Raw genomic sequence first — 57,671 nt, 5'->3', positions numbered from 1 at the left:
GCCCTGGCGTGGTGTAGGGCGCGATGAAGTCCACGCGGTATGGTGTGGCGTCAATGCTGCCATTGCTGACGCGATAGCTGAACTGCGGATTCAACGCCGCCGCATCCTGCGAGGTGAGCTCGATGTCCTTGTAGTTCACACCCATCTTGATGGTGTGTTCGCCATGCCACTGGAAGCTGGTGAAGGTCAGATCGTTCTGGATGAACCAGCCTTTCTGGCTCTTGCGCTGCGCGTTCTTGCCGCCAGCCGAACCGGTGGTGAGGAACGTGCGCTCATCGATATCGGTGGAACCGGAACGCGGCTGGAAATAGGTGTAGACGATGCCGTTGCCCAGGGTGCGCGGGGTCGGGTTGTTCTCCGAATTTTCGGTGCCGACGATGACCTCGTTGAACCAGTTGTCGGCACTGTGCTGCCAACGCAGGTTGGTGCGCTTGTCCTTGTTGATCTTGTCGGTGGCCTGCGCGAGCGTGTTGGTACCGCCGACGTTGGCGGTCTGGGTCTCGTCGCGGTAGATCGTGCTCAGCTCGATGCGATCGCGATCGGTGGGCTCGAAGTCGATCTTGCCGAACAACAGGTCTTCTTCGAACGGCATATTGGCCGGGCCATACTGGCTGGCCAGGTTGGCCGGCAGCTGGCTGACGAACGCCGCCGCCTCGGAACTCGGCTGCACGCTCTTGGGCGCCACGTTTTCCTTGCCTTCGTAGGCAACGAAGAAATGCATGCGGTCCTGGATGATCGGCCCGCCGAGCGCGAAACCGTATTCCTTGGTCTGCGAATCGATCTTGCCGTTGGCTTCTTCGTCGGGCCGCTTGTCGCGTAGATCCTGATCGGTATAGCGATAGAACGCTTCGCCGTGGAACTCGTTGGTGCCCGACTTGGTGGCCGCGGTAATCGCCGCGCCACTGATCTGGCCGTACTCGGCCTTGTAGTTGGAGGTAATGACCTTGTATTCGCCGATCGCCAGCTGCGGGAACGGGTTGCCCTGCGTATCGCTTTGACCGGCGACGCCACCGCTACGCACGTAGCTCTTCTGGCCCACGCCATCGATGTACAGATTGCCGGCACTGGCATTGGACGCACCGCCGCGCAGCTTGGTGTTGCCGTTGCCATCGACCTGAAACACCATGCCCGGCACGGTATCGGCAAACTCCAGGAAGTTACGCGTGGCCTGTGGCAATTGCTGGATCTGACGCGCGCTGATGGTGTTGCCCACCTCCGAGGTCTTGACGTCGCGGATCATCGGCGCGCTGACCGTCACCGTATCCAGCGTGGTCGCATCGCCTGCGGGCGCAGCGGCCGTCTCGGTGCCCAGATCGACGGTGGCGCTGGAGGCCACCGACAGGGTCACCGTGCGGCTGATGCCGTTGGATTCGACCTTGTAGGTGCCCGGCTGCAGCCCGACGATGGTGTAGTTGCCGTTCGCATTGACCGGCGCGCGCCGCACCGAGCCGGTGGCGATGTTGGTGACGACGACTTCGCTGCCGTTCTGCGCGGAAGCGACCTGGCCACGCAACGTGGCGTTGCTGGACTGGGCCATGGCCGGTGTGGTGGCGAACAACGAGGCGGCCAGGGCGCAGCACAACAGGCTGCGCGCCGGCAGGGTGGAGACGGTGCGGTGATTCTTCATGACTTTCCCCCTCCCAGGGGTAAAGCGCGACGCAGTGCAGTGACTGGCGCGTTGGGTTGGTGCTTTGGTGTGGAACACAGGGACAACAGGCAACGACAGCCGCGAGGGCTGCAAGAACAACAAGGGTCTGCGGTGACGGGTGCTTGCTCCTTCAGGCACGGGTCGAGATGGGTGAAGCAGTGGCGGTGCGTGGCCGATGCAGCGCCTCGGCAATCACCGGGCAATGCAAGACCAACGATGCACCAGGATGCGTGCCGTGCGCGGAGGCCAGCACAGGCGGCCTCCCTGTGCTGGCATCGCTGGCGGGGTTGCTAGCGACTTACCAGATGATGCGTGCGCTCAGGAACAGCGTCCGCGGCGAGGTGGACAGCGCGCCGTACTGATTGATGCTGGCGCGCGGGTTGTAGACGCCGTTCTGGCCCCAGTCGATGGCGTACTGGTCGTAGTTGCGGAAGTTGAGCGCATTGATCAGATCCCCGCGCACCTGCACGGTCAACGCCTCGGTGACATGCATATCCTTGGACAGCGACAAATCCAGCTGCCGCGTGCCGAAGATGTCGCCGCCGGCGATGAACTTGCCGCCCGGTGCATCCACCGAGACGATACGGATGTTGTCCGATGGCTGGCCGCCGTACTGGTCGTAGGACACCGCTTCATTGCGCGGCGGCACCGTGGCCAGGGTCAGCTTGGCCGAGGCGCTGATGCCCCAGAACAGATCGTAGATGCCGGTCAGTACCAGGCGATGGCGCGGCACTGCGTTCAGATCCAGGAACGGGTAGTCGGCGATGGTAGCCGCATCGAACCCGTAGCGATCATCGTTGCCACGGTTACCGCGTGCGCGCGAGAACGTGTAGGCCGCAGTCAACCCCCAGCCGCTTTCCTGGGTATAGGGCTTGTCGGCCGACAGCAGCAGCTGGCCGGTCTTGGTTTCCACGCCGTTATTGCCGATCAGCAGCGAACCGAAGCCCGGCGGATTCTCGTTCCACGGCTGGCCGCCATTCTGGAAGAAATCGCCATTGGGGTAGCGGTTGCCCAAGGTGAGGATCAGACCGTCCTTGCTATGGATGTAGGACACCGTGGCCGAGGTGTTCCATTCGCCCAGCCGCGTGCGCAGGCCCAGCGAATACTGGTCGGAATAAGGCGTCTTCAGATCGTTGTTGAGCAGGTCGATTTCACCGTTGCGCACCCCTGAATTGACCAGACTGCCGAGGCTTGCCGGATCGCTGAGGTAGGCCGGATTCCAGTTGACGCAGGTGCCCGGCGCCGGCGTGCAGCCGGGCGCGGCTTCGGCAAAGCGGAGCGTGTACTGCGCCAGCGCCGACTTGACCTGCTCCAGTCCCAGTATGTCGAACAGGTTGCGGTCGTAGCTGCGCCCGGCACCGCCGAACAACACCAGCGATTCGTCGCCGCGGAAATCGTAGGAGAAGCCCAGGCGCGGCGCGAAGTTGTTGTTGTCCTGCTTACGGTTATGGCCGTTGCTGATGTAGTCGTTGATGTTGACGCCGCCCTTGGCCAGTTGCTCGGCGTAGGTGGCGCTCACCGTCGGGTCGGTGCCGGGGCCGTTCAAGGCCGCCACCACTTCCGGCGGGGTCACGTTGTCCAGATACGAAGGAATCTTCTCGCCATCCCAGCGCACGCCCAGGTTCAATTGCAGCTTGTCGTTGACGTCCCAATCGTCCTGGATGTACAGGCCCAGCTGCTTGCTCTTGGTTGTCACCGACGGCGCCGCACCGGCAAACGGCAGATTGAACTTCACCTGGTACGGAATCGCCGAGGTTCCCAGGCCATCGGCCACCGAATAGTAGAACGAAGGATTGACCGCCGCGTTTTCGCTCTGGGTCAGCTCCACTTCCTTGTACTTCACGCCCATCTTGATGACGTGGCTGCCGTGCCAGTCGATGCTGTTGAAGGTCAGGTCGTTCTGGAAGCTCGGGCCTTTCTGCCCCTTGCGCTGGATCGCCAGGCCGCTGGTGGCGTTGTCGCGGATCAGCACATCGTCTTCGGCGACGCCGCGGGTATAGATGTTCTGGTTGCCCAGGGTGAAGGCATTGGGGTTGAACAGCACGTCCTCGTAGGAGACACGCGCCTCGTTGACGTAACGTTCGCCGAAATGCTGCCAGCGCAGGTCGTAGCGCTCTTCGGTGTTGAGGTTGTTCTTGCCGGCGATGGCGGTGTTGCGGTCGCCCACGTCGTCGCGGCTCTTCTCGTCGCGGTACTTGGCGGTCAACTCCAGGCGATCGTTCTCGCCAACGTCCCAGTCGATCTTGCCGAAGTACAGGTCTTCCTTGAACGGACGGGTGACCGAACCCAGGCGGCTCTGCACGCCGGCCGGCAGGTCGTCGCTCAATGCGCTGAAGCTGTCCGGCACCGAGACCGGGTTGGCCGACACCTCGAAGCCCTTGCCTTCGTAGCTGACGAAGAAATGCGCCTTGTCCTTGACGATCGGCCCGCTGAAGGCCATGCCGTATTCGTCCTGGTGGGTCTGGCGCTTGCTACCGTCGGCATTGGGCGCACCGGCGCGCTCGTCGGCCTGACGCGCGCGGAAATCGGTGTTGGTGGTGCGCCCGAAGATCTCGCCGTGGAACTCATTGCCGCCAGACTTGGTGGAGGCCACGATCGCCGCCGACCCCACCTGGTCGAACTCGGCCTTGTAGTTGGACGTAATGACCTTGTACTCGCCGATCGCCAGCTGCGGAAACGGGTTGCCCGCGCTCTGCTCCTGGCCGGAGACGCCGCCGAACAGATAGCTCTTCTGGCCCACGCCGTCGATGTAGACGTTGACCGCCGAGCTGGCCTGCGCGCCACCGCGGATGCGGCTGTTGCCGTTCGGGTCGGTCTCGAACTGCATGCCGGGCACGGTGTCGGCGAACTCCAGGAAGTTGCGCGTCAGCTGCGGCACCGTGTTGATCTGCTTGAGCGACACATTGGTGCCCACTTCAGAGGTCTTGACCTCCTGCAGCGAGGTGGCGGTGACCTTGACCGTGTCCAGGGTGGTGGCGGTGCCATCGGCGGGCGTGGTCGTCTCGCCGCCACTGCCCAGATTCAGGCTCACCGACGAGGCCACCGACAAGGTCACCGTCTTCTCGGTGCCCGGGCCGGCATCCACCTTGTAGGTGCCCGGCGGCAGGCCAACCAGGGCATAACTGCCGTCCGGCCCGGTCGCCACGCTTCGCGTCGTGCCCGTGGCGACGTTGGTGGCGGTCACGGTAGTGCCAGCCTGGGACGCGGCCACTTGCCCGCGCAGGGTGGCGTTACTGGACTGCGCCATGGCCGGGCTGGCAGCCAGCAACGACGCGGCCAGGGCGCAGCACAGCAGGCGACGCGCCGGCAGGGTGGAGACGGTACGGTAGGTCTTCATGACTTCCCCCTCCCAGGGATCAGGCGCGTACCGGCAGCGTGGTCGGCGTGGCGCAGGGTGACGCGTTATTTCCAAGGACGATCGAGCAGCGGTAGCGGCAACGATAGAGTTATAAAAAACATAAGAAAGCGTAAATAATTCGTGAAGATGCGATGTGGCGCATCGTTGTCAATGTCCGGGTGTGCTACGGGCGGCGCTGGAGGCACGCACGATCAGCTCCGGAACCATCTGCGAAAATGCCGGCGGTGCGGCTTCGGCAGGCGGTGCAGGCGCATCGACCAATTGCTGGCCCAGCAACAACTGCAGTGCGCGCGCGCCCAGGCCGGCGATATCCACCCGCATCGTGGTCAGCGCAGGCAGCACGTAGCGCGCCATCGGCACGTCGTCGAATCCGGCTAGCGCAATGTCCTGCGGCACCTTGAGCCCGGCATGGCCGAGCGCGAACAGGCAGCCCAAGGCCATCATGTCGTTGGCGGCGAACACCGCGTCGGGCCGCGTGTCCCGGGCCAACGCCTGGCCGGCGCGGTAACCGGATTCTTCGTCGAAGTTGCCGGACAAGACCCACGGCTGCACGGCCGGGTCCAGCGCCAGTTCGTCGCGATACCCGCGCAGGCGCTCATGCGCATCGAAGTTGTCGTCCGGCCCGGCGATGAAGGCGATGCGGCGGTGGCCACTGTCGCGCAGATGCCGGGTCATGACCCGCGCGCCGCCGTAGTTGTCCACATTGAGCACCGGGCGCTGGCTCGCGCTACCCGCGCAATTGAGCAGCACCGCCGGCAGGCCGCCGGGCAGCGCGTCTTCATGCACGCCCGAATCGCCCAGCGACGGCGACATCACCACCACCCCGTCCACGCGCCCGGGCAGGCGCTCCAGTGCCCGGCGCTGCGCCTGCGGGTCGCCGTGCGAGCTGGACACCAGCAGGTGGTAGCCCTGGTCGCGCGCCACCTGATCGATGCCGCGGATCAATTCGGAAAAGAATTCGCCATGCAGGTCCGGCAGCACCACCCCGATGGTGTGGGTGCGCCGGCTGCTGAGGCTGCGCGCGGCGTGGTGCGGGATGTAATTGAGCGCACGCGCCACCTGCAGGACACGCTCGCGCACCGACTCGGCCACGTGCTGATGCCCGTTCATGGTGCGCGAGACCGTCGCCACCGACACCTGCGCTTCGCGCGCAACGTCCTTGATGGTGACGCTGCCGCCTTCGGACCGTGGCCGACTCATGCTGTGGCGTTCTCCAGGTCAACGCACGTGGCGCCGCGCGCCGGGGTAAGGCGCACGGCCTGCTGGCACCGAGCGCCCGTGTCGGACAGGCACATGCATGACATCAGCCCCATCTGATGGTGACCCCCAAGCGAGATGCAGCGCACGCTAGCAGGAACTGCAATCGCTTACATGATGCGCCGCAGCATGAGGTCAAACGCAAGTGGCGCAAGGGCTGCAGCCCGCTCGCTGGACAAGTTTGTCCGAATAAGACATCGGCAGCCAATGTCGGACACTGGTCGACAACATGCCAGGAACTACGAAAACGTAACATCTGCGCACCATACCCTGGCGCACGGTTCAGGCCCGCCTTGCCGCCAATGCATCCAGACAGCAAGATGCGCCGATCGATCAGGGGGAACATCGTGCGCATGTCGCTACCTACCGCCCGCGCAGGGCGGTTCCACTCCGCTGCGTGGCTGCTGCTGGCCGCGCTGTGCGTGAGCGGCTGCCAGCGCAACCAGACCGCGCCGGCACTGCCCGGCGCCAAGGCCGAGCCGGCCGCGGCGATGCAGGCGATGACCCTGCCGCTGCGGCGCAACGATCTGGTGGCATACGCGCGCATCCGGGTAACGCCTGCGCAATACACCCAGCTGGAGGCGGCGTGGCGCGGCGGTGCAAGCCGCTGGCCGCTGACCGAACTGCCGCTGCCCAATGAAGTCGGCGCGCTGCTCGGGTCGTTGTCGGCGCCCAATGCCGAACGCCGCCTGCAGCAGGCCTTCGATGCGCAGCTGGCCGGCCAGGCGCAGGGCATCGCCCAGGCCGCGCAATCGCTGGGCCAGTTCGGCGTGCAATACCTGCGTAGCCGCAACGACTACCAGCCCGAGCAGCGCGCCCATTACGTGCAGTTGGTCGACGCCTTGAGCGCGTGGGCTGCCACCGCGCCGCTGGCCGATCGCCCCCGCGCCAAGGCCAGCATCGCCGACCTGACGACCGCCGCGCGCGCCACCGGCATCACCTCCGATGCCGACCTGCAGCGGCTGGGCATGGAAGAAAGCCTGCGCCGGCTCGGGCCGTTCTGGGAAACCTGCAAGAAGGTGCTGGAGCGCTACGACCTGTCGATCGACAGCAGCCTGGACGCGCTGCGGACCGGGTTGATCAAGCAGGATGCCGACACCGCCCAGGTACGGCTGCGCTATCCGCTGGCCGCCCACGATATCGATCTGAACGTTGCGCTGATCAAGCGCGATGGCCACTGGTACCAGCTGCAGACCCAGAACGAAGTACAGGCGCTGCTCGATGCCCAGCCCGCGCCCCTACCCAGCGCCACTGCAGCGCCCGACACCGCAGCGGCCGCGCCGGCGAAGCCTGCCGACACCGGGCACCGCCCGGCTGGGCGATAATGACCGTGATGCCAGAACAGAATCCCCTGCCGTTTCCGGACGGCCAGCCCAGCCCGCCCAGCACTGCCGCAGCCGACACCGGCGCCACGACGGCGGCATTGCCGCTCGCCGAGCCGGTACCGCCAGCGGTTGCGCCATCGATCGCCCCCGGCGTTGCCGCTGCGCGCAGCGCCAAGCGCCCCTGGTGGGCGCGCCTGCTCGGCCGTCTGGCAGACCCCTGGCTGAGCCTGACCATCGAGCCGGACCAGCCCGGTCGCTACGACGACGGCCGCCCGGTCGTGTACGTGCTGGAAGACTACGGCATGTCCAACGCGCTGATTTTGGACAAGGCCTGTCGCGAAGTCGGCCTGCCGTCGCCGCTGGTGCCGTTGCCGGGCGACCCGCTGGAGCGCAAGCGCGCCTACCTGGCGCTCTCACGGCGCAGCAGCAGCAATTCGCTGATTCCCGAGCAGCGCGGCGGCAAGACCCATTCCGATTCGCTGGCCAAGCTGCTGCAGGCGCACCGCGTGCGCGCCGACCTGGACGTGCATCTGGTGCCGGTGTCGATCTTCGTCGGCCGCGCGCCGGACAAGCAGAGCGGCTGGTTTGCGGTGCTGTTCTCCGAAAACTGGGCGCTGGTTGGCCGCTTCCGGCGCCTGCTGTCGGTCTTGCTCAACGGCCGCACCACCATCGTGCGCTTCGCTCCGCCGATTTCGCTGCGCCAGACCATGGCCGAAGGGCTGCCGCCCGAGCGCACCTTGCGCAAGTTGCAGCGCGTGTTGCGCACGCACTTCCGGCGCATCCGCGAAGCGGTGATCGGCCCGGACTTGTCTACCCGCCGCTTGCTGGTGGACCAGGTGCTGGCCGCCGAGTCGGTACGCGAGGCCATCGCCATCCAGGCCAAGCGCGACAATTCCAAGCCGGTCGATGCCTGGCGCAAGGCGCATGCCTATGCGTGGGAAATCGCCGCCGACTATTCCAGCCCGGTGGTGCGCTCGGCCAGCTTCCTGCTGACCCATGTGTGGAACCGCATCTACGCCGGCGTGCTGGTGCATCACCTGGACAAGCTTAAACAGGCCGCACCCGGACACGAAGTGGTGTACGTGCCCAGCCACCGCAGCCACATGGACTACCTGCTGCTGAGCTACCTGCTCTACGAACGCGGCATCGTGCCGCCGCACATCGTGGCCGGCATCAACCTCAACCTGCCGGTGGTCGGCACGCTGCTGCGCAAGGGCGGCGCGTTCTTCATCCGTCGCTCGATCAAGGGCAATGCGCTGTATTCGGCCGTGCTCAGCGAATACGTCGCCCAGCTGGTGGCCGGCGGCTATTCCATCGAATACTTCGTCGAAGGCGGGCGTTCGCGCACCGGGCGTTTGCTGCAGCCCAAGGGCGGCATGATCGCGATGACCCTGCGCGCGTATCTGCGCCAGCCGCGCAAGCCGGTGCTGTTCCAGCCGGTGTACATCGGCTACGAAAAGTTGATGGAAGGCAACAGCTACCTGGACGAGCTCACCGGCCGGCCCAAGGAGAAGGAATCCATCTGGGGCCTGCTGTGGTCCATTCCCAAGGTGCTCAAGCAGAACTACGGCCAGGTGGTGGTGAACTTCGGCGAGCCGATCGCGCTCAACGACGTGCTGGCCAAGCACGCGCCCGACTGGGACGGCCAGCCGCTGCCGGAAGACGAAAAACCCACCTGGCTGGCGCCCGCGGTGGACATGCTGTCGACGCAGATCCAGACCCGCATCAACTGCGCCGCCGACGTCAATCCGATCAACCTGCTGGCGCTGGCCTTGCTGTCCACGCCCAAGCACGCGATGGGCGAGGCCGATCTGATCGCGCAGATCGAGCTGTGCAAGAAGCTGCTGGCCGAAATGCCCTACTCGGACCGCGTCACCGTCACCCCGCATACGCCCGCGCGCATCATCACCCACGCCGAAGAGATCAACGTGCTCACGCGCGTGTCGCATCCGCTGGGCGATGTGCTCAGCGTCAGCGGCGATACGGCGGTGCTGCTGAGCTACTTCCGCAACAACGTGCTGCATTTGTTCACGGCCTCCTCGTGGGTGGCGTGCTGTTTCCAGAACAACCGCCGCATGAGCCGCGCCGGTCTGTTGCGCCTGGGTCGCACGGTGTATCCGTTCCTGCAGGCCGAGTTGTTCCTGCCGTGGAGCGAAGACCGCTTTGCCGAACGCATCGAACAGACCATCGACATGTTCGTGCGCGAAGGCCTGCTGCTCAACGTCACCGACGACGACGGCGGGATCCTGGCACGCAACACCGGGCAGACCGACGAAGTGTTCCGCCTGCGTGCGATCGGCCACTCGCTGCAACAGGCCTTCGAGCGCTACTACATCGCCATTTCGGTGCTGGTGAAGAACGGCCCCGGCGTGCTCGGTGCCGGCGAACTGGAAAGCCTGTGCCAACAGGCCGCGCAGCGTCTGAGCCTGCTGTACGCACCGGCCGCGCCGGAGTTCTTCGACAAGACGCTGTTCCGCGGCTTCATCCAGAAACTGCGCGAGTTGCGCCTGGTGTGGCCGGACGAGAACAGCAAGCTGATGTTCGACGAGCGCCTGGATGCCTGGGCCAAGGACGCCAAGTTCATTCTGGGCCGCGAACTGCGCCACACCATCGAACGCGTCAGCCCGGCAGCGGCGAAGCCGGACGTGGTCGTGCCACCGCAGTAAGCCGTTGGCGAACGCCTTCAAGCCCTGTGGGAGGCGTTGGGCGCGTGGCGGGGTGTTGGCGAGACGCCTGCCGCCTTCACGCAGCGGTTCCGTTCGTTTCATCGGGCGCTTGCAGCGCTCCCGTTAGCATCGCAGCACCCTTCACTGTGATCGGCTGCGTTGCACCACGGGCGTCGCCGGCAGGAGACTTGCATGCGCGCAGCCATCCACACCCGGTTCGGCGACCCGGCCAAGGTGCTCGAACTTGGCGAGCGGCCCACACCGCAACCCGGCAAGGGCCAGGTCCGCATCGCGATGCGGCGTTCGCCCATCCACAACCATGACCTGTGGACGGTGCGCGGCAACTACGGCTACAAGCCCACGTTGCCGGCGATCGGCGGCAGCGAAGGGTCTGGCGTGATCGATGCGCTGGGCGAAGGCGTCCAGGACCTGCAGGTCGGCCAGCGCGTCGTCGCTGCCGGCGTGCACGAGAGCTGGGCCGACTACTTTCTGGCCGAGGCGACCGGCGTGGTCCCACTGCCCGGTGCACTGGATGACGACCGTGGCTGCCAGCTCATCGCCATGCCGCTGAGCGCGTTGATGCTGATCGAGTTCCTGCATGTCCAGAAAGGCGACTGGATTGTGCAAAACACGGCCAACGGCGCGGTTGGCAAGACCGTCGCCATGCTCGCGGCGGCACGCGGCATCAACGTGATCAATCTGGTGCGTCGCGATGCCGGCGTGGACGAACTCAAGGCATTGGGCATCGGCAATGCGGTGTCGACTGCGCAAGACGGTTGGCAGGACCGCGTGCGCGCGCTGGCCGGCGATGCGCCGATCGTGCGCGCGATCGACTCGGTTGCCGGCAAGGCGGCAGGCGAGCTGATGGGCTTGCTTGCCGAAGGCGGCGAGTTGATTTCGTTCGGCTCGATGACCGGCGAACCGCTGGAGATCGCCAGTGGCGATGTGATCTTCAAGCAGGCCACGGTGCGCGGTTTCTGGGGCAGCAAGGTCATGGCCGCCACCAAGTCCGAGGACAAGCGCCGCATGATCGGCGAACTGCTCAAGGCGGCCCTGGATGGCAGCCTGGCCCTGCCGGTGGAAGCGGTGTACGACCTGCAGGACGCCGCCAAGGCAGCCGCCGCCAGCGCCGAACCGGGGCGTCGCGGCAAGATCCTGTTGCGCGCAGGCTGAGCCCCCGCAGCCGACGGACACAATCACACGCGGCATCGTCGAAAGCCAGACGGTCAACTTAGTGGAGGAGCGCGCCCGAGCGCGACGAAGCCTTCCCGGGAAGGCCCGTCGCGCTCGGGCGCGCTCCTACGGGATCGAGGACGCCAGCTGCTCGAATGCCGCCAACTCACTCCCTTCCCCCGCATGCCGCGGAAGGGGCGAAGGGCGGATGAGGGAGCGCCGCGCCGGCCATGCGTGGACCGCGCCGCCGCAACGAGTGCCCGCGCACCACAAAAAGCAAACCCAACCGCAGGCGCGTGCTATGCCGGCTCGTCGGGAACCAGCTCCATCTCCAGCCGGATGATGTTGTCCTTGATCTGCAGCTTGCGCTTCTTCAGGCGCTTCATCTGCAGCTCGTCTTCCGGATTGGCGGGCACGCGCTGAATCTCCTCGTCCAACGCGCGGTGGGCGCGTCGCAACTCGGCGATCTGCTCGACGATCTCGGCGGTTGACAGGGTGTCCACCCCCCGAGCATACACAACCCCGGGCTGCACGCGTCACCCGCGCTTGCCAAGCGGCCCGGGGCTGCGACAATGCCCGCGCGCCGCGGGGAAACGGCGGCGCGCCTCGTCCATCATTGCCGCGCGGCCACGGCCGTCGAGAAAGGAGTCTTTCGATGCGTCTGCATTCGTCCCTGCTGGCCCTGGGCCTGTTGACCGCCGCCAACCTGGCCAGCGCCGCCGATGTCGCCAAGTACGACGGCTTTTTGTGCTGCAACCTGCGCACCGACGGCAGCTGGATCAGCGACAGCAACTACGCCGAAGACGGCAAACGCATGCTCCCGGTCGGCACCCCGGTCAGCGTCACCGGCTTCGGCCGTAACCGCGTCAACCTCAAGATCGCCGGCGAAAAGCAGTCCATCGGCAACGATTACAGCCGCGACCTGGACAACACCACCTTCGCCGCCCGCTATGTGGTCACCGCCGACCCCAAGCTCAAGCTCGCCACCTTTCCGCCCAAGATTCGCCAGGCCATCGCCGATGGCAAGCTCACCGGCGGCATGACCCGCGAACAGGTGCTGATGGCGGTCGGCTATCCGATCAGCAGCGAAAACCCCAACCTGGACGCCTCGCTGTGGCGCTACTGGCGCGACAGCTTCTCCGAGTACCAGGTGCAGTTCGGCCCCAGCGGCAAGCTGGTCAAGGTGACCGCCGATCCGCAGGTGATGAATTTGATCTGGGTGCCTTGAGGCACTCGGTGGAGCAGCAGGCGCCTGCCTGAGCCGGCATCTGTTATCGCCCCACTGCGACTGATCACTGATGTCGCGCGTGCGCGCGCCGGCGAATGCGAGGCGGCGACCACACCGCGTGAACGTTCGCCCCCGACGAGCGAAGACATGCACGATGGAGAATTGATTGTCCCGCCCGGCGCACTGGCCGATCCGGAGGCCTTCGAACTGCTGCGTCTGTGGGCAGCGAATGAACAGCTGCAGGTGAGCATCAATCGCGAGCTGGGCGGCGGTGCAGAGAACTTCGGCGAACTGCTCGCGGATCTGTTCGAGCACGCCTCGCGTCGCGCAGCGCGATGGCATGCCGGTTGCGCGATGTCGCTCGCGGATGCTGGATGACTTCCTGCGACGCGTTGCCGATCCGAGCGGCCGGCGAGAGGGAGCGCTGCCAGTCGAGCACTAGCGGCGCCGTTCAAGACCCTTGTTGCGTAATCGCGTGCCTCCTCTCCACGGGCGAGCTTCTCCTGATTGCGATGACTCGGTCAGCAGGGAGCCGGGCAGGGACGCATCGCCGTGGCGCCTTTTGGAACCATCGACGCTGGCTTTCTCGCCCGACGGCGAAGATCCTGGCGTCACAGGCCTTCCCGACCAACACTTGATGAGAGCATCATGCAGCGAGATCTGATTCTGTATCCCAAAGACGATAACGGCGACACGCTCTGGCATATCGCACAGCAAGGTGTCGAACTTTCAAAGCCGCGGGAAATCGCTTTTTCAGTCGTCTTCCCCAGCAAGGAATCGGCGCTTGAGTTCTCGGTGAAGATGCTTCGCTTCGAGCAGAAAGTTCGCTGCTGTCATTACCCGGAAAATACGGCGTTTCCCATGGATGTGACGGTCTATCCGACCATGGCGCCGTCGTACAAGGCGATTTCGGCATTCGAGGACGACTTGGCAACCGAGGCCAAGCCCTTGGGCGGCTTGAACGATGGATGGGAACTTTCTGTGGACGCGAACGACGCCTGAGGCGCTCGGCCGGCTCGAGGACTGCACGGCGTGCAGATTCCCCATGGGCGCTTTTGCATCAGCGCGCCGACTGCGGCACACGTCGTAGCTGTGAGACGTCGTAGCCCATTGCGGCAATGCGTTGAACGGCCTGCTGATAGTCGGCATCGGAGACCTGTGGGGTACGCGCCATGTACCAGACGTAATCGCGCTTGCTGCGCGCCACGATGGTCTGCGCATACTCCGCATCCCGCCAGGCGATCACGTACTCGGCCTTGAACGGCCAGAAGAACTGCATGCGCCAGAGCGCGCCATTGCCCTGCTTCGCCACCTGGCCGATCGGATGCATCGACTTGAGCGGCGCCTGGAAGCTGCCCTTGCGATACGTGAAGGTGGTCTGGATGCGACCATCCGGTCGCAGCGCGTAGCTCTCCACCGCGTCGTAGGCATTGCGTTCCGGGCGGGTCGGAATATGCGCGATGACGTACCAGTCGCCCATGAAGCGCGGTACATCGACGCTATCTGCACGGGGCAGGGCGGCACGCGACTCGCTCCCACTCGCACTCCCATAGACCGCTAAGGTCAGCAACAACAGCATCGAACCACCTCGCATGGCAACCTCCACCTGAAGAATCCGTAGACAGGCCTACGGCATTGCAGTGCGTCCGGATGCGACCCCATGCGATGCAGTTCCGGACTGGGCGCACGCTGGCCCTCTCGCCAGTGGGACGACGGTAACGCTCGGTACGTCATGGCGGCGTTCAAGAGCCGCGCCGACGCCTTGCGCATGCCAGCAAACGCGCGCTCACCGCGCGGTGAGCGCCGGGTCGACGATCAGCCGCAACGAGGCTCACGACGCGCCCTGGAAGCGCAGCGGTGACGGGACGTGTCGTTCAGCCACGGCGGTCGAGTCATGACGACTGGTTGGAGTCGCGGCAGCCGGTTACCCAACAGCACTCACCAAGGCGACACCGCATCTTCCCCATACGGATAAATCGTCGCGATCGTTCCATCTGCAGCATGCGCCAGCGGCGCCATCTTGATGCTGCGCAGATGCGTCTGACCGCCCGAGAGCACGCTGTCGTGATAGAACAGATACCACTGCTCCTGGAACAGACAAATGGAGTGATGCGTGGTCCAGCCGACCACCGGTGCGAGCAGCACGCCTCGATAGATAAACGGGCCGTAGGGTGAGTCGCTGGTGGCGTAGCAAATCTGGTGGGTGTCGCCGGTGGAATACGACAGGTAGTACCGGCCGGCGTGTTGGTGGACCCAGGGGCCTTCGAAGAAACGGCGGGCGTGGTCGTCTGCGCGCAGTGGGGTGCCGTGCTCGTCGAGGATGACGACTTCGCGGCTGGGTTCGGCCAGTTCGGTCATGTGCTCGTGCAGGCGCGCCACGCGTGGGCCGAGTGCGGGTGCGTCGCCCACCGGTTCCTGATGCGTTTGCGCATAGGCATTGTCGCGGTAGTGCTGCAGCTGGCCGCCCCAGATGCCGCCGAAGTAGAGGTAATGCGCGCCGTCGTCGGCGGCAAGCACGGCCGGGTCGATCGAGTACGTCCCGGCGATGGGCTGCGGCTCGGCGACGAACGGGCCTTCGGGGCGATCGCCCACCGCCACGCCGATCTGGAACATGCCATCGGCGCGTTTTGCGGGAAAGTACAGATAGGTCTTGCCGTTGCGTTGTGCCGCATCCGGTGCCCACATCTGCCGCTGCGCCCAGGGCACATCGCGCACGTGCAGCACTTGCCCGAGGTCTTCCACCGCTGCACCCGGGTGCGCCATGCGCAGCACGTGGTAGTCCGCCATGTCGAAATGCGAGCCGTCGTCGCTGAAGGCCACGCCGGCATCGAGGTCGTGCGAGGGATAGATATACAACGCACCGTCGAATACATGTGCGGACGGGTCGGCGGTGTAGAGATGGGTCACCAGCGGTGCGGAAATGGCGGTGCGCGCCAGCGCCTGCAGATTAGCGGCTTGCAGTTCATCGGACATGCGCGTACCTGTGCATGAAGTGGGAGGGGAGGTCAGACGGTGGCGAGCGGGACGGTGTGTCGGCGCACGCCCAGTTCGTGTTCGATGCGGGCTTCCAGCGCTTTGTCGATCTCGTACAGCGCCAGCAGTGCGGTGCCGAGCAGAAACGGGAGCGAGGCGTACACGCTGATGGCCAGACGGATGCCGTTGGTGACGGCCGCGCTTTGCTGAGGCAATGCTGCGTCATAGCCATACAACGCCAGGACGCCGGCGACCAATGCACCGCCTACGCTCAGGCCGATCTTCAAGCCGCACAACATCGCCGAGAAGATGATCGCGGTGGCGCGGCGGTGGTTCTTCCACTCCGAGTAATCGGCCACATCGGCGATCATCGCCCACAGCAACGGAATGGTGATGCCGTAGAAGTACCCATGCAGGACGTAGGAGGCGAACACCCAACCGATCGCATTGGGTGGGTACAGATAGAACGCCAGCAGGAACAGCGTGGAGATCAGCAGCGCGCCGCCGAACACATTGCGCTTGCCATGGCGGTCGGCCAGGCGTTTGGAAAAGCCGATGCCCACGATCATCGCCAGGATGCCGCCGGCGCTGAAGACGCTAAATGCGGAAGTCGGTGCATCTTGTGGCCACTGCAACGCGCTCATGCCGGCGCCAGTCAGTACGCTGTTGATGCCGGCGATGAAGCGGTTGAAGCCGGCGTGATCGAGAAACTGCGTCAACGCATTCGCGTCGAGGTAGTACTTGAAGTAGTAGATGTACATCCCACCCTTCATCGCCAGATTGATGAAGACCAGGATGGTGAGCGCCAGCATCACCAGCCAGGGTTTGTTGCGGACCAGATCGGTCAGGTCCTGGCGCACGCTGTTGCGTTGTTCGCTGATCGGCAGCACCCGCTCGCGCGTGGTGAAAAAGGTGATCAAAAAGCACAGCGTGCCGATCGCAGCGAACAGCGCCATGGTGTTGCGAAAGCCCTGCGCCTTGTCGCCATTGCCCAGAATCAAGACCAACGGCAGCAACAGCACCTGGATGATGAACTGCGCAAAGGTCACCGCCAGAAAGCGATACGCCGACAAGCTGTTGCGCTGCTCCATGCTGCCGGTGAGCACGCCGCTCAAGGCCGAATACGGCAGGTTGTTGGCCACGTACACCAGCATCAGCAAGGTGTAGGTGGCAAACGCGTAGGCGATCTTGCCCTGCTCGCCGAGCGTGGGCGTATTGAAGGCGGCCAGCGACAACGCCCCGAAGGGCAGCGCCGTCCACAGGATCCACGGGCGGAACTTGCCCCAGCGGGTGTGAGTGCGATCGGCCAGGATACCGATGACCGGCGTAAACACGAATGCGCCCAGCATGCCGACCACAAAGATCAGCGTCGCTGCCACGCTTGCAGGAATGCGGAACACATCGGTGTAGAAGAACGCCAGGAAAGTGACCAGCGTCTGGAAGATCAGATTGGCGGCCAGGTCGCCCAGGCTGTAGCCGATCTTTTCGCGCAAGGAGAGCTGCTGTGACCGATCGTTCATGAGGTGGGGCGGACTCGAAGGATGCTGCGGAAAACGCCGCGGCGCGCATTGCGCCACCGGTCGCCGCTGGGAGGAACGGCGACCGATGACGACAACACTCAAAAGGTACCGCGGATGCCGAGCATGACGGTGCGCCCGGGCTCATACAGGTCGTAGGTGGCGTTGGGCCAGGCGAAGGTCGTGCGCAACGGTTCGTTGGTGATATTGGTGACGTTGAGCGTGATCTGCGGCTTGGACGGCAGCCAATCCAGTGCGTAGCTCGCCGACATATCGAGCTGGCCGCGCGCGTCGGCATTGAGGCGGGCATAGGGGATGCCGTTCTGGTTGGCGCCGGAGATCACCATGTCGTCGTTCCAGGTGTAGGACAGGCGGATCGAGGCTGCATCCTTTTCCCAGTAGACGGTGCCGTTCCAGAGGTTGGGCGCGACACCGACGGCCACCGCCGGCACGCCTTCGCCTTCGGACTGCTGGTTGACGTGGGTGTAGTTGAGGCTGAAGCCCAGGCCATCGAACAGCTTGTCCAGCGGCTGGACCCAGATGGCCTCGGTGCCGCGGATATTGAGCACACCATCGGCATTGACCTGCGTCTGCACATCCACGGTGGCCGCATTGGGGCCGCCGCGCTGGGCCAGGCCGGCCTGCTGGATCGGCAACAGGGTGTCGTAGTTCACGCCCAGGTCGTTGAACGGGATGCGGCGGATGCCGTTGACGGTGAAGCCGGTGATGCGCTTGTTGAACAGGGTCAGGCCCACATAGCCTTCGCCGCCGGTGTACCACTCGCCGCCGAAGTCCACATTGGTCGATAGATACGGCTTGAGGTTCGGATTGCCCTGCGTGGCGGTCTGCGCGGAAGGGTCGCTGAAATTGGTGTTTGGCAGCATCGCGCTGGGATCGGGGCGGGTCAGCGTGCGCGAGCTGGACAGGCGCACGACCACCTTGTCGGCCACGTCCCACGCCACGTTGAACGAGGGCAGGGTTTCCTTGTAATCCGAATCCAGCACCTGCACGCTGCGGACACCATTGATGGTGACCGGGCCGGTAATGGTCTGGTCGGTGGTCACATAGCGCACACCGGCGTTGAAGCGCATGGTGCGGTTCCAGACGTCGGCTTCGGCGTTGGTCTCGATGTAGAAGCCCAGATTTTTTTCGCGGATGCCGCCGGTCGAAGCGCCGGTGTTGGCCGAGTTGCTCTCCGGTGCGGCATCGCGCAGCGCGTAGTAGTTGGTGTCGGCCAGGAAGCGGGAGAAGTCGGCCGTGATGAAGCCGTCTGGGCCGGGTTTCAGATAACTGGCCAGGGCCGAGTTCGGGATTGCCGAGCCGGCGCCGCCATTGCACACGTTGCCGCCGTTGCCGCGGCACACCACCTGTTCCCAGGCGGTGCTGTTATCGAAACCGCGGATGGTGCGCTCGGCCATGTCGTAGGACGCGCCGATCTTGACGTTGCGCTTGTCCTCGCCGAACTGCAGATCGGCGCGCGCGCCGCGCGTTTCGGTCTGGCGCTTTTCGTTCTGGATATTGACCCGGCCACCCGTCCAGCCCCAGCCCAGATTGGGGTCGTTGAGATCGAGCGGGCTGGTGATGCTGGGGCGGTCGCCGCCTTCGTTGCGGTAATCCACGGTGGTGAACGGCGAGGTGACCAGGATGCTGGGCGATTCGCGCGCTAGCCAGCTACGGGTGGCATTGGCCTGCACATTGAGCTTGATGTCCTGCTCGGCGCCAAACAGCAGTTCCGCACCAGGATTGACGCTCCAGAACTTGACGTTTTCATGGTACGGGCGCGCTTCCAAGAAATATTGCGCATTGGCGAAGGTGGCGCTGGTCACCACGTTGTTCTGATCCACCTGCATGCCGAGCGGGATCATGTTGCCGTTGCGGCCGATCAGATTCATGCTGATCCGCTCGGTGGTGCGCTCGGCTTCGGAGTACAGCGTGTCCAGATAAAAATGCATGTTGTCGGACGGGCGCCATTCCAGCGACATCACCGACGCATCGCGGTCGCGATCGCCGCTCATGTAGACGCTGCGGCCCAGACGCGGGATCAGCGCATCGCTGATCTGGTCGATGCTCAGGCCCGGGTTGCGCGCCAGCAGCCAGGCGGCGTCGATGGTTTCGCCGGTGGTGAGGCCGCTGCCGGCAGTGGCGGGCACCGTGTCGGGAATGCGCCAGTTGCCGCCGCCATTGACGTTGCACGCCGCCGGTTGGTTGGTGGCCGGCGTACCTGCCGGCGGCGCGAGGCCGCACTGGGTGTAGGTGAGGCCGGGATTGGTCCAGCCCACGCTCTCGAAACCGCGCACGCCAAGTTTGCTGCGCACCGAAGCCACCCCAAACAAGGCGCCGAAAGTGCCTGCTTCATTGGTCCAGCTGCCCATGAAGGCGCCGCGTGGGGTGGTTTTTTCGCTGGTGCTGTTCCAGTCGGCCTGCGCCTGATAGGTGAAGTGCACGCCGGGGCGATCGAACGGCCGCGCGCTGCGCATGTCCACCACACCGGAAACGCCGCCTTCGAGCATGCTCGCGGTGGGTGTCTTGCTCACCGTGAGCTGGGTGAAGAATTCGGTGGGGAACAGGTTCAGATCGACTTCGCGGTTCTGGTTCTGCGCATTCAGGCCGATCGAGGCAGTGGCAATGCTGGCGCCGTTGAGCGTGGTCTTGGTGAAGCTAGTGCCCAGGCCGCGGATGGCGATATTGAGACCTTCGCCATTGACGTCGCGCGCCAGCTGCACGCCGGGAATACGGTTGAGCGACTCGGCGATATTCATGTCCGGAAACTTGCCGATATCTTCGGCAAACACCGTGTCGGCAAAGCCGACCGAATCGCGCTTGGCGTCGGTGGAGAACTGGATGCTGCGTCGGTAGCCGGAGACGGTGACAGTGTCCAGCTGGGTCACCGCATCGTTATTGCCGGCAGTGGTTGGCGGGGTTTGCGCCGTGCTCTGGGCATCGGCGGACTGTGCCCAGGCGGCGGTGCTGGACATGCCCAGCAGGATGGATCCCAACGCGCAGGACAACGCGGTTCGTGCGTAGCTGTTCTTCACCGTAATCCCTTCCCTAACAGGTAGCAGATGTCCCACGCATCGCCCCTGCGCAGGGAGTGCCGCTGCCGTTGCGCGGCGCGACGATGGTGCGATGGGGGAGACGGACGATCAGTGCTCAGGATGTTAGCGCTACCAAATTCGGAACATCACGCTGCAGGGCAGCATAGATGCGTGGAGCGCCGGCAGGCCGCCAGCCAACCCACGCCATCGTGCAAGACTCGCTTGCGTAAGGTGGCGCAGTGCTGCACTGCGCGATGGATTTATCGCGATGCCGTGGTAATGGTAGCGCTATCATCCGTGGCGCGAGGCCACCTTCGTGCAGGTGCAGTGGTCGATGAATCGAACCGAAGAACACGGCAGCGACGGGCCCGGCCGGCCTGATGGATGCATGCATGCACCACATCAGCCAGGCCGCCAGCGCGCTGGCGCGGTTGCACGGGCCACGCGCATGAGCAACGTGCCCACCGCAGCGCCGGAAGCTGCATCGGCAAGGCTCGGCCGCGTGCGCTGGCGGGTTTGCGCCTTGCTGCTGGCCGCCACCACCATCAACTACGTGGACCGCCAGGTACTGGGCGTGCTGGCGCCATTCCTGCAGACGCAGATCGGTTGGAACGAAATCCAGTACGGCTATATCGTCACCGCATTCCAGGCGGCATATGCGCTGGGTCTGCTGTGCAGCGGTGCGGTGATCGACCGCTTCGGCACGCGACTCGGCTATGCGCTGGCGATCGGCCTGTGGAGCCTGGCGGCGATGGGGCATGCCCTGGCCACCAGCGTGGTGGGGTTTGCGATTGCGCGGTTTTTCCTGGGCCTTGGCGAATCGGGCAATTTTCCTGCAGCGCTCAAGACGGTGGCCGAATGGTTCCCGCGCCGTGAGCGTGCGCTGGCCACCGGCATCTTCAACTCCGGCTCCAATATCGGGGCCATTGTCGCCCCGTTGCTGGTGCCGTTGATTGCCACAGCCTGGGGCTGGCAGGCGGCGTTCCTGTTCACCGGCGTGCTCAGTGCAACCTGGTTGGCGGTGTGGTGGTTCAGCTATCACCCACCCGAGCAACAACCCCGGTTGTCTGCCGCAGAACTGGCGCATATCCGCAGCGATGCGCATGAGCCGGTGCAACGCCGGCTGTCGTGGTTACAGGTGCTGCGGCATCGGCAAGCCTGGGCGTTTGTGCTGGGCAAGTTCATCACCGACCCGATCTGGTGGTTCTTCCTGTTCTGGCTGCCGAAGTTCCTGCATGCCGAATATGGCTTGAGCCTGCTGCAGTTGGGCGTGCCCCTGATCGTGATCTTCGTGCTGGCCGATATCGGCAGCATTGCCGGTGGTTGGGTGGCCGGGCGTTTCATCGCGCGTGGCTGGAGCGTCAATCGCGCACGCAAGAGCGCGATGCTGATCTGCGCGGTTTCGGTGGTACCCATCGTCTTTGCCGCACGCGCCGACAACCTGTGGCTGGCGGTTGCGCTGATCGGGTTGGCGACCGCCGCGCATCAGGGCTGGTCGGCGAACCTGTTTACGCTGCCTTCGGACATGTTTCCGCGCCACGCGGTCGCCACCGTGGTGGGCATCGGCGGCTTTGCCGGTGCGGTGGGCGGCATGTTGATCGCCACCTTCATCGGCTTCCTGTTGCAAGCCACCGGCAGCTATGTGCCGGTGTTCCTGATGGCAGGCTCTGCCTACCTGCTGGCATTGGCCGTCGTGCACACGCTGGTGCCGCGGCTGGAGCCGGCGCAGTTGCCTGCCGATCCAGCGCCGACATCATCCTGAGGTGAGCTTATGCACATGCGCGCAGTAACACTGGGGCTGTTGATGGCGGCGGGCATGGCTGCGCCAGCACACGCGGCACCGCTGGCAGCGACCGCGTCCAAGTTCCTCGGAAGTGCGTACGGCGCGCAGCAGGCACCGGGGTTTGCGCAGTACTGGAACAAGCTCACCCCGGAAAACGGCGGCAAATGGGGCAGTGTGGAGGCCGTGCGCGACAAGATGGACTGGAGCACGCTGGATGCGGCATACCGGTTCGCGCAGGCCAATCAGATGCCATTCCAGATGCATGTCATGGTGTGGCGCAACCAGCAGCCGGAGTGGATCAAGACCTTGCCGCCGGCCGAGCAGCGCCGCGAGATCGAGCAATGGTTTGCCGCCGTTGCGCAGCGCTACCCGGATATCGCGCTGCTGGAGGTGGTGAACGAGCCCCTCAACGATCCGCCCAGCAAGGCCGATACCGGCGGCGGCAATTATCTGCAGGCGTTGGGAGGCAGTGGCGACAGCGGCTGGGAATGGGTGCTGCAATCGTTTCGGCTTGCGCGCCAGCATTTTCCGCACACCAAGTTGATGATCAACGACTACAGCATCACCAATAGCGCGCAGGCGACGCAGAAGTATTTGCAGATCGTGCGGCTGCTGCAGGGTGAAAACCTGGTCGATGCCATCGGCGTGCAGGAGCATGCCTTCGAGACCACGCCGGAGGTGGCGATGTCGGTGCATCGCGACAATCTGGATGCATTGGCCGCCACCGGCCTGCCGATCTACATCACCGAGTTCGATCTGGACGGGCCGACCGATGCGCAGCAGCTGGCCGACTACAAGCGGGTGTTCCCGCTGTTCTGGGAACACCCGGCAGTGCATGGCATCACCTTGTGGGGCTTTCGGCCCGGCTTGTGGCGCAGCAAGGAAGCGGCGTATCTGATCCGCGCCGACGGCACCGAACGTCCCGCGCTCACGTGGCTGCGCGATTACGTTGCGGCCCATCCCGGGACACCTGCACCATGACAATGGCCGATGCGCGCCGCGCCCACAGAGGTCTGCGTGGTGTCCCGGCCTCGTGCCGATGGCCTCACGTTGGCGCGCGGGCTGCATGCACTACGTGGCTGGTCGTCGTGCTGATCGGGCTGACCACCGCCGCGCGACAAGGCTGTTGGGCGTGTCTTTTGACGCCGCTGTCCGACTCGCCTGCCTGTCATGCAGGTGCAACAGTCGCCGGCCTCGGCGGCATGGCGATCGCCCTTTTCATTGGTTTCGTTTTGCAGGCCATCGGCAGCGACATTCCGATATTTTTTTGCGGCGGGTGCGGCCTACTTCCTGGCGCTGGCGCTGGCGCTGGCGCTGGCGCTGGCGCTGGTGCACCGCCTGGTGCCACGGGGCAGCCGGCGCGAGTGGAGCAACCGGCCTAGACGCGGTTCACAGGTGTCTGCGCACGTTGGCGTCGATCCGGCGCACGTCAGCGTACCTGGCCTTTCCGTGACTGCCTTGCTCACTTATCGAGGATGCAAACATGTTGAAACTTCGTTACCCACTCACGCTTGTGCTGTTGCTGGGCGCTTGTGCGTCCGCTGTTGCCGGGCCGATCGCTGCCGGCAAGCAGCGCGCCCTGGGCAGCGCCTACAGCCCACAGCAAGCGCAGGGCTTCACCAACTACTGGAATGCCGCTATTCCCGAAAATGCGGGCAAATGGGGCAGCGTCGAAGCGGTGCGCGGCCAGATGAATTGGGGCCCGCTCGACGAGGCCTATCAGCTGGCCAAGCGCAACCATATGCAGTTCCAGTTCCACGTGGGTCTTTGGGGTGCACAGCAGCCGACGTGGGTGCGCACCCTGCCGCCAAACGAGCAGCTTGCTGCGATCGAGCACTGGTTTGCCGCCATTGCGCAGCGCTACCCCGACATCGATCTGATGCAGGTGGCCAATGAGACGCTGCCGAACCACAATCAGCCCGACAACCGTAACGCCAATTCGGGCAATTATCTGCAGGCGCTGGGCGGTACGGGGGCGACCGGCGTGGACTGGGTGCTTGAGGAATTCCGCCTGGGACGCAAGTATTTCCCGCATACCAAGCTGATGATCAACGACTACGGCATCACCGGCGATACGGCCGCTGCCAAGCAGTATCTGCGGACCATCCAGCTGTTGCAGCAAGAACACCTGATCGATGCGATCGGCATCCAGGGACACTCCTTCGAGACGTCCTATGCATCGGTGTCGGTGCAGCGCGGCAACCTGGACCTGCTGGCCACCACCGGGCTGCCGATCTACATCACCGAGTTCGACCTGGACGGGCGTACCGATGCAGAGCAGTTGGCCGCTTACCAGCGCATCTTCCCGCTGTTCTGGGAGCACCCGGCCGTGCGTGGGGTGAACCTGTGGGGCTTCCGTCACGGTCTGTGGCGCGACAGCGAAGGTGCGTATCTGATTAATTACGATGGGAGCGAGCGCCCGGCATTGACCTGGCTACGCAGCTACGTTGCCAGCAAGCCCTGAACAGGCTTCCTCCTCACTGTCCATAGGGCTGATATCGATCATGCGTTCTTCCGTGTTGTCCTTGCATCCCGATCGTTTGCTGCCGGCCGATCCCGGCACGCGCGCGATCGCCCGCCGCCTGTACGCACAGGTGGCAACGCTGCCGATCATCAGCCCGCATGGCCACACCGACCCCGCCTGGTTCGCCACCAATGCAGCGTTCGCCAACGCGACCGAACTGTTGTTGGTGCCAGACCACTATGTATTCCGCATGTTGTACAGCCAGGGCATCGACCTCGATGCCCTGGGCATCCCGCGCGCAGATGGAACCCGCGCAGCAGTCGACCCGCGGGCGGCATGGCGCGTGTTTGCCGAGCACTACGCGTTGTTGCGCGGCACGCCGTCGGCGCTGTGGCTCAATCATGTGTTCCACGACGTTTTCGATTTGCGTGTCCGCCTCGATGCCGGCACCGCCGATCACTATTACGACCACATCACCGCCGCGCTGCAAACGTCGGCATTCCTGCCGCGTGCGCTGTTCGAGCGCTTCAATATCGAGGTGATCGCCACCACCGAATCGCCGCTGGATCGGCTGCAGCACCACGCGGCCATTGCCGCCAGCGGTTGGCAGGGGCGGGTAGTGACGGCGTATCGCCCTGACCCGGTCGTGGACCCGGAGCACGAGCAGTTTGCCGGCGCGCTGGAGCAGTTTGGCGCGCTCACCGGTGAGGACGTGCTGACCTGGGATGGCTACCTGCGTGCGCATCGGCAACGGCGCGCGTTCTTTGCCGCGCATGGCGCCACCTCGACCGATCACGGGCACCCCAGCGCCGCGACCGCCGATCTGTCGCGGGCCGAGGCGCAGCGCCTGTTCGATACGGCGGTGCGCGGTGCGGCCACGCCGGAGCAGGCAGAACTGTTTCGCGCGCAGGTGCTGACCGAAATGGCGGCAATGAGCCTGGACGACGGCCTGGTGATGCAGCTGCATCCGGGCTGCTTCCGCAATCACAACCGGCAGCTGTTCGAGCGGTACGGACGCGACAAGGGTGCCGATATTCCGATGCGCACCGACTATGTGCATGCGTTGAAGCCCTTGCTGGACCGGCATGGCAACGATGCACGCTTGCGCCTGATCGTGTTCACCCTGGACGAAACCAGCTACAGCCGCGAGCTGGCGCCATTGGCCGGGCACTATCCCTCGCTGCTGCTCGGCCCGGCGTGGTGGTTCCATGATGCGCCGGAAGGCATGTGGCGCTTTCGCGAGCAGACCCTGGCCAGCGCCGGCTTCTACAACACGGTGGGCTTCAACGACGATACCCGCGCATTCCTCTCGATTCCGGCGCGGCACGATGTGGCACGGCGCGTGGACAGCGCCTTCCTGGCCAAACTGGTTGCCGAGCATCGGCTGGACGAGGACGAGGCAACCGAGGTGGCGATCGACCTGGCCTACCGCCTACCCAAGCAAGCGTACAAGCTGTGAGGTGGCGCAAACGGAGGGCGGCAGCACCGACGTGTGCGCACGCCGCATGCCTACATCCTGAGCAGCGGCAGGGTCGGTGAACTGATGCGTGTACATGCGATGCACAACATCACGCGACTACGGCGCGTGGCTGACGCAGCCCGTGCCTGCACGGCCATTATCTTGCTCTGCAGCGCATTACCCATCATCGCAGCACCGCACGCTGCCAGCGACGCCTCGCGCGAACGTATTTCGCTCAATGCGCAGTGGCGCTTTCAGCGCGGCGACCCACCCGCAAACCATGAAATCCTGGACTACGATGTACGGCCACAGGTGGTGCGCAGCGGCGATGGCAAGGTGGCCGATGCGCAGCCGGAGCAAGCGCAGCTCACCGAAGCGTCGGCCGCGCGCGTGCTCAAGCCGTGGATCCTGCCGACCGCCAACGGCTTGATCGCAGACCCGGCCCAACGCCACACACGCCCCCCAGGCAATCCGGGCAGCACGGTGGCGTATGTGCAGCCGCACTTCGACGACAGCGCCTGGGAAACCGTGGACCTGCCGCACGACTGGGCCATTGCCGGGCCGTTCCTGGCAGACGGGCCCTACGGTGGCATGGGCCGGTTGCCGAGCTGGGGCATCGGCTGGTATCGCAAGAGCCTGGACATCCCGGCCAGCGATCGCGGCCGCGCGTTGTTTCTGGATCTCGATGGTGCGATGTCGTACGCCACGGTCTGGCTCAACGGCAACCTCGTCGGCGGCTGGCCTTACGGGTACAGCTCCTGGCGCGTGGACCTGACACCGTATGCGATTGCAGGCAAGCGCAACCAACTGGTCATTCGCCTGGATAACCCGCCCGAGTCGGCGCGTTGGTATCCGGGCGGCGGGCTGTATCGCAACGTGTGGCTGACCAAGACGGCGTCGTTGCATATCGCGCACTGGGGCACGCAGCTGACCACGCCGTACGTCTCGGCCGATGCAGCGCAGGTGCAGCTGACCATCACCTTGGACAATGCCGCCCGCAGCGCCGGCCAGGCGCAGGTGAGCACAGCGATCTATCTGCTCGACGATGCCAGCGACCAGCCCAGCGGCGAGGCGGTCGCACGCATTCCAGCGCAGCCGATCACCGTCGCTGCCGGCGGCACGGCGCAGCTGCAAGGCAGCACCCGGATCGACGCACCGCGGCTGTGGGGGCCTCCACCCACGCAGCAGCCGCATCGCTATGTGGCCATCACCGAAGTCGGTCAGCAGGGGCACGTGGTGGATCGCTACGAAACCCGCTTCGGCATTCGCAGCATCGTGTTCGACGCCGACAAGGGCCTATTGGTCAATGGCGAGCACGTGCCGATCCGCGGGGTGAACAATCATCATGACCTGGGCGCGCTCGGTGCGGCGTTCAACAGGCGCGCCGCCGAGCGGCAGTTGCAATTGCTGCAGCAGATGGGCGCCAACGCCATTCGCATGAGCCATAACCCGCCTGCGCCCGAATTGCTCGACCTGACCGACCGCATGGGTCTGCTGGTGGTGGACGAGGTGTTCGACAGTTGGGAGATGAAGAAGACCCCGCTGGATTTTCATCTGGTGTTTGGGCAGTGGCATGCCGCCGATCTGCGCGCGATGCTGCGCCGCGACCGCAATCATCCCTCGGTGATGTTGTGGAGCGTGGGCAACGAGGTTGGCGAGCAATACACCGGCGAACAGGGCGCGGCGATTGCGCGCACGCTGCGCGCGATCGTGCATGCAGAAGACCCGACGCGCCCGGCGACGGTGGCGATGAACTACGCCTCGCCTGAGATGCCGCTGCCCGCTGCGCTGGATGTCGTCAGTCTCAATTACCAGGGGGAAGGCATCCGTGATGCAGCCGAGTTCGAGGGCACCGAGCGCATCCGTAAACCGCCGCAATACCCCGGGTTTCATGCACGGTTTCCACACACGGCCATTGTCAGCAGCGAAACGGCCTCGGCACTGAGCAGCCGTGGCGTGTACCTGTTTCCGGTCACTGCCGACAACAGCGCACCGGTACGCGATGGCCGTGGCGGCGATTCTGTGGCGCATCAGGTCAGCGCGTACGAACTGCATGCGGTGGACTTCGGCTCCAGCGCGGACAAGGTGTTCGCTGCGTTGGATCGGCACCCGTACGTGGCCGGCGAGTTCGTCTGGACCGGTTTCGATTACCTGGGCGAGCCCACCCCGTATTACAGCTCGCGCAGTTCGTACTCGGGCATCTTCGATCTGGCCGGCTTCCCGAAGGACCGTTACTGGCTCTATCAATCGCGCTGGCGTCCGGAAGTGCCGGTGGCGCATCTGCTGCCGCATTGGAGCTGGCCAGGGCGCGAGGGACAGGTCACGCCCGTGCATGTGTTCACCTCCGGCGACGAGGCCGAGCTCTTCGTCAACGGCGTCTCGCAAGGGCGCAAGCGCAAGGCGCCACTGCAGTACCGGCTACGCTGGGACGCGGTGGTGTACCAACCGGGCGAATTGCGGGTGCAGGCCTACAAGGATGGCAAGCCGTGGGCCAGCGAGCGCGTGCAGACGGCAGGCCGCGCCGCGCGCATGCAGCTGACGCCGGATCGGGGCAGTATCCGCGGCGACGGACAAGACCTGAGCTTCATCACCGTGCGCCTGCTCGATCGCGACGGACGTCCCGCACCGACCGCGGGCGACCGCCTGCGCTTCCGCATCGAAGGCCCTGGCGAGTTGGTGGCCACCGACAACGGCGACCCTACCAATCTGGAAACGTTCGCCTCTTCGCAGCGTCATGCCTTCAATGGGCTGTGCCTGGCGATCGTGCGTGCCAAGGCCGGGGCGCGTGGCACGATCACCGTGCATGTGGAATCGGACACGTTGCAAGCCGCACAGACACAGGTGGCGGTGCAGTGATGCGATCCAGTGCAATCGAAACCTGTGGCCTCTCAACGGACCTGCACATGCACATCAACCGCGCCAACCTCACCAAACGCCTGGGATTGCTGATCGCCGGGATGAGTGCAGTGTGCACACTGCAGGCCTTCGCCGCGTGCGGGACGCCCGGCAGCTCGCTCAAGCAGGCGTATGCGCAAGGGTTCCTGCTCGGGACTGCCGTCAATGCCGATATCGTCTCCGGCAAGGACGCAGCCGCTGCTGCGCTGGCGGCCTGTCACTTCAATGCGGTTACCGCGGAAAACGTGATGAAGGCCGAAGTGGTGGCGCCGCGTCGTGGCGTGCAGGATTTCAGTGCGGCCGATGCATTCGTGGCCTACGCACGGCGCAATCGGCAGTTCGTGGTCGGTCACACCCTGGTCTGGCATAACCAGACACCGGAGTGGTTCTTCACCACCGCCGATGGTCGGCCCAATACGCCGGCACAGCAATTGGAGCGCATGCGTGCGCATATCGCAGCGGTGGCCGGGCGCTACACGGGCAAGGTGCAGGCCTGGGATGTGTTCAACGAAATCATCGACGAAGACGGCAGTTACCGTTCGACCAACTGGGTGCAGCGCGTGGGCGACGGCGACACGGTGGTCCGCAATGCCTTCACCTTCGCGCAGCGCTATGCACCGGATGCGCAGCTCTACTACAACGATTTCAATGCATGGCGGCCGGCCAAGCGCGAGGGCATCGTGCGCATGGTCAAGATGTTGCAGCAGGCCGGTGTCCGCATCGATGGCGTGGGCATGCAAGGCCATTGGGGACTGAACTACCCCAGCCTGCGCGATATCGAAGACGCCATCGATGCGTACGCTGCGCTTGGCGTGAAGGTGATGATCACCGAGCTGGACATCGATGTGTTGCCGCTCACCAAGGAAGGCCAGATCATCGGCACCGGCATGGCGCACAAGCAGTTTCAACTGCCGGAATTCAAGCGCTTCCTCGACCCCTATCGGGATGGGTTGCCTGCCGACGTGCAGGCGCAATTGCGCGACCGGTATGCCGAATTGTTCGCGCTGTTCTGGCGCAAGCGCGACAAGATTGCGCGCGTCAGCGTGTGGGGCGTGAGCGATGACATGTCCTGGAAGAACGATTACCCGGTGCCTGGACGCACCAACTATCCGTTGCTGTTCGATCGCAATCATCAAGCCAAACCGGCGTTGGATGCGGTGTTGCCGGTGCCCACCGCGGCCGCTGCACGCTAGCGGCTGCCGGCCGAAGGGCAGCTGACAACCAACGCCCCGGCAACAGGCGGGCACGGCCGATGTCCGTGCGGCATGGATGGCTCGGACGCCGCATTCCTGCGTGCTGTGCACGTCACAGATGCGTGCGCGCGACGCGTTGGTCGGCGCTACGGCAGTCGCCTGCACACGCAGGATGGCATCATGCCCCGACCATGAGACAGGACTGACCGATGCGCTTGCCGCCTTATCTGCTGTTGGCCGTGCCGTTGCTGGCGGTGCTTGCTGCGTGCACCAAGCAGACTCCACCGACGCCGCGTTTTGCGGCCATTGGCCAGCTGCAGACATTCGACCGCCGCTTCAGTGAAGCGGTCGCAAGCGATGCGCGCATCGAGAAGCTCACCGAAGGCTTCACCTGGTCCGAAGGCCCGGCATGGGTGCGCAACGGAGGCTATCTGTTGTTCACGGATGTGCCGGAAAACAAGCTGTATCGCTGGTCCGAACAGGCCGGCCTGTCGGTCTTGCTGTCGCCCTCCGGCTACACCGGCCCGGAGCTGCCCACGCTGCGCGAAGCCGGCGCCAATGGTCTGTACGCCGAGCCCGACGGCACGGTGCTGCTGGCCGATTCCGGCACGCGCATCCTGGCCCGGCTCGATCCGGTCACGCGCAAGAAGACGCCGCTTGCGACCACCTTCGAGGGCCACCGTTTCAACAGCCCCAACGATGTCGTGCGGCGCAGCGATGGCGTGGTGTTCTTCACCGATCCGCCGTACGGGTTGAAGGACCTGGATAAATCGCCGGTCAAGGAGCTGCGCTTCAATGGCGTCTATCGCCTGGACACCGATGGCAGCGTGCATCTGCTGGACGACAGCCTGAGCTTTCCCAACGGCATCGCCCTGTCGCCGGACGCGCGCACCTTGTACGTCTCCAACTCCGATCCGCAACGGCCGATCTGGATGGCTTATGCACTGGATGCGCAGGGCGCCGTCACCGGCAAGCGGGTGTTTGCCGATGCGTCGGACCTGATTGCCAAGGATGTGCCCGGCCTGCCCGACGGCATGGCCGTGGCCGCCGACGGCACGCTGTTTGCCACCGGCCCTGGCGGCGTGATCGTCTTCAATCCCGCCGGCCAACGGTTGGGTCGCATCGCCACCGGCGAGGCCGTCTCCAACTGCGCCTTCGGCAACGATGGCCACATGCTGTACATGACCTCGCACGCGATGCTGGCGCGCGTGCGCGTGAAGTCGCTGGGCCTGCAGTTCGCGCGCTAGACGATCGCGGCGATGCCGCTTCATCGCCTTGCGATCGCGATGGACACGCACACGCCTGACCACGTGCGTGTCTGACCGCAGCGCCGATCGCCTCGTGCAGCCGTTGCATCGGCTGCGCTGCGCACTGCCTCGGTCAGTCGTCGAGCCGCCACGGGCCGCGCCGTTGCAGACAAGAACAGCGGCCATGACGCGCGCCCGCACTGCGCGTCCTCGCCCGTAGCGCCGCCGCCGCTGAGGGCCTTCCCGAGCAGCGAGGTGCGCGCGGGCCCGCCCTCCGACCGCCGGGTGCAGCGCCCGCGAGCCAGGCCATCCACCTGGCTCGCTGCGCGTCGTCAGCCACCGCAACCGTGGTGCGCCGCGTCAAAACAGGCGTGCACCGCATCCGTCTTACGCCGCCCAGCGCCTGCTGCGCCAGGGCGTGCAGCGGTCCAGGCAATCGCCACGCTTGAGCCTGTTGCAAAAAGGTAATCATCGCTATGCGGTAGTTTTCACTACTGTCATGAGCGGGTTGCCCGCGGGGTTGCGGCAATGAACGAAGCTTGCGTTTCCCGACTGCTGCGCACCCTGGCGTGCGTTGTCGTAGCGGCGCTGCCGCTGATGCCTGCGCTGGCGGCGGCGCCCTCGCCGGTACAGGGCCTATGGCTGACTGCGGCCAAGGACGCCGTCATCGCATTTGCACCGTGTCCCGAGGCCGCCAGCGCGATGTGCGGAAAGGTGGTGTGGGACAAGGATGCCGGTACGCCGAAGGACACCTGCGGTGTGCAGATCGCGCGCCTGGAGCGCGACGACAACGGCACCTGGCGCGACGGTTGGGCATTCGATCCGCGTAGCGGCAAGCGCTACAAGGCCACGCTGCGTCGCAAGGGCGACAGCCTGACCCTGCGCGCGTTCATCGGCGCCGAAGTGCTCGGCGAAAACATGCTGTTCACCCGCGTGCAGGTCCTGCCGTCCGCGCCGGTGTGCGCCAGCCACTAGCTGCGTCCAGCGCGGCATGCGCGCGCAGCACCGACCGCCGCGCTTGCGACGGTTCTCACTCACATCCACCGGGGGAATCCAGATGGCGAAGATCCATGTCGGCGCGGTTGTCGCGTGTGCGTTGCTGCAAGGCGCGGCTTGCCTGCCGGCGCAGGCGCAGCAAGCCGACCCGGTGAGCGAAGGCAGCGTGGCCACCTATCAGTTCGACAACCAGCTCAAGCTGATGAGCGAACAGCGCACGCGCGGCATCTCCGATTCGTTGATGCGGCCCTCGGCCAAGTGGAGCACCCAGTTCGTGCATGCCAGCGGGCTGGTCGCCTTGCTGGAAGTGGCAGGGGTCAGCAAGCAGCAGTTCGTCAATGGCGACGGCCTGGGCGTCACCCTGGCGGGCGGGTATCGCTTCGGCAACCCGGACGGCTGGCACGCCGGCGTGGGCCTGGCCACCGAGCGATTCCCGGGGGCGCGCTTCATGGCGCCGCATCGCATCGACCTGGAAACCGGCACGCCGACCGACGTGCGCACGACCAACTACAACAGCGATTTCGCGGTGATGGAGCTGGGCTACGGCATCGTCGAAGGGCGCGTGTTGTATGTGGTGTCCAAGACCTACCGCGGTGCCGATACCGGCGGCGTGTGCGGGCAGATCCTGCGCTTGTCGATCGATCCGACCGCCGCATTGCAGTGCTACGCGCGCGGCGAACAGGATTCGCGCGGTACCGTGTTGGCCGACCTCAATACCCAGTTGCCGTTACTGCCCTCGCTGCTACCGTCCACGACGCTGCGCCTGCATGCCGGCTACCAGAAACTGGCCAACTTTCGCGAAGGCAACTTCGCCGATTACCAGATCGGCATCACCCATCGGCGCTGGGGTCTGGACTGGAACCTGGACTGGCTGACCACCAACACCAACGCGCATCAGTTGTACTGGGTGCAGGATGGCGAGCGGATCCGCAAGACCGACGGCGATGCGCTGGTGTTCTCGATCGGCTACACGTTCTGATGCGCACGCAAACGCTCGCAGACGACACCGGCGGCAATGCGCCGCTGGTGCTGGCGGTGGATCTGGGAACCTCCGGCTGCAAATGCGCGTTGGTGACGCTGGACGGCAAGGTGTTCGCCTGGGCGTTCGAACCGGTGCAACTGCACGTGCAGGGCGTCGCTGCCGAACAAGACCCGCACGCGTGGTGGGACGCGTTCTGCGCCACCGCCGCGGCCGTGGTGCAGGGCGATGCGGCGCTGCGCCGCCGCGTGGTGGCCGTGTGTTGCTCGACCCAGGGCGAAGGCACCGTCTGCGTGGACCACAACGGCCAGGCGCTCGGGCGCGCCATGCTGTGGCTGGACATGCGCGGCCAGGCCGCCATCGCCCGGCGTCTGCAGGGGCGATGGCTCAATGTGCGCGGCTACGATCCGCTGCGCCTGTGGCGATGGTTGCGCCTGAGCGGCGGTGCGCCTGCGCGCAGCGGCAAGGATTGCGCCGGACACATCGCCTATCTGCGCGATCACCAGCCCGTGCGCTATGAGCGCACGCACAAGTTTCTCAACGTGCTCGACTACATGAACCTGCGCCTGACCGGGCGGTTCTGCGCCACCCCCGATTCCATGCTGACCACCTGGGTCACCGACAATCGCGACCCGCACCATATTCGCTACGACGCAGGCCTGCTGGACATGGTCGGGGTGGAGCGCGACAAGTTGCCGGACCTGCTGCCTTCCACTGCGGTGCTGGGTCCGCTGCTGCCGCAGGTGGCCGGGGCGCTGGGCCTGTCGCCGCAGACCGTGGTGGTGGCCGGCGCGATCGACACGTCGGCAGTGGCGGTGGCCGCAGCGGTGGAAGATCACGCCGCGCACCTGTACCTGGGCACCTCGTCGTGGCTGGGCGCGCATGTGCCGCGCATGAAGACCGACGTGCGCAGTACGATCGCCGCGGTGCCGTGCGCGGTGGAAGGGCGCTATCTGGCGATCGCCCTGCAGACCACCGCCGGCGCCAACCTGTCCTTTCTGCGCGACCGCATCCTGTTCCATGCCGACGAGCTGCTCAGCGACGAGCAGCGCCCGGACGTCTATGAAGTGCTCAATCGCATCGCCGCACGCGTGCCCGCAGGATCCAACGGGTTGATCTACATGCCCTGGCTGTTCGGCGAACGCACGCCGGTGGAAGACCCGAGCCTGCGTGCCGGCCTGATCAATCTCTCGTTGATGCATAGCCGCGAGGACATGATCCGCGCGGTGATGAAAGGGGTGGCGTTCAACACGCGCTGGATGATGGAGCCGTTTGCACGCCTGCTTGGCTGCGACCCAGGCACGATCGCTGCGGTCGGCGGCGGCGCCCAGTCGGATCTGTGGTGCCAGATCATTGCCGATGTCAGCGGCCGGCCGATCCGGCAATTGCACAATCCGATCCAGGCCAATGCGGTCGGCGCGGCCTTTATCGCCGGGGTCGGCCTGGGTCGGCTCGGCTTCGGCGACCTGGCGGCACTGCAGCGCCCCCGGCGGGTCTACGAGCCGGATGCGGGCACGCGCGCGCTCTACGACGACCGCTATGCGGTGTTCAAGGACCTGCAGCGCACGTTGGCACCGATCTACCGACGGCTCAATCCCTCCACGCCCGCTCCCGCCCAGGAGGTCGCCGCGCATGTTTGCCCATGAACAACGCCAGCGCGTGGTCGCGCTGTGCATCGAACTGTCGCGCCGCGGCTATCTGGCCGGCACCGGCGGCAATGTCGCCTTGCGCATCGATGCGGAGTGTTTCGCCGTCACCCCCTCGGCGATCGACTACCTGAGCATGCAGGCCGAGGATATCTGCATCGTCCGCACCAAGGACCTGCACCAGCTCGACGGCACGCGCACGCCGTCGGTCGAAACCGGCCTGCATGCGCAGGTGATGCGGCGGCGCGCGGACGTGGGCTGCCGCATCCACACCCACCAGCCGGTCGCCAGCGCCTGCACCCTGCTGGGCGCGCCGCTGGAGGTGACGCAACCGGCGTTGCGCCGGCTGCTTGGCGCACGGATTCCGATCGCCGGCTACATGCCGTCGGGCACCGGCCTGCTGGCCCGGCAGCTGCAGCCCACCGTCAACGCCTATCTGCTGCGCAATCACGGCGTGGTCTGTTGCGGCACCAACCTAGAGGCGGCCGTCACCGTGGTCGAGGCGTTGGAGCTGGTCGCGCGCAGCCACCTGCAGACGCAGATCCAGGCGCGTGCGGCGCGCCAGCCTGACCTCGCTGCGGGCCTGCAGCGGGTGCTGACGGCGCTGGATTCTCACCGGCACACGTCCGGCGCGTCTTCCCTTTCCCAGACATGATGGCACCGACAATGAGCGTGACTTCCGCGATTTCGCAATGGCCCGATGTGGACCAGCTGTATCGCCGCTTCGATGCGTTGGTCAAACAGCCGATGCGGCCGATCCGGCGCGATGGCATGGACAAGGTGATGCGCTACTTCGAGCAGCGCTGCCAAGGCTCCAAGCAGCTGGGCGATGCCGCGCAGCGGGTGATTCCCGGCGGCGTGCAGCACAACCTGGCCTTCAACTACCCGTTCTCGCTGGCGATGCGCAGCGCCGAGGGCGCCTACCTGACCGACGTCGACGACAACCGCTACATCGATTTCCTGCAGGCCGGCGGCCCGACCTTGCTCGGCTCCAACCCGCCGGCGTTGCGCGCACGCGTCAACGAGGTGCTGGACCAGTGCGGACCGGTGACCGGATTGCTGCACGAATACGAGGTCAAACTGGCCGAGCTGGTCTGCGCCAGCATGCCGGCGGTGGAGATGGTGCGCCTGCTCGGTTCGGGGACCGAGGCGGTGATGGGCGCGGTGCGCCTGGCGCGCGCGTATACCCGCAAGCGCTGGATCATCAAGATCGGCGGTGCGTATCACGGCTGGAGCGACCAGTTGGTGTACGGCCTGCGCCTGCCCGGCACCGGCCGCATGGAAGCGATCGGCATTCCGCGTGGGGCGACCGCGCAGACCCAGGAATGCCCGCCCAACGATCTGGACGCATTGCGCCGCAAGCTGCAATTCAATCGCCTGCGTGGCGGGACCGCCGCGGTGCTGCTCGAACCGCTGGGGCCGGAGAGCGGAACCCGCCCGGTGCACGCGGACTACAACCGCCAGGTGCGCGCGCTGTGCGACGAGTTCGGTGCGCTGCTGATCTTCGACGAAGTGGTCACCGGTTTCCGGCTGGGCCCCGGCGGTGCGCAAGGCTACTTCGGCGTTGCACCGGACATCACCGTGCTGGGCAAGTGCCTGGCCGGCGGCTACCCGATGGCCGGGGCGATCGGTGGCCGCCGCGAGGTGATGATGAGCTTGGTGGGCGGCATCGGCACGACCGCGCGGCGCGCGTTTGTCGGCGGCACGCTGTCGGCCAACCCGCTGTCCTGCGTGGCCGGCTATTACGCGTTGCTGGAAGCGCAGCACAACGACGCCGCCGGCCGCGCCGGCCGCGCGGGCGATCGCCTGCGCGCCGGTCTGGAAGCGATCATCCAGCGCCGTGGCCTGCCGTACGTGGTCTACAACATGGGTTCGATCGTGCATTTGCAGACCTCCGGCGTGCTGCTGCTGGACACCGGCAACCTCTACAAGCTCTGGCGCGTGCGCAACGACGCCAAGGCGCGCAAGCACATGATGGAAGAGATGGGCGCGGCGTATTCGGCCCACGGCCTGATCACCCTGGCCGGTAGCCGCATCTACACCAGCATGGCCGACACCGATGCGGTGATCGACGAGGCCTTGAACCGTTTCGACGATGTCTTCGCACTGGTCTGAGCCGATGAACGCCACCGATGCCCTGCGCGACACCTGGCTGCAGACCCGCGAACGGCTGCAGGCCTCCCACTTGCTCGGCGACGATGACGCGGCCTTGTCGGTGCGTTGCCCGGGCGCAACGCTGATGTGGATCGGCAGCGCCGCTGCCTCAACGCCGCTGCTGCTGGATTGGCGCGAGGATGTCGCGCTGGAGGCGGCGCAGCGCCTGCATGCGCAGGTCTATGCGCAGCGTGGCGATGTGGGAGCGGTGGCCTGGTCGGCCGGTGCGTTCGGCCACTGCCTGGCCGACGTCGGTGGCGCGTTGCCGCAGGTGTTCGACGAACAGGCGCGGCATCTGGGGCCGATGCCGCCGCCGGCGCGCGCGGCCGACGCGGCGGCCGCGCTGGCCGGCGGGATCGGCAACGCCGTGCTGGTGGCGCGACGGCCGTTGTGCCTGGGTACCAGTGCGCGTCGCCTGGCGCTGAACATCGCGTTGTTCGAAAAGTGCGCCAAGGCGTATGTGCTGGCGGCGGCGACCGGAGGACCGACCCGGCAGCTGCCGTGGTGGGTGCGTCGCATCGCCAACGGGCGTCTGCGCAAGGACCAGATGGGTGCGGCGGCCGCATTCGCCAAGGGCGCCCTGCCCACCGAAAGCACCGCTTACTGAAGGCATCTCATGCGCAGCAGTCATCCACCCGCATTGTCCGCCGTGGACGTTCCCGCGTCGCAGGGGTTGCCGTCCGGTCTGTCGATCGGTTCGATCGCCCTGCTCATCCTGGGCGTGCAGCCGATCCTGCTGGGAACATTGGTCGAGCAGAAGCTGATCACGCTCTCCGGCGTGGGCATCGTGGCGATGGGGGAGATCGTCGCGCTCGGCCTGGGCGTGGCGCTGGGTGATGCGTTGTTGCCGCACCGCTGGCAACGTCAGGTTGCGGTGCTGGCGGCGCTATTGGCGGCGCTGCTGGATCTGGCCACCACCCAGGCGGTCGGCGACACCGCATTCGTGCTGGTACGCGCAGCTGCCGGCCTGGCAGAGGGGCTGCTGCTATGGGTGGCGACCCTGACCATCGTGCGTGCGGCCAAGCCGGATCGGGTCACCGCGGTGTTCATGCTGACCCAGGCGGTGGCGCAGATCGCACTGGCGAACCTGCTGGCGTGGTGGGTGCTGCCGTCGACCGGCTGGAAAGGCGGCTTCGCGGCGCTGGGGGCGGTGACGCTGTGCGCGGCGCTGCTGACACCATTGCTGCCGGCGACGTTGTCTGCCGTGAGCGCCATTGCGCCGGCGAGCCGCGTGCGCTGGTCGCCGACAACCCTGTTGCCCTTGCTGATTGCCTTCGTGCAGATGGCCGCGACGGGCGCGCTGTGGGCGTACCTGGAACCGTTGGGGCTGCGCGCCGGCCTGGATGCCGGGGCGGTGCAGGCGCACACCTCGCTGGTGCTGGCGATGCAGATCGTCGGCGCGCTGGCGGCGATCTGGTGGGTGCGCCGGCTCGGTCACGCGCGCACCCTGGTGGCCGGCAGCCTGGTGCTGGCGGCGGTGGCGGCCACCATGGCGCGTGCGGCGCCGGCCGGCACTGCCGCATTCACGGTTGCCTGCGTGGGCTTTGGCCTGGTCTGGATGTTCCTGATGCCCTTCCACGTGGGTCTGGCGTTCGATGCCGACGCGCATGGCCGGGTGGCGGTGCTGGTGCCGGCGGTGCAGTTGCTGGGATCGGCAGCCGGCCCCTTGCTCGCTTCGCTGCTGCTGCAGCACGATGATCCGGCCCCGGTACCGGTCTTCAGTCTGGCCGCCGCACTGCTGGCGGCCGTCCTGGCGGCGGCAGCCGGCCGCGACCAGCGCCACCGGGCGCCGCCGACCGGGGCGCAGCCGAGCAAGGGGGATCGATGATCGACAGCGTGTGCGGGATGGGCCGCAACGTGCCGGCGCGTCTGGCGCGACGGCCGCGGTGTCGTTTTCAGTGGTTGCGCTTGCAGCAGGGGCGCGCGCGTCATGCACGCTGACCTGGACGTCTGCGCCGAGGGCATCGCGGCATTGTTCGCTGCCCAGCAGCCGGTGGCCGCGGCCTGGCGCAGCTCCACCGCCGCGCAGCGGCGCGAGCGCCTGCGCGCGTTGCGCAGCGCGCTGCTGGCGCGGCGGCAGGCCCTGTATGCCGCATTTGCCGGCGACTTCGGCAAGCCGGCGCTGGAAGTGGAGCTGAGCGAGCTGTTGCCGGTGGTCGACGAAATCGCCGCCGCCATCGCCGGGCTGCCGCGCTGGATGCGCCCTCGCAAGGTGTCGCCCACCTTGCTGACGCTGGGCACGCACGCGCAGATCGGCTACCAGCCCAAGGGCCGCTGCCTGATCATCGGCCCGTGGAATTATCCGGTTGCCACCGTGCTCGGGCCGCTGGTCTCGGCGCTGGCGGCAGGCAACACCGCCATGCTCAAACCGTCCGAATTCACCCCGCAGGTCAACGCGGTGCTGCGCGAGCTGCTGGCCGAGGCATTCGACCCTTCCGAAGTGGCGATGGTGCAGGGTGGCGTGGCGACCGCGCAGCGCTTGCTGGCCTGCCCGTTCGACCATGTGTTCTTCACCGGCTCGCCGGCAGTGGGACGGCAGGTCATGGCCGCCGCCGCCGCCCAGCTGGCCTCGGTGACGCTGGAGCTGGGCGGCAAATCGCCGGCCATCGTCGACCGCAGCGCCAACCTGGAGCGCGCCGCGCAGGTGCTGGTGTGGGGCAAGCTGGTCAATGCCGGGCAGACCTGCATCGCGCCCGATACGCTGTTCGTGCATCGCGAGGTCCGCACGGCGCTGCTGCAGCGGTGCCGTGAACTGCTGGCGCAGCGCTACGGCAGCAGCGCCGCGGCAGTGGCTGCCAGCCCCGACCTGGCGCGCATGATCCATGTCGGCCATGCGGCGCGCTTGGCGGCCTTGATCGATGAAGCGCGCGCTGCCGGCGCCGAGCTGGTGGCCGGCGGCGAGCATGACGTGGGCCAGCGTTTCATCGCCCCGACGGTATTGGCCGATGTTCCGGAACACGCGCGCATCGCGCAGGAAGAAATCTTCGGCCCGGTGCTGCCGGTGGTGACCTTCGACCATCTCGACACGGTGCTCGCCGGGCTCGACGCCGCCGCCAAGCCATTGGCGCTGTATCTGTGGAGCAACGATGCCGCACAGGTCGCCCGCGTGCTGGCGCGCAGCAGCTCCGGCAGCGTGGTGGTCAATCACTGCCTGCAGCAGTTCATGCACACCGGCTTGCCGTTCGGCGGCATTGGCCAGTCGGGAATCGGCAGCGCGCATGGCGTGCATGGATTCAAGGCGTTTTCGCACGAGCGTGCGGTATTGCGCGGCGGCCGCCTGCTGACCGCCCGTGCCTTCTTTCCGCCGTATCGGGAATGGCAGCAACGCGTGGCCACCGCATTGACCGCCTGGCTGGCCCGCCGATGACGCGCGCGCCACAGATCGCCCGCGACGCAGCGCGTATGATGTGGCTCTGGCAAACACCGGCCGTGCACGCGCATGGCTTGGCGGTGGCATGGCGCTACTGCAGACGATGGACGCCGCCTGGCCGGCGCGATGCAGCAGCGACGCAACGGCTCAGGTGCAGTCGCGGTGGTCTGGCCGACGCATCACTCCGTGTTCGAGGAATCCCCCGCCCATGTCCACGACCAAGTCCCGTCCGCGCGCGCCGCTCAAGGCGCCCGCGCCCAGGCTGACCGGCAACAAACTTCCGGCCCAGCATCGCGCGATCGAGACCTACGAACATATCCTGGCGGTCACCGCGCAATTGCTCGGCGATGTCGGCGTGGAACGGTTGTCCACCAATCTGGTCTGTGCGCATGCCGGACTGACGCCACCGGCGCTGTACCGCTACTTTCCCAATAAATATGCCCTGTTGTCCGAGCTTGGCACGCGCCTGATGCAGCGGCAGAACGCGCTGGTGCCCAAGTGGATCACGCCGCAGGCGATGTCCGGTTCGCGCGAACAGGTGCAGCAGGCGCTCACCGGCCTGGTGCTGGACACCTACCGGGTGACCAAGGCCACCGAGGGCGGGGTCTGGATCCTGCGCGCGCTGCGTGCGGTGCCGGCCTTGCAGCAGGTGCGCCTGGACTCGCACGCGCAGGTCACCAGGGCGCAGGTGCGCATGCTTGCCGATTTCTTTCCCGATGCAGACCCGCGCCAACTGCGTCTGGTCAGCCGCATCGTGGTGGACCTGATCTATGCGACCGTGGAGCTGCTGTTCGATGTGCGATTGAGCAGCCGGGCAGTGGCCGAGACAGTCGGCACGATGATCGCCGGCCACGTCGAGCAGCTGCGCGATGCAACGGCCGATGTGCCCAAAGGCAGTGCTGTGGAGCATCGGCGACATTCGCCACCGGCACGGCGTTCAACCCGCGCTGGGTGATGGGCCGGCAGCGGGCGCGGTCGTCAGAGCTTGCGCGAAGGACGCGCCTTCCACGTACTGAGGCGTTTGCCGGGTGCAATGCGGTACTCGCAGGTGGTGCCGAATGCCGCAGGCAAGCCCGCGCCGCATGCAACGCTCAGGGCACCGGCGGCAGCACGAGCAGATCCTGCAGTTCCGGTCCGCCGCCGCGGTTGCCGCTGCCCGCGGCGATGTAGAGATCCCCGCCCACCTGTGCCGCCTGCGTGCCGTGCCTGCCGCGCGGCAGGGCCGGACCGGTCTCCCACCGCGCCGTGGCCGGGTCGTAGAACTCCACCTCGGCATGGCCGGCGACCTGGGCTGTGCTTTCACCGCCCAACAGCATGACCCGGCCGTGATGCGCGACGGTTGCCGCGCCCGCGCGCGGGGTAGGCAGCGTGGCATCGGCCACCGACCAGGTGGCCTGCCGCAGATCGTAGATATCCAGCTGCGGGATCGTTTGCGACAGCGTGTCGCCGGTGTCGTGCGAAGACCGGCGCCCGCCGCCCGCGTAGAGCTTGCCGTCGAGCACCACCGCCTGGAAGTGATCGCGCGCATGCGGTGCATCGGGCAGGCGCGTCCAGCGCTGGGTCCGGGTGTCGAAGGCGTCCAGCCAGGGCACATAGCCGCTGTTGTGGCCACGCGTATTGCCGCCCACCAGATACAACACCCCGTCGTGCGCGACGGTACCGGCCGAACCGCGGCGGCGATCGGCAGGGATCTCTGCGCCCACCTGCCAGCGGTCGGTGGCCGGGTCGTAGATCAGCAGATGCGTCAACGCCGCTTCGTTGGGATAGTCGCCGGTAAACCCGCCCACCAGGTAGAGCTTGCCCGCCCAGACCGCTGCCTGGGCGTGGTTGACGGCCAACGGCGGTGCGCTGCCGCGCGACCAGCGCCGGGTGCGGATATCGAAGATATCCAGCGGGCGTTCGCCGCGACCGCCGAGCAAATACAGTCGCTCGCAGATGGCGGCCATGCTGTTTTCGTGGCGTGCGTGCGGCTCGCCCTGGGCCTGCACCGAGCGCCATTGCCACTGGTCGATTGATCCGGCTGGTTCGAGGTCATTGGCCTGGCCGCTGGCAGGCACGCTTGCGGTCACCACGAGCAGGAACACCGCGCAGAACGACGTTGCCAAGCGATGCATCGATGTTCCTTTGGTGACCAGGAGCGGCCAGTCTACTCACCTGTCAACGCACAGCCACAGCAGAAAGCGGACAGAGCCGCGACGCACGTGGCGACCACGACGGGTGCAGCGCTGCCACGGTCGACGATGACAGTGGTCGATCATCTGCACTGCTGTGGTCCTGCCGGATACGCAGCGCACTTCACCAAGCGCTGCGCCTACGCGACTGACAGGTGCCCGGTAGATGCCGCCTCTTCACGTCCAACAGCACCGCGTATGCGAACACTACCGCTACCGCAATGACAGGAGATCTGCGTGACGCGTTCCTCGACACCTTCCCGCTCGGCGACAACGCCGCCCAAGAGCGTCGCCGCTGCAGCGGCGCGTGGACTGCGCCTGCGCGAGCGGCACGGCCGTGGCGGGACCGCCGTTGGTGTGGCGCGTGCGCGCGATCTTTCCGCGCAAAAGTCGCTGTCTGCACAGACCATTGGACGCATGCATTCGTACTTCGCGCGACACAGCGTGGACAAGAGCGGCAAGGGCTGGGCGGATGCCAAGGCGCCATCGGCCGGCTACATCGCCTGGCTGCTCTGGGGCGGCGATGCAGGCCAGCGCTGGGCAGCGCGTGTGTACGCGCGCCTGCAGGAGGCAAGGGCGAAAAAGGGGGCCAGCAGCGGAGACGGCTCGAAAAAGACCGCAGCAAAGAAGACCGCAACCAAGCAGGCCGCGGCAAGAAAAACCGCGACGAAGAAGTCAGCAAAAAAGACGGCTGCGAAAAAGACCACACCGAAGAAGCGCGCCACGAAAAAAACAGCGGTCGCGAGCGCTTCTGCCAGAAAGACTTCAGCGTCCAAGGTCGCACGCAAGGCAAGCGAGAAAGCTGCAGCACGGAGCCGCGCGGCTGAGAAGAACAGCGCGACCAAGAAAGCGCCATCAAGGCGCACTGCGGCCAAGAAGAGCACCTCCACAGCTGCCAAAAAGCGTGCAACCAAGACGTCCGCGCCCTGGAACACGTCCAGCCCGAAGGGCGCTTCGCATTCCAAGCCACTGTCTCCATCGCAGAAGACCCAGGCCCGCAAGCGCGCAAAAGCCGCAGGCCGGCCATATCCGAACCTGGTGGACAACATGGCCGTCGCCAGCAAGCGCAGCACGAGCAAGCGTGCGGCCAAGTCCAGCGGCGCGAAAAAGCGTGCAGGAACGAAATAGAGGTATCGGTAAAGCGCGTTGCACAGTGCATGCTGCGCTCAGCGGCGTGCGGAACATGCCCGTGTCGTGTAGGCATGCTGCCGGGCCTGAGGCAGTGCCGACTAAGCTGTGGAGCGGTGGCGTTTGCTGTCGCCCCGGCATCGGTCCGAGCAGTACTTCACCTCGTCCCACACACGCTCCCACTTCTTGCGCCACCGAAACGGCCGCCCGCATTGCGCGCAGACTTTCTCCGGTAGATCCTGTTTTTTGCGCGCTGCCATAGGCTGGGAGGATCAGGACATGTGTCGGTGAAGCGGGGTGCAAGCATGTCATAGCGATGTCCAATGCAACACGCCGTCTCGGACTTCATGCAGGCAACTGCTGGAGCACAGCGGTACAGGGCGTTGGGAGACAAGCGCACGCGCTTTGTTATGGTTTGCGGGAAGCGGTTTGGCGGCACGTCTGCGACATCGGAAGGCGGCACGCTCACAGCGACCGAGGACGGTCTGATCCCGTCACCGCCCGCCAGCGCTTTTGAGGCGCGTGTGCGAGCGAGCCTGTCACTTCCATCGAGCTGCTCACATGAGCGCTTCTGAAACGTGGACCCATGGAGATTGGTAATGGACACCAGCATCAACGTAGAGGCGCAAACCATCCCAACCCTGCCGAGCCGCTCGATTCCGCAGACGGTGGCGTTCTATCGGCAACTGGGCTTTGTCGGCGATGCGCATCCGCATGATGCAGGTTACGCAATCCTGCGACGTGGCGATGTGGAGCTGCACTTCTTCGCGCATCCGGATCTGGAGCCGGCCGACTGTTATGCGGGCTGTTACATCAGGGTGGGCGATGTGGATGCCGTCCACGCAGCGATGCAGCTCGCCGCCTTGCCGGAGCGAGGCATTCCACGGCTCGACCCGGTTGGCGACAAGCCCTGGGGCATGCGTGAGTTCGCCATCGTCGATGAGAGCGGCAATCTGCTGCGGATTGGGCAGGTTATCGCGTCAGGGTGATGCATTGCGTGAGCGAGGCGACTGCAATGCTCACCGAACCGATGGCTCCCGCTGGCGCAAGAGATGGCTCTGCGCACCGTCCTACGCGTCACCCATCGATCCAAGTGCCCGTGTCACTTCAGTCGGGGTGGCAGTACCGAGCGCTGCATAAGCCGCCTGCAAGGACGCACAAAAACGCGCGTCCGCGGGCAATGATCCGAACACCGCCTCCAGTGTCAGAAAGGCGGCAACATCATGATCGGCATCGCCAGTCGCATTGCGACCACGCGCGCTGAGGGCATCGTTCATCGGGTCGGCCAGCGCAACGCCGTGCTGTGCCTGCCTGCGGACGAAGTGCAGCCACGCGGCAACGGCCAAGCATAGGTGCTGGATCGGTTGGTCGGTAGCGAGGGCATCGCCGATCGTGCCGAGCAGTCGCACCGGGATTTTCTGCGAGCCGTCCCAGGCGATCTGGGCGAGCAGGTGGCGGATGGCGGGATTGCGAAAACGGGCGAGGATGGCGTCGCTGTAGCCTTGCGCATCAAAGCCGTCCATGGTCTGCAAGGTGGGTGCGATCTCCGCGCGGATCAACGTTTCCAGGAAAGCGGCAAGTTCGCGGTGACGCATGGCGTCGGCCACGGTTTCCAGGTTCAGCAGGCTGCCGAGATACGCCAGCGCCGAGTGCGGCGCGTTGAGCAGACGCAGCTTGGCGCGCGCATAGCCGGCGATGTCTTCGCTCAGGGTGACGCCTGCGCGCTCGAATGCGGGGCGACCATTACAGAAACGGTCTTCGATCACCCACTGGCTGTAGCGCTCGCGCTGGATCGGCCAGGCATCGTGCACGCCAAGCTGATCGTGGATGCGCGCGCGCAGCGCTTCATCGGTGGCGGGCGTGATGCTGTCGACCATCGAGCGCGGGAAGGCGGCGTGCTGCGCGATCCATTCCGCAAGTGCCGGGTCGACCTGCGCTGCGAGCCGCACGACCGCGCGCTGCAGCAGCGTGCCGTTATCGGTGAGGTTGTCGCAGCTGAGTGCAGTGAATGGCGCGGTGCCGTCGTGCATGCGTTGCCGCAGCCCGGCCACGAGGTAGCCGATGGCGCTATGTGGCGTTGCGGGATGGGCGATATCGTGCGCGATGTCCGGATGCGAGAGGTCGAGCGTGTCGCCGGCCAGGCAATAGCCTTTCTCGGTGATGGTCAGCGTGACCAGGCGCACTGCCGGGTCGGCAAGGCGCGCGAGCACGGCAGCGTGTTCGTCTGCGGCGCAGAGCACCTCGCCGATGGCCCCGATGACGCGCAGTTGCGGGTGCTCGTCGAGCAGGGCGAGGGTGTACAGGCCCTCTTGCGGACGTAAGGCATCGCGCACCTGCGGGCGATGCAGCGAGACGGCGCTGATGGCCCAGCTGGGGTCTTCGGCAAGCAGGTCATCGACATAGACGGCCTGGTGAGCACGGTGGAAGGCGCCTGCGCCGAGATGCACGATGCCGATGGTGGTTCTTGCCAGGTCATAGCCGGGCGTTGCAACCACCGGTGGCAATGTGGCAAGGGTGTCGAGCGAAAGACGTGGTGCGTGCATCGTGTCGCCTGCGAGGTAGGAGTGTTTGGAGGAGGGGCTGCGCCGAACCCTCACCCCAATCCCTCTCCCGAGAGGAGAGGGGTTTTGAAGCAATCGCGGCCGAAGGGATTGTTTACCCACGGCCGCATGGCGAGAGTGTCAGCGGCTGCTACTTGTCGGTCACGGTAAAGCGCTGCCTGGCGCGGATATCCGCACTGGAGGCGCCGATCTGCACTTCATAGGCGCCTGGGTCCACCACATACGCCTTGCGCTGCTCGTCGTAGAGTCGCAGTGCATCCTTTGCGTTGATGGTGAAGCCTAGCTCGCGCTGCTCGCCAGGCGTCAGGGCGATACGTTGAAATCCATGTAATTCCTTGCCGGCACGTTCGCGTTGCGGGGTGAGCGGGTGCAGATACAGCTGCACCACCTCATCGCCCGCGCGTTGGCCGGTGTTCTTGACCGTGACCGTGGCAGTGAGCGAGCCATCGGTTGCGATGGTGGTGCGGTCCAGGCGCAGACCGGAATAGGCGAACTGCGTATACGACAAGCCGTGGCCGAACGGATACAGCGGCGTGCCGCCGAAGTAGCGGTAGGTGCGGCCGCGCATGGCGTAGTCGTCGAACGCCGGCAGCGTTTCGCTTTCCTTGTAGAACGTCACCGGCAACCGGCCGCCAGGATTGGCGTCGCCGAACAGCGTGTCGGCCACGGCAGTGCCGCCGCGCTGGCCGGGATACCAGGCCAGCAGGATCGCCGGCAGGTGCTGCTGCGCCCAATCGATGGCCAGCGCCGAACCGGTGGTCAACACCGCCACCACCGGCTTGCCGGTGGCGTGCAAGGCTTCGAGCAGGTCGCGCTGCGGCTTGGGCAGGCGCAGGTCGGTGCGGTCGCCGCCGGCAAAGCCGGGATAGTTCACCTTCATCTCCTCGCCTTCGACATCGCCGGTCAGGCCGCCGACGAAGACCACCACCTCGGCGCTGCGCGCCACGTCCAGCGCTTCCTGCAAGGGCGGCTTGGCCCCGGGTTGGCGCCAGGCCAGGCGCACCGCGGCATCGCGCTCGCCTTCGAAGTATTCCAGCCGCACCTCGTAGGCACGGCCGGCCTGCAGCTGCACGTCGACGCCATCGGCGTGCAGGCGGTCGCTGGTGCTCCAGCGGTCGATCACCGGCTTGCCGTCCAGGTACAGGCGCACGCCGTCGTCGGCTGCCGCTTCCAGGTGGTAGGTGCCGGTGGTCGGCGGGACCAGCTGGCCGCTCCAGCGGATGCTGAAGTTGTCCGCCGGCACCGCTTGGCTTGGCCCGGCTTCGCCACGCGCCAGCAGATTGTCGGTTGGCGAACCACGGTCCCACTTGAAGCCGATCTGCGCATCCACCCGCACCAGGGCCGGCTGACCCGACAAGTCGCGATTGCGGAAGTACTCGCCACGCAAACCGCGCTCGGGCGAGTTGGCCGATGGCCGCAGGTATTGCGGTTCGATCAGCGGCGTGGCGGCCGGATCGTCGCGCCCCTCGACCAGATCGGCGCCGCGCGCATACAGCACCTGCGCATTCGGGGCGGCGGCTCGGATGCCTTGCAGCACGGTGACCGGCGCGGCCGGCGTGCCGTAGTAATTGCCCAGCAGCGCCATGGTGTCGTCGGCGGTGGGGCCGATCACCGCGATGCGCTTGAGCCTGGCGCGTGACAACGGCAGCAGGCCATCGTTCTTCAGCAGCACCAGCGATTCGCGCGCGGTGCGTCGTGCCAGCGCATCGTGCGCCGGCGATTGGTTGACCGAGGCGGGAATCTGCGACCACGGCAACTGCCCGGGCGGATCGAACATGCCCAGGCGCATGCGCGCGGTCATCAAGGTCTTCAACGCGGTGTCGATCTGCGCTTCGTCGATCAGGCCCTGGCGGACCGCCGCCGGCAGGGTGGAGTACTCCTCCCCGCATTCCAGCTCGGTGCCGTGCTTGACCGCCAGCGCGGCGGCTTGTTCGCGGGTGGCGACGATCTTGTGGTGCTTCCAGATATCCACGATCGCCCAGCAGTCGGACACCACGTAGCCCCTGAAGCCCCATTGGTCGCGCAGTACATCCTGCAGCAGGAACTTGCTGGCGCTGGCCGACTCGCCATATACGCGGTTGTAGGCGCCCATCACCGCATCCACCTTGCCGTCCTTGACCAGCGCCTCGAACGCGGGCAGGTAGGTCTCGTACAGGTCGCGCTGGGAGGGGCGCGCATCGAAGTGGTGACGATCGGCTTCCGGGCCGCTGTGCACGGCGAAATGCTTGGCGGTGGCGTCGAGCTTGCGGTAGCGCTCGCCCTGCGCATTCTTCGGTGCGTCGCCGCCCTCGCCCTGCAGGCCCTGCACGAAGGTCACGCCCATGCGCGCGGTGAGGAAGGGATCCTCGCCGTAGGTCTCCTGGCCGCGGCCCCAGCGTGGATCGCGGAAGATATTGATGTTCGGCGACCAGAAGGTCAGCCCCTGATAGCGCTCGTGCTGGTTCTGGCGCAGGAACTGATGATGCTTGGCACGCGCCTCGTCGCTGATCGCGGTGGCGACCTCGTGCATCAGCGGCAGGTCGAAGGTGGCGGCCATGCCGATCGCCTGCGGGAACACCGTCGCCCCGCCGGCGCGCGCCACGCCATGCAGCGCCTCGTTCCACCAATCGTAGGCAGGCACCTGCAGCCGTGGAATCGCCGGTGCGGCGTTCTGCATCTGCGCGGCCTTTTCTTCCAGGGTCATGCGCGACACCAGATCGGCCGCGCGTGCCTCGAAAGAGCGCTGCGTGTCCAGATACGGCGGCGTGGCGGCCTGGGCAGCGCCTGTGGCGCACCCCAATACGAGCAGGACACCCTGCGCGAGCGAACGAAACGGGGTGGGCGGATGCGAAAGCATGGTCAGTCCTGTGAAGGGCGGTCGGGATGCGATTGGGCGAATGGCCCGATCACGCTGCCGACGAAGCCGCCGGCCTTTTCGGTGCTGAGAAAGCTGGCATCGTCGTTGCGGCGTAGCGATTGCCAGCCGCGGCCATCGGCATCGAAGGCGAAGCTATACGCACCGCCATCGCCGCTGATCTGCAGCCGCAGCTGTGCAGTGGCCGGGATGCGGGTCTGCGCCAGCGTGGTGGTGGCCGCGCCATCGCGCTTGTCCAGAAACACCTGCACGGCATCGCCATCGCGACGAATGCCGAGTGCGTACCACGCGGTCGAATTCTGAAATGCCGCCAAGCCTGCACTGACGCCTGCCTGGGTCGGCACCTCCAGTGCGGTGCTGGCGGTGAAACGCATATGTTGTTGGCGGCGTGCGAGAAACGCGGGTGTGCCGGTACCGTCCAGCCCCTGGCTGCTGGCATGCAGCGTCAACCAGCCTGCCCGCGTGCGCAGGTCGGCCACCTCGTGCTTTGGCACGCGCACGGTCAGCCATTCGCGTTGCAGCATGGTGTGATCGAAATCGTCGTGCCAGACGAAGTTGCCCGACAACGGCGCCTGCGTGGCAGGTGCCTTCATGCCAGCGGGCGCCCTGGCGATGTAAGGAATCGGCTGACCGGCCGGCAGGATCGAGGGCCAGCCATCGCGCCACTGCACCGGCAGCAAAAACGTTTCGCGTCCGGTGTTGTAGCGATCGCCGCGATACGGACGGCTGGCGAGAAACACCGCCCACCACTGCCCATCGGACGTATCCACCAGATCCACGTGGCCGGCATTGCTGATCGGGTGTGCGCGCTCGGCCGGCAGGTCGCGTTGGGTCAGGATGGGGTTGTTCGGTGCGGGTGCATACGGCCCCCACACGCTGCGGCTGCGCAACACCACCTGCGAATGCTGCGGCCCGGTGCCGCCCTCAGCGCACGAGAGGTAGTACCAACCGTCGCGTTGATACAGGTGCGGGCCTTCGATCCAGATCGGCTTGCTGGCCAGGTCCACGCCGCCGTTGAGCAACACCTTGCGCGGGCCGACAGGCTGGTTGGTGGCAATATCGAAGCGCTGCATCCAGATGGCGCGATGCCCTTCGTACAGCGGCGTGCCTTCCGGCGGACCATTGTTGAGCAAATAGACGCTGCCATCGGTGTCGAAGAACAAGGACGGGTCGATGCCGTCGATGCTGGGCAACCACGTCAATGCCGACCATGGGCCCGCAGGGTCGCCGGCACTGGCGATGAAATTGCCACCGCTATCGACCGAGGTGCCCACCACGTAAAAACGCCCGTCGTGATGGCGGATGCTGGCGGCATACATGCCGCGCGACATGCGCAGCCCGTCGTAATCGAGCTGCTCGCGGCGGTCGACCACGTTGCCGATCTGCGTCCAGTGCACAAGATCGGTGCTCTCGAACACCGGGATCGCCGGGAAGTACGTAAACGTCGAATTGACCAGGTAATAGCGCTCGCCCACGCGCGTGATGCTGGGGTCGGGGTAGAACCCGGCCAGCACCGGATTGCGGTAGTGCCCGGCCGGCAGCGGCGTGGCGAACACCGCGTCGTCGCCGCGGTACTCGAACCAGTCGAACGCGACATCGGCAGACGCCTGCGCCTGCGCGTTCGCAGGCGCCGCCAAGGCCATCAGCAGCGCGGCACACGTGGCAGAGAGCGCGCGCATCACCAGTCCCACATCGCGCCGTCTTCCAGTCGCGCGATCGGCAGCTGCTTGGGCACGTATGGATACTTCGCTGCGAGCGCTTCGTCGATGTCCACGCCGTGCCCGGGCGTCTCGCCGCAGTGCAGGCGTCCATCGCGGAATTGGTAGTCGTGCGGGAACACCGCATTGGCTTCGTCGGAGTGGAACATGTATTCCTGGATGCCGAAATTGGGTACCCAGGTGTCGAAGTGCAACGCGGCGCCCATGCACACCGGCGAGAGATCGGTGGCGCCATGGAAGCCGGTGCGTACCTGATGCAGCGCGGCGAAATCGGCCAGCCGGCGCACATGCGTGAGACCGCCGGCGTGGACAATCGTGGTGCGGATGTAGTCGATCAGCTGCTGCTCGATCAGGTGCTTGCAGTCCCAGATCGAATTGAACACCTCACCCACTGCCAGCGGCGTCACCGTGTGCTGGCGAATGATCTCGAACGCACGCTGGTTTTCCGCCGGGGTGGCATCTTCCAGCCAGAACAGCCGGTACGGCTCCAGGTCGCGGCCCAGGCGTGCGGCTTCGATCGGGGTGAGCCGGTGGTGCGCGTCATGCAGCAGCTCGATCGCGTCGCCATGATCGGCGCGCAGTTGCTCGAACAGGCGCGGCACGACGCCGAGGTAGCGCGGCGTGGACCACACGGTTTCGGTCGGCAGTTCGCTTTCCGCCGGTTCGTACGGCTTGCCGCCGACGGAAATGCCGTAGGTCTTCTTGATGCCGGGCACGCCGCATTGCGCGCGAATGGCGATAAAGCCCATCTCGCGGAAGCGGCCCACTTCGTCGCTGGTTTCGGCGATATCGCGGCCGTTGGCATGCCCGTACACCAGCGCACCTTCGCGCGAGCGCCCACCGAGCAACTGATACAGCGGCATGCCGGCCATCTTGCCCAGGATGTCCCACAACGCCACATCCACCGCGGCAATCGCGCTCATCGTCACCGGGCCGCGTCGCCAATACGCGCCGCGGTAGAAGAACTGCCAGATGTCTTCGATGCGCCCGGCATCGCGGCCGATCAGATTCGGCACCAGGTGTTCCTGCAGATACGCGGCCACCGCCAGTTCGCGCCCGTTGAGCGTGGCATCGCCCACACCGGTGATGCCCGAGCGCGTGCGGATCTTCAAGGTGACGAAATTGCGCCCCGGACAGGTGACGATGACGCGCGCCTCGACGATCTCGCGGTCGCGGGCAGAACCTTGCAGCGGTGCAGGGGAGTCGGAAGTCTGTGACATCGTGATCTCGCTCAGGGGGAAGAGGTGGCAGTGATGGGAAGTTCGAACGGGCCGGCCGGCAGGCCGCTGCGGTCGTACAAGGTGCACACGGGGCTGTCGGCCCAGCAGTAACGCACCCGGGTGGCCTGCACGCCGGCGGAAAGACGCAGGCGAATCTCGCGCCCGGACAGCGTGGCACTGGCGTAATGGCAGCTGCCGGCCCCATCGCCGCAGAGCTCGAAGCCGATCGGCGCGTCGTTGCCGTAACTCACCAGCGCGGTGTCGACATCGTCGAAGCCGATACGCACGCTCTCGCCGGCGCGACGTGCGCTGCGCGGCACCGGCCCGGAAGGCGCAATCGCCTCGCCATACACCACATGCCGCGCCACGCGCGCCAGGCGCCGGCCCAGCTCCTGCTTGTTGGCCGGATGGATGTCGTAGCGGTCGCCGATATCGATCGCCACCGCCAATCCTGCGTGCGCGTCGCTGGCGACGAAACGCCGCTGCGCCTCGCGCAATTGCGCCCAGCCGCTGTCGGTCGGCTGGGTAGGCGGTGCGCCGTAATTGGCCAGCTGCACCACCAGCAACGGCAGGTCTGCGCCGAAGCGCTGCCGCCAGTCGCGCTGCCAGGCAGTGAGCAAGGCCGGGTAGCGCGCTGCATCGCCGGTATTGGATTCGCCCTGGTACCACAGCACGCCGCGCAGGCCCAGGTGTTCCAGCGGTGCGATCATGCCGTTGTACAAGGTGGTCAGCCCGGCCGCCGACGACCACGGTGCGCGCGGTGGCGTGCCCGCTGCCCGCGGCACGATGCGGTATTGCCAGGGCGCGTCCAGCGCCACTGTGCTGCCATCGGCAAATTGCAGTGCGCGCGATGGCGCATCGCCCAGCAGCCCGCCGCGCCGGTAGGTGTTGAGCACATTGAGCACGATGCTGTTGCGCCCGGCATGCAGCTGCCCGCGCGGCAACGCGTAGCGACGCGGCTGGTCCGCGCCATAGCTGCTGCCCACGCCGTGTCCGTTGACCCAGGTCTGGTCCAGTTCGTCTACCGGCCCCAGCAACAACGTGGCGTCCTGTGCGGCCTGTGCCGGGGTCAGTTCGACGCTGGTGCGGTACCAGACCATGCCATTGAAGCCGACCAGTTGCGGCACGCCCCAGTCGTCCCATGCGCCCAAGGCCGACGGCGCGTTCTGCCAGTCGCCCGGCGCATCCGGCTGCCACGGTTCGCCTTCGCCATGGGCACGCCACCAGCGTTCCCATAGTGCGGCCCAACGCGGTGCGGCCGCGACCGGGTCGGTTGCATAGCGGGCCAGCACATCCAGTGCCGGACCATCGTCGCCGGCGGCACGCAAGGCCTTGTCGCCGATCCAGGCCTGCAGTTGCGAACCACCTCACGACGCATTGATCAATCCCATCGGCACGTCGACCTTCTTCTGCAACTCGCGTGCGAAGTAGTAACAGGCAGCCGAAAAGTCTTTGACCGTCTCCGGTGTGGTGCGCTGCCACGTTGCAGTGCCGCCGAAGCCGCGTTGCGGTGTCGGACTGGATTGTGCGGGCACCTTGAACATGCGGATGCTGGGGTGGTCGGCATCGGCGATCTCGCTGCGCGAATCCAGCGTGCGATGCACCTGCAATTCCATGTTCGATTGCCCCGAACACAGCCAGACATCGCCGATCAGCACATCATCGATCTGCTGCACCGCACCGTTGGCAGCGCTGGCCTTCAGGCGGTACGGGCCGCCGGCGGCGTGCGCGGGCAAGCGCGCCTCCCAGTGGCCTTGCCGGTCTGCGCGAGCCTGCACCTGCGCACTGTCCAGCTGCACGGTCACACGTGTGTCCGGCGCCGCATCGCCCCACAGGCGGATCGGCGCATCGCGTTGCAGCACCGCGTGGTCTTGAAAAATGGGATGCAGCAGCGGCGCATCCGCTGCGCGCGCAAGTTGCGGCAGCAGTAACGCCGACAACGTGCCGATCAGTATCTTGACGCGACATGCGCTCACTTCGGATTCCCCGGTGCATACGGAAATGTCAGTGCCTGGTAATACGCCAGCGGGTGCGCCGGCGGGCTGACGCCTGCAGGCAGCGGGCGCCCGGACACGTTCTGGAAATAGGCGATGCTGGCATCGCGCCACCACTGCGCTTCACGCTGCTGGATCGCCAGGAAATCGGCGACCTGCTGGTAGCGCTGTGCATCGATCTTGCCGGCCAGGCCTTGCCAGGTCGTGCGCATCGCAGTGACCTCGGCCACACCATGGTCGTAATGCCACACCAGCTCGTCCCACAGCGGCCTGCCGGAGGCCATGCGGTGATCCCACCGCACATGATGGAACCACAGCAGCAACGGCTCGGGCGCGCGCTGCACATCGCCGAATACACGCGCCACGGGCGGCGCATATTGCGCAACGGCATTGCTGCCGCTGGCGCTGCGGTCGAAGCCAATCCCGTTGCGGTCGGCGCGGTGGTAATACACCGGATCCCAGTCCGGACGTTCGCTGCCGGCATCCCACGGTGCCGGGCCGTAATGGTGGCCGCGCCCCATCAGGTGATGCAGACCGAGCGGAGTCATGTAGTCCACCACCGCCTCGCGCGAACGCAGCATCATGCCCACCACTGGCTCGACCACCGCCGGATCGTTGGAAAAGGTCATGCGCGTCCATTCCTGCGCAATGGCCTGCGGCGACAGCTGCGGGTCCCACGCCAGCCGCCCGTACGCGTACCAGTTGGCCTGATCGAAGATCGAGCCGCTCCAGTTGCGATCGGCGCCAATATTGGCCACGCCGGCAATACCGGTCAGCCGTGTGCGTTTGCTCTCGGTGAACAGGCGGCCATCCACCGTCTTTGCAACGGTCGAGCCCTTGCCGCGCGCATAGGTGTCGGCTTGCAAGGTCTCGGAAAATAGCGGGCCCAGATACGCAAGGTGAGTGGAAAAGCCGAGATATTCCTTGGTGATCTGAAACTCCGGCATCAATGGCGTCTTGCGCATCGCACCGAACAACGGGTGAAATGGTTCGCGCGGCTGGAAGTCGATGGCCCCGTTTTTCACCTGCACGATCACGTTGTCGCGAAATGCACCATCCAGCGGCACGAACTCGCTGTAAGCCTGCTTGGCGCGATCGTCCGGCTGCTCATGCGAGTGGACAAAGGCGCGCCACATCACCACCCCGCCATGTGGCGCCAGTGCATCGGCCAGCAGGTTCGCGCCGTCGGCGTGGCTGCGTCCATAGTCTTGCGGGCCGGGCTGGCCTTCGGAGTTGGCCTTGACCAGAAACCCGCCGAAATCCGGAATGCGCGCATAGATGGCGTCGGCGGTATCGCGCCACCAGCGCCGTACCTGCGGGTCCAGCGGGTCGGCGGTTTTCAGGCCACCGATTTCGATCGGTGCACTGAAGCGCGCGCTGAGGAATACGGTAATCCCGTACGGACGAAACACGTTTGCCAGGGCTGCCGCCTTGTCGAGGTACTGCGGCGTCAGACTCCAGGCCTTGGCATTGACGTTGTTGAGCACGGTTCCATTGATGCCCAGCGATGCATTGGCACGCGCATAGTCGGTGTAACGCGGATCCAGGTAGCCGGGCAGGGTCTGCCAGTTCCACAGCGACGCGCCCGCATAGCCACGTTCCACCAGACCATCGAGATTGTCCCAATGATTGAGCATGCGTAGCTGCAGGCGTGGCGATGTGCGCACATCCACCGCCGCAAGCGACTGCCCGGTCTGCAGCAGACGCAACAGGTGGAATGTGCCGTATAACACCCCGATATCGCTGCCCCCGACAATGGCGGTGACGCGATGCCCGTCAATTTCGACGCTACGAATGAGATAGCCGTCGCGGCGCAACTGGCCGGCATTGAGCTTCAGGGCCGCAATCTGTGGCGCGCTGGCTGCGCCCAACACGAGTGCGCCATCCTGCGTCACTGCGTCCACGCGCGGCGGTGTGGTTCCCAATAATCCCTGCAGGCCGCGCGCCAGTTCATCGCGTGCTGCGTGCAGGGTGGGCGAGTCGCCAACGACGACCAATTGGCTGGCACTGCCGCGCAATTGCGTGGCATTGGCGAGCGGTTGGTAGCGCAACCATAGATCGTAGCCATCTTCGGCATGCGCGCTTGCGGTGACCAGCAGGCCACTGCATAACAGCGCCAGCCACATCGATGCCGGCAGCGTAAATGCGCCGACACCGATGCCATGTCGCTTCATTGCAGACCCGCTCATGCGGCATGCTCGAGCGTCACGGGCGCATGCAGGCGCATATCGCCGCTCTGCCTGCTTCCCGGTACCATGGCTCGCACCGTCATACCTGCACTCGGCGTCCGTGTTACCGCAGCAGCGCCCGTGCATCCCGCAGCTTTCGCACGCATTTGAAGAGGCCACGCTTGGAGAAGGTCAGGAAATCGGTCCGCCGCACCAGCCGCGCGACCACCATCGACGAGGTGGCAGCGCTGGCAAAGGTCTCGCCGATGACGGTCTCGCGCGTGGTCAACAACACCGGAAGCGTGCGCGATGCCACCCGCGAACGGGTCATGCGCGCGGTCGACAAGCTCGGCTATACGCCCAATCTTGCCGCCAGCGCATTGGCGGCCGCGCAGAGCACGCGGATTGCGTTGATCTACAGCGATCCCAGCGGCGCCTACTTGCGCGAGTTGCTGCTGGGCGTGTTGCGGGTGGCATCGCGTACGTCGATCCAGCTGGTGATCGACTGCTGGGACGATCTGGACGCCGATGCCGAACGCAAGGCGGCGCGCAAGCTCGCCAAGGGCGTTGCCGGTGTGATCCTGCCGCCGCCGTTGTGCGAATCCAGGGCCGCAGTGCTGGAGTTGGTGCGCGCCAAGGTGCCGGTGGTGGCGATCGCCTCCAACCATTTCAGCCCGGATGTCGCATGTGTGCGCATCGACGAATTCGCTGCAGCCAAAGAGATCACCGAACACCTGATCGCACAGGGGCATACGCGCATCGGCTACATCGCCGGGCATCCGAATCTGTCGGCCAGCACGCGGCGCTTCGAAGGCTTTCAGGCGGCGTTGGCCGACGCCGGGCTGCGTCTGGATCGGCACCTGGTGCAGCCGGGCGATTACACCTACAAATCCGGCCTGGTCGCCGCGGAGAAGTTGCTGGCGCGCAAACGTCGCCCCAGCGCCATCTTCGCAAGCAACGACGACATGGCCGCCGCGGCAATCTCGGTCGCGCACCGGCGCGGTCTGGATGTGCCGCGCGATCTGTCGGTGGTCGGGTTCGACGACACCTCTGCCGCCACTGCGGTGTGGCCGGAAATCACCACCGTGCAGCAGCCCATCGCCGCCATGGCCGATGCCGCGCTGGACATCTTGCTGAAGACGATTCGCGCCAAGGAGCGTACGGCAAGGATGGTCGATCATGTGGTCGCGCACCTGCTGGTCAAGCGGGATTCGGTAGCCGCACCGACAGCGGACGATGCGGCCGAGTAAACGTAGCGATCAGATCACTGCATGCCGCAAGCCGGATGTGATCGTCTCGCAGGCCTGCATGCAACACGCCAGGGTTGCCGGTGTGCGCTCACGTCGCTGTGGCCGCGCATCACATTGGCAGCCAGTGCTGGCCGCCGCAGTGTGGTCGCAGGCCCACCGTCGCGATGCAGGCAGTGCTTGCACGCGCCAGGTGAGGCGAAGCGCGTGCAGTGGCAATGCTCAACGCGTCAGATACTGATTG

The 57,671-nt window shown here is 65.9% G+C and carries 41 protein-coding genes and 2 pseudogenes (1 of these 43 running past the window's edge); 25 read left to right on the top strand and 18 right to left on the bottom strand.

All coding sequences use genetic code 11. From position 1 onward, the window contains the following. The 3 genes from J7360_RS17845 to J7360_RS17835 form a co-directional block, all read right to left on the bottom strand. A protein-coding gene (locus J7360_RS17845) for a TonB-dependent receptor (protein ID WP_057660795.1) crosses the window boundary here: on the bottom strand, window positions 1–1,627 show its 5' portion. The gene continues 1,409 nt to the left of window position 1, outside the view; 1,627 of the gene's 3,036 nt are visible here — the first part of the coding sequence; it begins with the start codon at window positions 1,625–1,627; its stop codon lies off the left edge, out of view. Between the two features lie 319 nt (window positions 1,628–1,946). Further along, window positions 1,947–4,985, bottom strand: a complete 3,039-nt coding sequence (locus J7360_RS17840) for a TonB-dependent receptor (protein ID WP_209034366.1) — start codon at window positions 4,983–4,985, stop codon at window positions 1,947–1,949. A 168-nt stretch (window positions 4,986–5,153) separates the two neighbouring features. Then, a complete protein-coding gene (locus J7360_RS17835; RefSeq protein WP_022560414.1) occupies window positions 5,154–6,206 on the bottom strand; it encodes a LacI family DNA-binding transcriptional regulator in 1,053 nt (350 codons plus the stop codon). A 410-nt stretch (window positions 6,207–6,616) separates the two neighbouring features. Between J7360_RS17835 and J7360_RS17830 the strand changes: the two genes are divergently transcribed. The 3 genes from J7360_RS17830 (at window position 6,617) to J7360_RS17820 (ending at window position 11,427) form a co-directional block, all read left to right on the top strand. Further along, the gene (locus J7360_RS17830; protein ID WP_057660802.1) at window positions 6,617–7,588 is read left to right on the top strand and encodes a hypothetical protein; all 972 of its coding nucleotides are present in this window, start codon (window positions 6,617–6,619) and stop codon (window positions 7,586–7,588) included. After that, window positions 7,588–10,254 (top strand): glycerol-3-phosphate 1-O-acyltransferase PlsB, encoded by a 2,667-nt coding sequence (plsB, locus tag J7360_RS17825; RefSeq protein WP_057660805.1) that lies wholly within the window; start codon window positions 7,588–7,590, stop codon window positions 10,252–10,254. The genes J7360_RS17830 and plsB overlap by 1 nt, the downstream gene beginning before the upstream one ends. Window positions 10,255–10,446: 192 nt before the next feature. Next, window positions 10,447–11,427, top strand: a complete 981-nt coding sequence (locus J7360_RS17820) for a zinc-binding dehydrogenase (RefSeq protein ID WP_057660810.1) — start codon at window positions 10,447–10,449, stop codon at window positions 11,425–11,427. Window positions 11,428–11,726: 299 nt separating this feature from the next. Here the strand turns inward: J7360_RS17820 and J7360_RS17815 are convergent, their stop codons facing one another. Beyond that, complete coding sequence (locus J7360_RS17815; protein WP_014091501.1) at window positions 11,727–11,930, bottom strand: YdcH family protein; 204 nt, start codon at window positions 11,928–11,930, stop codon at window positions 11,727–11,729. 152 nt (window positions 11,931–12,082) lie between these two features. On the opposite strand from J7360_RS17815, the gene J7360_RS17810 reads away from it, so the two are divergent. The 3 genes from J7360_RS17810 to J7360_RS17800 all read left to right on the top strand — a co-directional run bounded on the left by J7360_RS17810 (window position 12,083) and on the right by J7360_RS17800 (window position 13,657). Next, the gene (locus J7360_RS17810) at window positions 12,083–12,655 is read left to right on the top strand and encodes a hypothetical protein (RefSeq protein ID WP_014091500.1); all 573 of its coding nucleotides are present in this window, start codon (window positions 12,083–12,085) and stop codon (window positions 12,653–12,655) included. A gap of 162 nt (window positions 12,656–12,817) precedes the next feature. Next, complete coding sequence (locus J7360_RS17805) at window positions 12,818–13,033, top strand: DUF5076 domain-containing protein (protein ID WP_244667827.1); 216 nt, start codon at window positions 12,818–12,820, stop codon at window positions 13,031–13,033. Window positions 13,034–13,303: 270 nt separating this feature from the next. Continuing rightward, entirely contained in the window at window positions 13,304–13,657 is a 354-nt protein-coding gene (locus J7360_RS17800; protein ID WP_209034364.1) for a ribonuclease E inhibitor RraB, read from the top strand. Between the two features lie 58 nt (window positions 13,658–13,715). On the opposite strand, the gene J7360_RS17795 is transcribed toward J7360_RS17800, so the two are convergent. From J7360_RS17795 to J7360_RS17780, 4 genes are all read right to left on the bottom strand, one after another. Continuing rightward, on the bottom strand, window positions 13,716–14,249 hold the full coding sequence (locus J7360_RS17795; protein WP_007965462.1) for a lipocalin family protein: 534 nt from the start codon (window positions 14,247–14,249) through the stop codon (window positions 13,716–13,718). A 344-nt stretch (window positions 14,250–14,593) separates the two neighbouring features. Continuing rightward, window positions 14,594–15,628 carry a glycoside hydrolase family 43 protein gene (locus tag J7360_RS17790; protein WP_022560408.1) on the bottom strand — a complete coding sequence of 345 codons (1,035 nt, stop codon included), beginning with the start codon at window positions 15,626–15,628 and terminating at the stop codon, window positions 14,594–14,596. 32 nt (window positions 15,629–15,660) lie between these two features. Next, window positions 15,661–17,148 (bottom strand): MFS transporter, encoded by a 1,488-nt coding sequence (locus J7360_RS17785; RefSeq protein ID WP_057662078.1) that lies wholly within the window; start codon window positions 17,146–17,148, stop codon window positions 15,661–15,663. Between the two features lie 98 nt (window positions 17,149–17,246). Next, on the bottom strand, window positions 17,247–20,180 hold the full coding sequence (locus tag J7360_RS17780) for a TonB-dependent receptor (protein ID WP_042675522.1): 2,934 nt from the start codon (window positions 20,178–20,180) through the stop codon (window positions 17,247–17,249). Window positions 20,181–20,628: 448 nt separating this feature from the next. Between J7360_RS17780 and J7360_RS17775 the strand changes: the two genes are divergently transcribed. The 17 genes and pseudogenes from J7360_RS17775 to J7360_RS17700 all read left to right on the top strand — a co-directional run bounded on the left by J7360_RS17775 (window position 20,629) and on the right by J7360_RS17700 (window position 41,321). Then, window positions 20,629–21,942: an MFS transporter gene (locus tag J7360_RS17775; protein WP_209034378.1), complete on the top strand. Its 1,314-nt coding sequence runs from the start codon at window positions 20,629–20,631 to the stop codon at window positions 21,940–21,942. 9 nt (window positions 21,943–21,951) lie between these two features. Next, window positions 21,952–22,944 carry an endo-1,4-beta-xylanase gene (locus J7360_RS17770; protein WP_209034362.1) on the top strand — a complete coding sequence of 331 codons (993 nt, stop codon included), beginning with the start codon at window positions 21,952–21,954 and terminating at the stop codon, window positions 22,942–22,944. A gap of 95 nt (window positions 22,945–23,039) precedes the next feature. Continuing rightward, window positions 23,040–23,313 (top strand): annotated as a pseudogene (locus J7360_RS21465) (hypothetical protein); the annotation flags it as partial. 133 nt (window positions 23,314–23,446) lie between these two features. Further along, a complete protein-coding gene (locus J7360_RS17765) occupies window positions 23,447–24,427 on the top strand; it encodes an endo-1,4-beta-xylanase (protein WP_081027876.1) in 981 nt (326 codons plus the stop codon). Between the two features lie 40 nt (window positions 24,428–24,467). Next, complete coding sequence (gene uxaC / locus J7360_RS17760) at window positions 24,468–25,886, top strand: glucuronate isomerase (RefSeq protein WP_209034360.1); 1,419 nt, start codon at window positions 24,468–24,470, stop codon at window positions 25,884–25,886. Window positions 25,887–25,970: 84 nt separating this feature from the next. Further along, window positions 25,971–28,742 (top strand): beta-galactosidase GalB, encoded by a 2,772-nt coding sequence (gene galB / locus J7360_RS17755; protein WP_209034376.1) that lies wholly within the window; start codon window positions 25,971–25,973, stop codon window positions 28,740–28,742. A 47-nt stretch (window positions 28,743–28,789) separates the two neighbouring features. Then, the gene (locus tag J7360_RS17750; protein ID WP_057662067.1) at window positions 28,790–29,974 is read left to right on the top strand and encodes an endo-1,4-beta-xylanase; all 1,185 of its coding nucleotides are present in this window, start codon (window positions 28,790–28,792) and stop codon (window positions 29,972–29,974) included. A gap of 209 nt (window positions 29,975–30,183) precedes the next feature. Further along, on the top strand, window positions 30,184–31,221 hold the full coding sequence (locus J7360_RS17745) for an SMP-30/gluconolactonase/LRE family protein (protein WP_007974594.1): 1,038 nt from the start codon (window positions 30,184–30,186) through the stop codon (window positions 31,219–31,221). 528 nt (window positions 31,222–31,749) lie between these two features. Next, window positions 31,750–32,196, top strand: coding sequence for a DUF2147 domain-containing protein (locus J7360_RS17740; protein WP_057662060.1), 447 nt, complete (start codon window positions 31,750–31,752; stop codon window positions 32,194–32,196). Window positions 32,197–32,278: 82 nt separating this feature from the next. Next, window positions 32,279–33,196, top strand: a complete 918-nt coding sequence (locus tag J7360_RS17735) for a TorF family putative porin (RefSeq protein ID WP_022560398.1) — start codon at window positions 32,279–32,281, stop codon at window positions 33,194–33,196. Then, complete coding sequence (locus J7360_RS17730; RefSeq protein WP_209034358.1) at window positions 33,196–34,842, top strand: FGGY-family carbohydrate kinase; 1,647 nt, start codon at window positions 33,196–33,198, stop codon at window positions 34,840–34,842. The genes J7360_RS17735 and J7360_RS17730 overlap by 1 nt, the downstream gene beginning before the upstream one ends. Further along, the gene (locus tag J7360_RS17725) at window positions 34,829–35,497 is read left to right on the top strand and encodes a class II aldolase/adducin family protein (RefSeq protein WP_209034356.1); all 669 of its coding nucleotides are present in this window, start codon (window positions 34,829–34,831) and stop codon (window positions 35,495–35,497) included. Before J7360_RS17730 ends, J7360_RS17725 begins: the two co-directional genes overlap by 14 nt. Window positions 35,498–35,508: 11 nt before the next feature. Continuing rightward, entirely contained in the window at window positions 35,509–36,957 is a 1,449-nt protein-coding gene (locus tag J7360_RS17720) for an aminotransferase class III-fold pyridoxal phosphate-dependent enzyme (protein WP_057662051.1), read from the top strand. A gap of 4 nt (window positions 36,958–36,961) precedes the next feature. After that, window positions 36,962–37,603, top strand: a complete 642-nt coding sequence (locus J7360_RS17715) for a hypothetical protein (RefSeq protein ID WP_209034354.1) — start codon at window positions 36,962–36,964, stop codon at window positions 37,601–37,603. Between the two features lie 78 nt (window positions 37,604–37,681). Beyond that, entirely contained in the window at window positions 37,682–38,824 is a 1,143-nt protein-coding gene (locus J7360_RS17710; protein ID WP_126215707.1) for an MFS transporter, read from the top strand. A 102-nt stretch (window positions 38,825–38,926) separates the two neighbouring features. Then, the gene (locus J7360_RS17705; RefSeq protein ID WP_057662045.1) at window positions 38,927–40,363 is read left to right on the top strand and encodes an aldehyde dehydrogenase family protein; all 1,437 of its coding nucleotides are present in this window, start codon (window positions 38,927–38,929) and stop codon (window positions 40,361–40,363) included. Window positions 40,364–40,574: 211 nt separating this feature from the next. Then, entirely contained in the window at window positions 40,575–41,321 is a 747-nt protein-coding gene (locus J7360_RS17700; RefSeq protein ID WP_057662042.1) for a TetR/AcrR family transcriptional regulator, read from the top strand. A gap of 136 nt (window positions 41,322–41,457) precedes the next feature. Here J7360_RS17700 and J7360_RS17695 read toward each other — a convergent pair whose 3' ends face one another. The 3 genes from J7360_RS17695 to J7360_RS17685 form a co-directional block, all read right to left on the bottom strand. Further along, entirely contained in the window at window positions 41,458–42,480 is a 1,023-nt protein-coding gene (locus tag J7360_RS17695) for a ring canal kelch (protein ID WP_057662038.1), read from the bottom strand. Between the two features lie 551 nt (window positions 42,481–43,031). After that, a complete protein-coding gene (locus tag J7360_RS17690; RefSeq protein ID WP_042675525.1) occupies window positions 43,032–43,538 on the bottom strand; it encodes a hypothetical protein in 507 nt (168 codons plus the stop codon). Between the two features lie 228 nt (window positions 43,539–43,766). Continuing rightward, window positions 43,767–43,925 carry a DUF2256 domain-containing protein gene (locus J7360_RS17685; RefSeq protein WP_003485006.1) on the bottom strand — a complete coding sequence of 53 codons (159 nt, stop codon included), beginning with the start codon at window positions 43,923–43,925 and terminating at the stop codon, window positions 43,767–43,769. Window positions 43,926–44,264: 339 nt separating this feature from the next. Between J7360_RS17685 and J7360_RS17680 the strand changes: the two genes are divergently transcribed. Further along, window positions 44,265–44,654: a VOC family protein gene (locus J7360_RS17680; RefSeq protein ID WP_007965423.1), complete on the top strand. Its 390-nt coding sequence runs from the start codon at window positions 44,265–44,267 to the stop codon at window positions 44,652–44,654. A gap of 81 nt (window positions 44,655–44,735) precedes the next feature. Here the strand turns inward: J7360_RS17680 and J7360_RS17675 are convergent, their stop codons facing one another. The 7 genes and pseudogenes from J7360_RS17675 to J7360_RS21685 all read right to left on the bottom strand — a co-directional run bounded on the left by J7360_RS17675 (window position 44,736) and on the right by J7360_RS21685 (window position 56,511). Continuing rightward, the gene (locus tag J7360_RS17675; protein WP_209034352.1) at window positions 44,736–46,208 is read right to left on the bottom strand and encodes a mannitol dehydrogenase family protein; all 1,473 of its coding nucleotides are present in this window, start codon (window positions 46,206–46,208) and stop codon (window positions 44,736–44,738) included. A 148-nt stretch (window positions 46,209–46,356) separates the two neighbouring features. Beyond that, on the bottom strand, window positions 46,357–49,062 hold the full coding sequence (locus tag J7360_RS17670; protein WP_057662033.1) for a glycoside hydrolase family 3 protein: 2,706 nt from the start codon (window positions 49,060–49,062) through the stop codon (window positions 46,357–46,359). A 2-nt stretch (window positions 49,063–49,064) separates the two neighbouring features. Then, window positions 49,065–50,759, bottom strand: a complete 1,695-nt coding sequence (locus J7360_RS17665; RefSeq protein ID WP_057662084.1) for a glycoside hydrolase family 43 protein — start codon at window positions 50,757–50,759, stop codon at window positions 49,065–49,067. After that, on the bottom strand, window positions 50,759–52,018 hold the full coding sequence (gene manD, locus J7360_RS17660; protein ID WP_022560384.1) for a D-mannonate dehydratase ManD: 1,260 nt from the start codon (window positions 52,016–52,018) through the stop codon (window positions 50,759–50,761). The genes J7360_RS17665 and manD overlap by 1 nt, the downstream gene beginning before the upstream one ends. A gap of 11 nt (window positions 52,019–52,029) precedes the next feature. After that, a pseudogene (locus tag J7360_RS17655) lies at window positions 52,030–53,994 on the bottom strand (sialate O-acetylesterase). Continuing rightward, window positions 53,991–56,186 (bottom strand): alpha-glucuronidase family glycosyl hydrolase, encoded by a 2,196-nt coding sequence (locus J7360_RS17650; protein ID WP_209034374.1) that lies wholly within the window; start codon window positions 56,184–56,186, stop codon window positions 53,991–53,993. Before J7360_RS17650 ends, J7360_RS17655 begins: the two are co-directional and overlap by 4 nt. 118 nt (window positions 56,187–56,304) lie before the next feature. Continuing rightward, entirely contained in the window at window positions 56,305–56,511 is a 207-nt protein-coding gene (locus J7360_RS21685; protein ID WP_008577822.1) for a hypothetical protein, read from the bottom strand. Here J7360_RS21685 and J7360_RS17645 point away from each other — a divergent pair. Then, the gene (locus J7360_RS17645; RefSeq protein ID WP_234708370.1) at window positions 56,420–57,430 is read left to right on the top strand and encodes a LacI family DNA-binding transcriptional regulator; all 1,011 of its coding nucleotides are present in this window, start codon (window positions 56,420–56,422) and stop codon (window positions 57,428–57,430) included. The two genes, J7360_RS21685 and J7360_RS17645, sit on opposite strands and share 92 nt — an antisense overlap. The last annotated feature ends 241 nt before the right edge of the window (window positions 57,431–57,671 follow it).

The organism is Xanthomonas sp. D-99 (genome assembly GCF_017746145.1).
GTDB lineage: Bacteria > Pseudomonadota > Gammaproteobacteria > Xanthomonadales > Xanthomonadaceae > Xanthomonas > Xanthomonas cissicola.
The sequence above is the reverse complement of the archived record's forward strand: the minus strand, read 5'-3'. Positions and strand labels throughout refer to the sequence as shown.

Bases quoted from the DNA above. Each gene is read 5' to 3' on its own strand.
- J7360_RS17840 (WP_209034366.1), bottom strand. From the start codon at position 4,985: ATGAAGACCTACCGTACCGTCTCCACCCTGCCGGCGCGTCGCCTGCTG.
- J7360_RS17835 (WP_022560414.1), bottom strand. From the start codon at position 6,206: ATGAGTCGGCCACGGTCCGAAGGCGGCAGCGTCACCATCAAGGACGTT.
- J7360_RS17830 (WP_057660802.1), top strand. From the start codon at position 6,617: ATGTCGCTACCTACCGCCCGCGCAGGGCGGTTCCACTCCGCTGCGTGG.
- plsB (WP_057660805.1), top strand. From the start codon at position 7,588: ATGACCGTGATGCCAGAACAGAATCCCCTGCCGTTTCCGGACGGCCAG.
- J7360_RS17820 (WP_057660810.1), top strand. From the start codon at position 10,447: ATGCGCGCAGCCATCCACACCCGGTTCGGCGACCCGGCCAAGGTGCTC.
- J7360_RS17810 (WP_014091500.1), top strand. From the start codon at position 12,083: ATGCGTCTGCATTCGTCCCTGCTGGCCCTGGGCCTGTTGACCGCCGCC.
- J7360_RS17800 (WP_209034364.1), top strand. From the start codon at position 13,304: ATGCAGCGAGATCTGATTCTGTATCCCAAAGACGATAACGGCGACACG.
- J7360_RS17795 (WP_007965462.1), bottom strand. From the start codon at position 14,249: ATGCGAGGTGGTTCGATGCTGTTGTTGCTGACCTTAGCGGTCTATGGG.
- J7360_RS17790 (WP_022560408.1), bottom strand. From the start codon at position 15,628: ATGTCCGATGAACTGCAAGCCGCTAATCTGCAGGCGCTGGCGCGCACC.
- J7360_RS17785 (WP_057662078.1), bottom strand. From the start codon at position 17,148: ATGAACGATCGGTCACAGCAGCTCTCCTTGCGCGAAAAGATCGGCTAC.
- J7360_RS17775 (WP_209034378.1), top strand. From the start codon at position 20,629: ATGAGCAACGTGCCCACCGCAGCGCCGGAAGCTGCATCGGCAAGGCTC.
- J7360_RS17770 (WP_209034362.1), top strand. From the start codon at position 21,952: ATGCACATGCGCGCAGTAACACTGGGGCTGTTGATGGCGGCGGGCATG.
- J7360_RS17765 (WP_081027876.1), top strand. From the start codon at position 23,447: ATGTTGAAACTTCGTTACCCACTCACGCTTGTGCTGTTGCTGGGCGCT.
- uxaC (WP_209034360.1), top strand. From the start codon at position 24,468: ATGCGTTCTTCCGTGTTGTCCTTGCATCCCGATCGTTTGCTGCCGGCC.
- galB (WP_209034376.1), top strand. From the start codon at position 25,971: ATGCGTGTACATGCGATGCACAACATCACGCGACTACGGCGCGTGGCT.
- J7360_RS17750 (WP_057662067.1), top strand. From the start codon at position 28,790: ATGCACATCAACCGCGCCAACCTCACCAAACGCCTGGGATTGCTGATC.
- J7360_RS17745 (WP_007974594.1), top strand. From the start codon at position 30,184: ATGCGCTTGCCGCCTTATCTGCTGTTGGCCGTGCCGTTGCTGGCGGTG.
- J7360_RS17740 (WP_057662060.1), top strand. From the start codon at position 31,750: ATGAACGAAGCTTGCGTTTCCCGACTGCTGCGCACCCTGGCGTGCGTT.
- J7360_RS17735 (WP_022560398.1), top strand. From the start codon at position 32,279: ATGGCGAAGATCCATGTCGGCGCGGTTGTCGCGTGTGCGTTGCTGCAA.
- J7360_RS17730 (WP_209034358.1), top strand. From the start codon at position 33,196: ATGCGCACGCAAACGCTCGCAGACGACACCGGCGGCAATGCGCCGCTG.
- J7360_RS17725 (WP_209034356.1), top strand. From the start codon at position 34,829: ATGTTTGCCCATGAACAACGCCAGCGCGTGGTCGCGCTGTGCATCGAA.
- J7360_RS17720 (WP_057662051.1), top strand. From the start codon at position 35,509: ATGAGCGTGACTTCCGCGATTTCGCAATGGCCCGATGTGGACCAGCTG.
- J7360_RS17715 (WP_209034354.1), top strand. From the start codon at position 36,962: ATGAACGCCACCGATGCCCTGCGCGACACCTGGCTGCAGACCCGCGAA.
- J7360_RS17705 (WP_057662045.1), top strand. From the start codon at position 38,927: ATGCACGCTGACCTGGACGTCTGCGCCGAGGGCATCGCGGCATTGTTC.
- J7360_RS17700 (WP_057662042.1), top strand. From the start codon at position 40,575: ATGTCCACGACCAAGTCCCGTCCGCGCGCGCCGCTCAAGGCGCCCGCG.
- J7360_RS17695 (WP_057662038.1), bottom strand. From the start codon at position 42,480: ATGCATCGCTTGGCAACGTCGTTCTGCGCGGTGTTCCTGCTCGTGGTG.
- J7360_RS17685 (WP_003485006.1), bottom strand. From the start codon at position 43,925: ATGGCAGCGCGCAAAAAACAGGATCTACCGGAGAAAGTCTGCGCGCAA.
- J7360_RS17680 (WP_007965423.1), top strand. From the start codon at position 44,265: ATGGACACCAGCATCAACGTAGAGGCGCAAACCATCCCAACCCTGCCG.
- J7360_RS17675 (WP_209034352.1), bottom strand. From the start codon at position 46,208: ATGCACGCACCACGTCTTTCGCTCGACACCCTTGCCACATTGCCACCG.
- J7360_RS17670 (WP_057662033.1), bottom strand. From the start codon at position 49,062: ATGCTTTCGCATCCGCCCACCCCGTTTCGTTCGCTCGCGCAGGGTGTC.
- J7360_RS17665 (WP_057662084.1), bottom strand. From the start codon at position 50,759: ATGCGCGCGCTCTCTGCCACGTGTGCCGCGCTGCTGATGGCCTTGGCG.
- manD (WP_022560384.1), bottom strand. From the start codon at position 52,018: ATGTCACAGACTTCCGACTCCCCTGCACCGCTGCAAGGTTCTGCCCGC.
- J7360_RS17650 (WP_209034374.1), bottom strand. From the start codon at position 56,186: ATGAAGCGACATGGCATCGGTGTCGGCGCATTTACGCTGCCGGCATCG.
- J7360_RS21685 (WP_008577822.1), bottom strand. From the start codon at position 56,511: ATGACCCGTTCGCGGGTGGCATCGCGCACGCTTCCGGTGTTGTTGACC.